The following is a 57499-nucleotide window of genomic DNA, read 5'->3' as shown; positions in this document are numbered from 1 at the left end:
CGCTCGTCGAGGTCCCCGTGCCGGCGTCGCTCGTCGAGGACGAGGTGCACCGCCACCTCGAGGGCGAGAACCGCCTCGAGGACGACGAGCACCGCGCCGAGGTCACCGAGGCCAGCGAGAAGACCTTCAAGACGCAGATCCTCCTCGACCACGTCGTCGAGCAGGAGAAGGTCCAGGTCAGCCAGGACGAGCTCACGCAGTACCTGATCCAGGGTGCGGCGCAGTACGGCATGGAGCCGAACGAGTTCATCAAGATCCTGTCCGAGAACAACCAGATCGGCCAGATGGTCGGCGAGGTCGCCCGCAACAAGGCGCTCGCGATCGTCCTCGGCAAGGCGAAGGTCACCGACACCGAGGGCAACCCGGTCGACCTGACCAGCTTCACGGCCGTCCCCGGGGACGACGACGCGGCCGACGACGCCGACGAGTCGATCGAGGCGGGCACCGACGAGGTCGCCGAGACCGAGGCCGTCGCCGAGCCCGCCGCGGAGGAGGAGCCCGCTCCCGCTCCCAAGCGCAAGCGCGCACCGGCCAAGAAGAAGCCCGCCGCCGACGAGGCCGCCGCCGACGAGACCCCGGCCGCCGAGTAGCCGACGCGTCACCCCCTCCGAGAGCCGCTCCCGATCCGTCGGGGGCGGCTCTCGTCGTTCGCACAGGGGCGGGAATCCGCCCCGGGCGAACACCGGGGGCTCAGGCTCCGCCCCGGGCGAACACGGCCGGATCGGCCGGGGAGCGTCCGATAGATTCGCCTCCGAAGCGACAACTGAAACGGAGCTACACATGGCCGACATGGTTATGCCCAACAGTGTTTTCGACCGCCTGCTCAAGGACCGGATCATCTGGCTCGGTTCTGAGGTGCGCGACGAGAACGCGAACGAGATCGCGGCGAAGCTCCTGCTCCTCGCGGCAGAGGACGCCGAGAAGGACATCTTCCTCTACATCAACTCGCCCGGTGGCTCGATCACGGCGGGCATGGCGATCTACGACACCATGCAGTTCGTCCCGAACGACATCGTGACGGTCGGCATCGGCATGGCGGCGTCCATGGGTCAGCTCCTGCTCACCGCGGGGACCCAGGGCAAGCGCTACATCACGCCGAACGCCCGCGTCCTGCTCCACCAGCCGCACGGCGGCTTCGGCGGAACGGCGTCCGACATCCAGACCCAGGCGCAGCTCATCCTCGACATGAAGAAGCGCCTCGCCGAGATCACCGCCAAGGCGACCGGCAAGACCGTCGAGCAGGTCAACGAGGACGGCGACCGCGACCGCTGGTTCAGCGCCGAGGAGGCCCTGGCCTACGGATTCGTGGACCACATCCGCGCCTCCGCGACCGACGTCGCCGGCGGCGGCGGCACCGCCATCGACGACTGACGCACCAGACGAGCCGAGAGATCAGGAACAGACAATGACCATCCCCACCTTCGGCGGCACGGCGTTCGGCTCAGGTGCCGCGCCGAGCTCGCGCTACATCCTCCCCACGTTCGAGGAGCGCACGGCCTACGGCTACAAGCGCCAGGACCCCTACGCCAAGCTCTTCGAGGACCGCATCATCTTCCTGGGCGTCCAGGTCGACGACGCGTCGGCCGACGACATCATGGCGCAGCTGCTCGTCCTCGAGAGCCAGGACCCCGACCGCGACATCGTCATGTACATCAACTCGCCCGGTGGATCCTTCACCGCGATGACGGCGATCTACGACACGATGCAGTACATCCGTCCGCACATCCAGACGGTCGTGCTCGGTCAGGCCGCCTCGGCTGCCGCCGTGCTCACTGCGGCCGGCACGCCGGGCAAGCGCCTCGCCCTGCCGAACGCGCGCATCCTCATCCACCAGCCCGCCGTGCAGCAGGGCGGAGGCCAGGCCTCGGACATCGAGATCCAGGCCGCCGAGATCATGCGCATGCGCGAGTGGCTGGAGGAGACTCTGTCGCACCACTCGAACCGCACCCCGGCGCAGGTCAAGAAGGACATCGACCGCGACAAGATCCTCGGCGCGGACGACGCGCTCGAGTACGGTCTGATCGATCAGATCCTGACCAGCCGCAAGAGCCTCCCCGCTCTCACGGCGTAGTCGGGAGCCGAAGGGCCGGGAGGCGGAGCGATCCGCCGCCCGGCCCTTCGGCATGTCAGGAGTGCCGCGGAGCGCTCTCCGTACCCGATCGCCGTAGCAAACCGACACCGTCCGCGGCAATGGGCGCTGAAAGCGGCCCGCCTGCCGGGCCCGCGCGAGGGAGCGGCTAGGCTCGAACCAGAGATCGGCGGTCCCCGCAGACCGCGCGGGATCCGTGCCCCAGGGCGCACGACACGACCGACGAACCGACGCTCGCCGTCAAGACGCACGACAAGGAAGTGGGGCTCCCCGTGGCACGTATCGGAGAAAGCGCCGATCTGCTGAAGTGCTCGTTCTGCGGAAAGAGCCAGAAGCAGGTCCAGCAGCTCATCGCGGGCCCCGGCGTCTACATCTGCGACGAGTGCGTCGAGCTGTGCAACGAGATCATCGAGGAGCGCCTCTCGGAGTCGAGTGAGGAGACGAGTCACGAGTTCGACCTCCCGAAGCCGAAGGAGATCTTCGGCTTCCTCGAGGAGTACGTCATCGGCCAGGAGGCGGCGAAGAAGGCCCTCGCCGTCGCCGTCTACAACCACTACAAGCGCGTGCGGGCCCGCAACACGATCACCGCCGCCGATGCGATCCACGACGAGGTCGAGATCGCGAAGAGCAACATCCTGCTGATCGGCCCGACCGGCTGCGGCAAGACCTACCTCGCTCAGACGCTCGCGAAGCGGCTCAACGTGCCCTTCGCCGTCGCGGACGCGACCGCCCTCACCGAGGCGGGCTACGTCGGCGAGGACGTCGAGAACATCCTCCTGAAGCTCATCCAGGCCGCCGACTACGACGTCAAGCGCGCCGAGACCGGCATCATCTACATCGACGAGGTCGACAAGATCGCCCGCAAGGCCGAGAACCCCTCGATCACCCGAGACGTCTCGGGCGAGGGCGTGCAGCAGGCGCTGCTCAAGATCCTCGAGGGCACCGTCGCCTCGGTCCCGCCGCAGGGGGGTCGCAAGCACCCGCACCAGGAGTTCATCCAGATCGACACGACGAACGTGCTGTTCATCGTGGCGGGGGCGTTCGCCGGACTCGAGGACATCATCTCGTCGCGGGCGGGCAAGCGCGGCATCGGCTTCGGCGCCCCGCTGCACAACAAGGACGACGAGATCAACATCTTCAGCGAGGTCCTGCCCGAGGATCTGCACAAGTTCGGTCTGATCCCCGAGTTCATCGGGCGCCTCCCGGTCGTGACGACCGTCACGCAGCTCGACCAGCACGCGCTGATGCAGATCCTGACCGAGCCGCGCAACGCGCTCGTGAAGCAGTACCAGCGGATGTTCGAGATCGACGGGGTCGAGCTCGAGTTCGACCGCGGCGCGCTCGAGGCCATCGCCGACCTGGCCGTGCTGCGGCAGACCGGCGCCCGAGGGCTCCGCGCGATCCTCGAGGAGGTCCTCGGGCCGATCATGTTCGAGGTGCCGTCGTCGGACGAGGTCGCGCGAGTCGTCGTGACCCGCGCCGCGGTGCTCGACAACGCCGCCCCGACGATCGTCCCGCACGCCCCCCGTCGCCAGGAGAAGAGCGCCTGAGTCCGCTCGGCGCGTCCAGTTCGCGCCGATTGGCACGCTCCGGCGGCCGACTGCCGCCGACGGCGCTCCCTACTCTGGCGGAGCGCCTCGGATGGGCGCCCGTCGGTCGTTGATCGCGCGGAGACCGCGACCGGAGGCACACCATCGTCCAGCCGCTCCTCGCCGGGATCGTCGCCGCGCTCACCGGCTTCTCGAGCTCGTTCGCGATCGTCCTGGCCGGCGTCGTCGCGGTCGGGGCGACCGGCCGTCAGGCCGCATCGGGTCTGCTCGCGGTCTGCATCCTCCAGGGCGTCCTCTGCATCGCGCTGAGCGTCCGCTACCGGATCCCGGTCACCTTCGCCTGGAGCACCCCGGGCGCCGCCCTGCTCGCGGCCACGGCGACGCTGCCCGGGGGATTCGACCGGGCCGTCGGTGCCTTCCTGGTCGCCTCCGCTCTGCTCGTGGTGACGGGCCTGTGGCCGGCGCTCGGCAGGCTGGTCGGCCGGATCCCGCGCCCGATCGCGAACGCGATGCTCGCGGGGATCCTCTTCCCGCTGGTGCTGGCGCCGGTGCGCGCTGCGGTGGAGATCCCGCTGCTCGCTCTGCCGGTGATCCTGCTGTGGCTGATCCTGCTGCGCCTCCTGCCGCGCTGGGCGGTGCCCGCATCGATCGCCCTCGCTATCGTGCTGCTGCTCGTGACCGACGGAGGAGCGCTCGCCGGTGCTCCGCTGCTGCCGAGCCTCGAGTTCGTCACTCCCGTCTTCGAGATCGGCGCAGTCGTGGGCATCGGGCTGCCGCTCTACGTCGTCACCATGGCGGGGCAGAACATCCCCGGCATCGCCGTCCTCTCCAGCTTCGGCTACGAGGCCCCCTCGCGACCCGCGATCGTCTCGTCGGGAGCGCTGTCGGGAGTCGCCGCGGTGTTCGGCGGAGTGCCGATCAACCTCGCCGCGCTGAGCGCCGCGCTGACCGCGGGGCCGGAGGCGTCTCCGCTGCCCGAGAAGCGCTGGATCGCCTCCGTCAGCGCCGGTGCCTCTTATCTCGTGCTCGGTGCCGTCGCAGGAGCCGCCAGCGCGCTGGTCTCCTCCGCCAGCCCCCTCCTCATCGAGGCCGTCGCCGGCCTCGCGCTGCTCGGAGTCTTCGTCTCGGCGGTGCAGGGGGCGGTCGAGGACGCGAGCCTGCGCCTGCCGGCCGCGGCGACACTCCTCGTCACGGCGTCCGGAACGGCGATCGCCGGTATCGGCTCGGCCTTCTGGGGGCTGGTCGTCGGGCTCGTCGTGCTCGCCTGGCTCCGACCCCGCCGCGCGGCCTGAACGGTTCGGACCGCGCCGGTCGATCGGACCGGAGGGCGCCGCCCGATCAGACCAGGCCGCGGCGGCGCAGGAGCGGCTCGGTGCGCGCGTCGCGACCGCGGAACTCGCGGTAGGCGACGAGCGGATCGCGGGAGCCCCCGATGCCGAGGATCATCCGGCGGAACCGCTCGCCGGCAGCTCGGTCCAGTCCGCCGTTCTCGGTGAACCACTCGACCGTGTCGGCGTCGAGGATCTCGCTCCAGATGTAGGAGTAGTAGCCCGCCGAGTAGCCGCCCGAGAAGACGTGGGCGAAGTAGCTGCTGCGGTAGCGCGGGGGAACCGCGGGCAGGAGCAGACCCGCGTCGCCGAGCACCGTCGCCTCGAAGGCGGCGACGTCGCGCTCGGCCACCGGCGCCTCGAGCTCGTGCCAGGCGAGATCGAGCAGAGCGGAGGCGAGGTACTCGGCGGTCGCGAAGCCCTCGCCCCAGAGCGCTGCGGCCTCGAGCCGGGTGACGGTCTCGGCCGGCAGGGCCTCGCCGGTCTCGACGTGCCGGGCGTAGCGGGGCAGCAGCGTCGGCCAGCGCACCCACATCTCGTTGACCTGGCTGGGGAACTCGACGAAGTCGCGGAACACGCTCGTCCCGCCGAAGCGCGGGTAGCGCGTGGTCGCGAAGAGTCCGTGCAGAGCGTGACCGAACTCGTGGAAGAGCGTCTCGACCTCGTCGAGGCTGAGCAGCGCGGGGCGACCGGGCCCCGGGTCGCTGATGTTGAGGTTGTTGACGACCACGGCGGAGTCGCCCAGCAGCGTCGTTCGCGTCGACAGCGAGTTCATCCAGGCGCCGCCCCGCTTCGAGTCGCGGGTGAACGGGTCGAAGAGGAACAGCCCGAGCGGGGTCCCGCCCTCCTCGAGCACCTCGAACACGCGGACGTGCGCGCTGTAGCCGACGAGATCGCTCCGCTCCTCGAACCGGATGCCGTACAGGCCCTCGGCCGCGGCGAACACGCCCTCGCGGAGCACGCGCTCGAGCTCGAAGTAGAGGCGCAGCGCACTGGAGTCGACGGCGTAGCTCGCGGCCCGCACGCGCTCTTCGTAGTACGCGCGGTCCCAGGCCTCGAGGGCGAAGCGCGGGGCACCGGCGGCGTCCTGCTCGGCGTCGGCGAGCTCCTGCATCCGCTCGAGCTCGGCGCGGACGTTGCGCGCCGCGGGGACGGCGAGCTCCTCGAGCAGGGCGCGGACGCGCTCGGGAGAGCCGGCGGTCTGGCCCGAGATCACGAAGTGGGCGTGCGAGGAGAAGCCGAGCAGCTGCGCGCGCTCCGCGCGGAGGGCGGCGATCCGCTGCAGAGCCTCGCGGTTGTCGTGCTCGCCTCCCTCGCCCGCACGACCGACGGAGGCGCGGAGGATCCGCTCGCGGACCGCGCGGTCGCGGAGGCGGGCGAGCCAGGGGTGACCGGAGTACAGCGGCAGGGTGACCAGGTGCCCCTCGAGCCCGCGCTCGGCGGCGGCGCGGGCGGCCGCGGCGATCTCGGAGGCGTCGAGGCCGTCGAGCTCGGCGGCGGAGTCGAGCAGCACCGCCCGCTCGTTCGTCTCGGCCAGCAGGTTCTTCTCGAAGCGGGTGGTCAGGGCCGAGAGCTGCTCGTTGAGGATGCTCAGCCGCGCCTTGTCCTCCTCGTCGAGCAGAGCGCCGGCGCGCTCGAAGCGGGTCAGCACGCGCTCGAGCAGGTAGGCGGTCTCGGGGTCGAGGTCGAGTTCCGGCGCCCGGTCGGCCAGGAGTCGGAGGCGCGCCACGAGTCGAGGGTCGAAGGTGATCGCGTCGTCGTGCGCCGAGAGCAGCGGCGCCAGCTCCTCCTCGAGGGCGTCGGTGAGCTCGGTGCGGTCGGACGCGCTGACGGTGAAGAAGACCGCGCTCACCCGGCGGAGCGCGCGTCCGGAGCGCTCGAGAGCGACGAGCGTGTTCTCGACGGTGGGCTCGTCCGGCGAGCCGGCGACGGCCTCGATCTCGGCGCGGTGCCGGCGCAGCGCCTCCTCGAACGCCTCCCGGTAGGCGCCGGCGTCGACCGCCGCGAAATCCGGCAGCCCGTGCGGCAGGATGCTCGGCTCCAGCAGGACGGCGACGTTCTCGGGGGCGCTCATCCTGCGAGCCTACGGGCGCCGACCCCATGCTGGTCGAGTAGCCCCGCAGGGGCGTACCGAGACCCGCCGGCGTCAACAGGGGGCTTCTGCCCTGTTCTTCTGACGAACGTGGATCTCGATACGCCCGCTGCGCGGGCTACTCGATCAGCAAGGCTGCCAGCAGCCCTCAGCCCCAGTCGTCGTCGTCGTCCTCGCCCTCGACGCGGCCCTGCGGCTGCGTGATGTACGCCGCGTCCTCGTCGGGCTTGTAGGTGATCGTCGTCCCGTCGTCGAGCTCGAGCACCGGCTTGCCCTCGAGCCAGGTCAGCTGCCAGCGCCAGTCGGAGGCGTCGGTGCCGGAGGAGCCCAGCTCCTCCTCGACATCCTGAATCGCGGTCACCACGATCTCGGGCAGGGTCTGGGGCGGCTGCGCGCCGACGGGCCAGCGGGTTCCGAGCTGCATGGGGGATTTCCTCTCGTCAGGACGATGGCGCGAGAGGCCGCCCGGAGGCGGCCCCACGCGAACGACTACTCGGTCTCGAGCTCGATCTCGACCGCCAGTGTCGCACCCTCGACGACCTCGAGCTCGGCGATCCGGCCGACCGCGGCGAGGTCGGCGGCGGCGAGCCGCAGGGGCGCCACCAGCTCGGCGGGCGCGGTCACGACGGCCCTGCGCGCAGGCGTCTTCTGCGAGGCCTTCGCATCGGTCTTGGCGCGGCGCACGGCGGTGAGCACCGAGCTGGCCGCCGACAGCACGACGGGGTCGCCGCCGAGCCCGCCCGCCTCGGGCCACGCCTGGACGTGCACCGACCCGTCGTGCGACCACGACCAGGTCTCCTCGGTCGCGAACGGGATGAACGGGGCGAAGAGCCGCTGCAGCACGTCGAGCGCGAGGTGCAGCGCGGCCGCCGCCGAGGCGCCGTCCTCGCCGTAGGCGCGCTCCTTGACCAGCTCGAGGTAGTCGTCGCAGAAGGTCCAGAAGAACGCCTCGGTCGTCTCGAGCGCGCGGGCGTGGTCGTAGTTCTCGAGCGCGGTCGTCGCCTCCGTCACGACCCGGTCGAGGGTCGCGAGCATGCTGAGGTCGAGCGGATCCGTGATCTCGGCGCCCTCGGCCGGCACCGCGAACCCGTGGATGAACTTGGCCGCGTTGAGCACCTTGATCGCCAGGCGCCGCCCGATCTTGATCTGCGTCGGGTTCTGCGGATCGAACGCCGCATCGGTGCCGAGGCGCGACGAGGCCGCCCAGTAGCGCACCGCGTCCGAGCCGTGCTGCTCGAGCATGCCCGCCGGGGTGACGACGTTGCCCTTCGACTTCGACATCTTCTTGCGGTCGGGATCGACGATGAAGCCCGAGACGGTGGCGTTGCTCCACGGGGCCCGCCCGTCCTCGAGCTGCGAGCGCAGGAGAGTCGAGAAGAGCCAGGTGCGGATGATGTCCTGGCCCTGGGGGCGCAGATCGTAGGGCGCGACGAGCTGCCAGAGCTCGTCGTCGCGCTCCCACCCGCCGGCCAGCTGCGGCGTGAGCGACGACGTCGCCCAGGTGTCCATCACGTCGAGCTCGCCCTGGAAGCCGCCGGGGACGCCGCGCTGGTCCTCGGAGTAGCCGGGCGCCGCATCGGAGGAGGGATCGACGGGCAGCGTCGACTCCTCCGGCACGATCGGGGCGTCGAACACCGGGTTGCCGTCGCCGTCGAGCGGGTACCAGACCGGGATGGGCACGCCGAAGAAGCGCTGGCGGGAGATCAGCCAGTCGCCCGAGAGGCCGTTGACCCAGTTCTCGTAGCGGACCCGCATGAACTCGGGCACGAAGCGCACGTCGCGGCCGAGCTCGAGCAGGCGCGCCTTGAGGTCGGCGTCGCGAGCGCCGTTGCTGATGTACCACTGCCGGGTCGACACGATCTCGAGCGGCTTGTCGCCCTTCTCGAAGAACTTGACCTGGTGCGTGATCGGGCGGGGATCGCCGACCATCTCGCCCGACTCCTGGAGCAGCGCGACCACGGCCTGCTTGGCCGAGAAGACGGTCTTGCCCGCGAGCTGCTCGTACGCGGCACGGCCCGCCTCGCTCGTGATGACCGCCGGCGCCTCCGAGACGATGCGGCCGTCGAAGCCGAGGATCGCCCGGTTGGGCAGGTCGAGCTCGCGCCACCAGACGACGTCGGTCACGTCGCCGAAGGTGCAGATCATCGCGATGCCCGATCCCTTGTCCTTCTGCGCGAGGTGGTGCGCGAGCACGGGCACCTCGACGTCGAAGAGCGGGGTGCGCACGGTGGTGCCGAACAGCGCCTGGTAGCGCTCGTCGTCCGGGTGCGCCACGAGGGCGACGCAGGCGGGGAGGAGCTCGGGCCGCGTGGTCTCGATGAAGACGTCCTCGGCGCCGTGGAAGGCGATGCGGTGGTAAGCGCCGGGCTGGTCCTTGTCCTCGAGCTCGGCCTGGGCGACCGCGGTCCGGAAGGTGATGTCCCAGAGAGTCGGAGCCTGCGCCTGGTAGGCCTCGCCGCGGGCGAGGTTGCGCAGGAAGGCGCGCTGCGAGGCGGCCTGCGACTCCTCGCCGATGGTGCGGTAGCTCTGCGTCCAGTCGACCGAGAGGCCGAGGGTGCGCCAGAGGTCCTCGAACTGCTTCTCGTCCTCGACGGTCAGCCGCTCGCACAGCTCGATGAAGTTGCGGCGCGAGATCGGCTTCTGATCGGCCGCCTTGCTGCTCTTGTTGTCGCCGCCCTCGAACGGAGGCGTGAAGCCGGCCTCGTAGGGCAGGGTCGGGTCGCAGCGCACCCCGTAGTAGTTCTGCACCCGGCGCTCGGTCGGCAGTCCGTTGTCGTCCCAGCCCATCGGGTAGAAGACGCTCCGGCCGCGCATGCGCTGGAACCGGGCGACGACGTCGGTGTGCGTGTACGAGAAGACGTGGCCGATGTGCAGCGAGCCCGAGGCGGTGGGCGGCGGGGTGTCGATCGAGTAGACGTCGTCGCGGGTGAGCCCGGTGCGGTCGAACCGGTAGGTCCCGTCGGTCTGCCAGACGAGGCCCCACTTGCTCTCGAGCCCCTCGAGGGCGGGCTTGGCGGGGAGGTGCTCGGCGGAAGTCATGGTTCTCCGGTTCGATATGGGCGGCACCGTGTCGGTGGTGATGATGCCTGGATGGGGGCGCTGGAGCAGGATCGCTCGACGGCCGCCCCGATTCTACCGGGGGAGCGCGGCGTCCACGACGGGGGAGAAGCCCGCGCAGACCGGGTCGAGCGCCTCGTCGAGGTAGGGCACCAGCTCGCCCCGTGTGGGCCCGGCGGCGGCCCAGGCCTGCACGGCGGCGACGGCGGCTCCGACGCTCGCGTAGGCGACGGCCCGGGTGACGTGCGAGGGCAGCGGATGCGCGGAGCGCCGCTCGACGAACGCGGCGACCACGGCGGCCTGCCGCACGAGCCGCGAGAGAGCGGACGCCTGGAGCTCGTGCACACTGCCGATGAGCTCGGACTGGGTGAGCGCCCAGGGCACCGTCGACGGCCCGAATCCCGAGCCGACCGCGAGCAGGGCGGAACGGAGCGCCTCCATGGCGGGCAGCTCGGGATCGGCCGCGGCGAGCGCCTCCGGCAGTTCGGCGAGACGGTCGTCGACGAGCACCCAGAAGACGTCGCTCTTGGACTCGAAGTAGTTGAAGAAGGTGTTGCGCGAGACTCCGGCACGCTGGGCGATCTGCTCGACCGTCGTGCCCGCGTAGCTCTGCTCGACGAAGAGGTCGAGGGCCGCGTCCTCGAGCATCGATCGCGACGACGCGCGGGGCCGTCCTCGTGCTGCTGTGCCCGCCATGACCGCTCCTGCCCCGCCTCCGCCGACGCGCTACGATATCGGGTGGACGACATCGACCCGGCCATCACCGGCGAGTCTCCGGAAGAACGGCGAGGGCCCCGGCCCGAGCCCGGTAGAACCGGACGGGTACGGCCCGTGACAGCCGATCGAGTGGGAACGACCAGCGTCAGCTGAGCGGACCAAGCGAGGTGGTACCGCGACCCGGCCCGGGCAGGAATATCCGGGCGGGCCGTCCTCGTGCAGACCAGCATCATTGCCAGGAGACCGCACGTGAGCTATCCGCTGACCCCGCCCGCCCGCCGAGACTCCGCCTTCGGGCGCGGAGTGAGCGCGTCGCCGCGCTTCCCCGAGATCGAGGAGCGGGTCCTCGCGCACTGGAAGGCCGACGACACCTTCCAGGAGTCGATCCGCGCGCGCGAGGGCGCCCCCGAGTGGGTGTTCTACGACGGCCCGCCGTTCGCGAACGGCCTCCCGCACTACGGGCACCTGCTCACGGGCTACGCGAAGGACGTCTTCCCGCGCTTCCAGACGATGCGCGGCAAGCAGGTGCACCGCCGCTTCGGCTGGGACACCCACGGCCTGCCCGCCGAGCTCGAGGCGGAGCGGCAGCTCGGCATCACCGACAAGTCGCAGATCGAGGAGATGGGCGTCGCCGCCTTCAACGCCGCGGCGAAGGAGTCGGTGCTGCGCTACACGGGGGAGTGGCAGGACTACGTCACCCGCCAGGCACGCTGGGTCGACTTCGACGACGACTACAAGACGCTCGACCCCACCTTCATGGAATCGGTGATCTGGGCGTTCAAGCAGCTCTACGACAAGGGCCTCGCCTACGAGGGCTACCGGGTCCTGCCGTACTGCTGGCGCGACCAGACCCCGCTGTCGAACCACGAGCTGCGGATGGACGACGACGTCTACAAGATGCGTCAGGACCAGACGGTCACCGTCACCTTCCCGCTCGTCGGCGAGACGGCGGAGGCGCTGGGCCTGACCGCGGTGCGCGCGCTCGCGTGGACGACGACTCCGTGGACCCTCCCGACCAACCTGGCTCTCGCGGTCGGTCCCGACATCGAGTACGCGGTCGTTCCCGCCGGGCCGAACGGCGCCGCCGACGGCAAGGGCGAGCCGGAGGAGCGCGAGCTCGCCGCCGAGTACCTCCTCGCGATCGACCAGGTCGGCGCCTACGCGAAGGACCTGGGCTACGCCTCCGCCGAGGACGCCCTCGCCGCCGTCTCCCGCACGCACCGCGGCCGCGAGCTCGAGGGCGTCAGCTACGACCGGCTCTGGGACCACTACGCCGACACCGAGCTCTGGGGCACGCAGAACGCGTGGCGCATCCTCGTCGCCGACTACGTCACGACCAGCGAGGGCACGGGCATCGTGCACCAGGCTCCCGCCTACGGTGAGGACGACCAGAAGGTCTGCGAGGCGGCGGGCATCCCCGTCATCATCTCCGTCGACGACGGCGGCCGGTTCCTGCCGCAGATCGACGAGGTCGCCGGCCTCCAGGTCTTCGAGGCGAACAAGCCGCTGACGCAGCTCCTGCGCGCCGAGCACCGCCTGCTCCGCCAGGCGAGCTACGAGCACTCGTACCCGCACTGCTGGCGCTGCCGAAATCCGCTGATCTACAAGGCCGTCTCGAGCTGGTTCGTCCGCGTCACGGCGATCCGCGACCGGATGGAGGAGCTCAACCAGGAGATCACCTGGGTTCCCGGAAACGTCAAGGACGGCCAGTTCGGCAAGTGGCTCTCGGGCGCCCGCGACTGGTCGATCAGCCGCAACCGCTACTTCGGCTCGCCGATCCCCGTCTGGAAGAGCGACGACCCCGAGTACCCGCGCATCGACGTCTACGGCTCGCTGGACGAGCTCGAGCGCGACTTCGGCGTGCGCCCCGACGACCTGCACCGCCCGTTCATCGACGAGCTCACCCGGCCGAACCCGGACGACCCGACCGGCCGCTCGACCATGCGCCGGATCAGCGACGTCCTCGACGTCTGGTTCGACTCCGGGTCCATGCCGTTCGCGCAGGTGCACTACCCCTTCGAGAACGCCGACTGGTTCGACTCGCACAACCCGGCCGACTTCATCGTCGAGTACATCGGGCAGACGCGCGGCTGGTTCTACACGCTGCACGTGCTCTCGACCGCGCTGTTCGATCGGCCCGCGTTCCGCAATGTCGTCAGCCACGGCATCGTCCTCGGCAACGACGGCCAGAAGATGTCGAAGTCGCTGCGCAACTACCCCGATGTCGCCGAGGTGTTCGACCGCGACGGCTCCGACGCGATGCGCTGGTTCCTGATGTCGAGCCCGGTGCTGCGCGGAGGCAACCTCGTCGTCACCGAGGAGGGCATCCGCGAGGGCGTCCGCCAGGTGCTGCTGCCACTCTGGAACACCTGGTACTTCTTCTCGCTCTACGCCAACGCCTCCGGGCCCGAGGGCTACAGCGCGACCCGGCGCACCGACTCACGGGACGTGCTCGACCGCTACCTGCTCGCCAAGACGCACGACCTGATCGAGACCGTCACCGGTCACCTCGAGGCGCTCGACTCGACGCTCGCCGCGGCGGCGCTCCGCGACTTCGCCGACGTGCTCACCAACTGGTACGTGCGGCGCTCGCGCGACCGCTTCTGGCAGGGCGTCGACGACGAGGGTCGCGGATCCGAGGCCTTCGACACGCTGTACACGGTGCTCGAGACGGTGTGCCGCGTCGCCGCGCCTCTGCTCCCGCTGGTCTCCGAGGAGATCTGGCAGGGGCTCACCGGCGGCCGCAGCGTGCACCTGACCGACTGGCCCGACGCCTCCGAGTTCCCGGTCGACGAGACCCTCGTGCACGCGATGGACGCCGTGCGCGCCATCTCGTCCACCGCGCTCTCCCTGCGCAAGCAGGCCGGGCTGCGCGTCCGGCTCCCGCTCGCCCGCCTGACGGTGGTCGTGTCCGAGGCCGACGAGCTCGCCGCCTTCGAGGCGATCCTGCGCGACGAGCTGAACGTGAAGGAGGTCGTGCTCGTGCCGCTCGTCGACTCCAGCGCCGCCGACTACGGCGTCACCTCCCGCCTCTCGGTCAACGCCCGCGCCGCGGGACCGCGACTGGGCAAGGGCGTCCAGACCGTCATCAGGGCGGCGAAGGCCGGCGACTGGAGCGAGACCGACGGCGTCGTCACCGCGGGCGGTGTCGAGCTGGTCGAGGGCGAGTACGAGCTGACCCTCGAGGTCGGCGGTGCGGGCGAGGACCGCGCCATCGCGCTGCTTCCCCGCGGCGGGTTCGTGCTGCTCGACACGGCGACGACTCCCGAGCTCGAGGCCGAGGGGCTCGCCCGCGACCTCATCCGCGCGGTGCAGGACGCGCGCAAGGGCGCCGGTCTCGACGTCAGCGACCGCATCGTCCTCGAGGTGGTGCTCGACGAGCCGAGCCTCGCGGCGCTCGAGCCTCACGCCGTGTGGATCGCCGAGGAGACCCTCGCGACCGGCTTCGCCTTCGCTCCGCTCACCACGGCGCTCGAGGGCGGAGAGGGCGCTGTGGCGTTCGGCCCCGCGGGAACCGCCATCATCCGCATCGAGAAGGTCGAGGGCGCCGATGTCTGATCTCTTCGACGAGGAGGGCCGTCGCCAGGCGGCCGACGCCGTCTACGCGACCCTGCTCGAGCGCCTCGGCGAGGCGAGCGTCCGCCCTCGCCTCGCTCCCACGCGGCGCGCCGTCGAGATCCTCGGCGACCCGCAACGCGCGTACCCGGTCATCCAGATCGCCGGCACGAACGGCAAGACGTCGACCAGCCGCATGATCGAGAGCCTGCTGCGCGCCCACGGACTGCGCGTCGGGCTGTTCACCAGCCCGCACCTCGAGCGCTTCAACGAGCGGATCGTCATCGACGGCGAGCCGATCTCGGACGAGAGCCTCGTCGAGAACTGGAACGACGTCGAGCCATACATCCGGATGACCGACGCAGAGCTCGCCGAGCAGGGCGAGGCGCCGCTGTCGTTCTTCGAGGCGATCACCGTGCTCGCCTTCGCGGCCTTCGCCGACGCCCCGGTCGACGTCGCCGTCGTCGAGGTCGGCATGGGCGGCGAGTGGGACTCGACGAACGTCGCCGACGCGCAGGTCGCCGTCTTCACGCCGATCGCGCTCGACCACATGAACCGCCTCGGCTCCACGATCGAGGAGATCGCGCGCACCAAGTCCGGCATCGTGAAGCCGCTGGCCTCGGTCGTCTCGGCGAAGCAGACCCCCGAGGCGGAGGCGGTGCTGCGCGACGCGGCGTCCGTCACCGAGTCGTCGATCGTGTTCGAGGGCGCAGACTTCGACGTCGCCTCGACGACCGTGGCCGTCGGCGGCCAGCTCGTGTCCGTCCGCGGACTCGTCGCCTCGTACGAGCAGCTCCTGCTGCCGTTCTTCGGCGACCACCAGGCCGAGAACGCGGCGGTCGCGGTCGCCGCGGTCGAGACGTTCCTGGGCGGAGGCACGCAGCAGCTCACCGGCGACGTGCTCGACGAGGGCTTCGCCGCCGCCACCTCGCCCGGACGCCTGCAGCTCGTCGGCCTCTCGCCGCGCACGATCGTCGACGCCGCGCACAACCCGCACGGCGCCGCCTCCCTCACCGCCGCGCTCGGCCGCTACTTCGACTTCGACCGCGTGACGGCCGTCGTCGGCGTGCTGGCCGAGAAGGACGCGGAGGGGATCCTGCGGGCCCTGCTCCCGGTCGTCGACGAGCTGATCGTCACGACAGCGCCGAGCGACAGGGCGCTCCCCGCCGACGAGCTCGCGGCCCTCGCGCGCACCGTGTTCCCGGAGGAGGCGGTCCACGTCGCCGACGACCCGCACGGCGCGCTCACGGCCGGCCGCCTCCTCGCCGCGCGCACCGACAAGGGCGCGCTGATCGTGACGGGATCGATCACCCTCGTCGGCCGCACGATCACCGTCGCCCGCGACGAGAACTGGCTCGGCGCGTGAGAGCCGGGCGCCCGCGGCGCAGCAGGACGGTCCGGGAGAGCCTCGGATCGATCGTGCTCGGCTTCGAGGTCGTGATCGTGTTCCTGGCGACGCTCGTCGCCTTCGGGCTGAAGGCCGCCGACCCGGTCGTGGTGCTCGTCGGCGGAGGCGTGCTCTGCCTGGCGATGGTCGCGACCCTCGGCCTCCTGAACCGACCCGTAGGCTTCCGGATCGGCTGGGCGCTCCAGTTCGTTATCGTGGCCACGGGTCTGCTCGTCCCGATCATGTTCGTCATCGGAGCGGCGTTCGTCGCCCTGTGGACGTACTGCATGGTGACCGGCACCCGACTCGACGCCCAGGGACGCCCACCGGCCCCCGGGCCCACCGACCCCATCGAAGGAGACCGCTGAACCATGGCCATCCAGGAGACACTCGTCCTCGTCAAGCCCGACGGCGTCGCGCGCAACCTCACCGGCGAGATCCTCCGCCGCATCGAGGCGAAGGGCTACTCCCTCGTCGACATCAAGCTCGTCGAGGCCGATCGCGAGCTGCTCGCCGCACACTACGCGGAGCACGAGGGCAAGCCCTTCTACGAGCCCCTCGTCGAGTTCATGGAGAGCGGCCCCATCGTCGCCCTCCGCATCGCGGGCGACCGCGTCATCGAGGGCTTCCGCTCCCTCGCCGGCACCACCGACCCCACCACCGCCGCCCCCGGCACCATCCGCGGCGACCTCGGACGCGACTGGGGCCTCAAGGTCCAGCAGAACCTCGTCCATGGCTCGGACTCCGCCGAATCCGCGTCGAGAGAGCTCGCGCTCTGGTTCGGCTGAGTCCTCGCGTTTCGCGGTAATCCGCGAAACCGCGGTCGGCCTCCAGAGGCGGTTGCACTCTAAGGAGCGTCCTACCTTCGGCGACGGGAAAGCGCTCGGACGCGCTTTCCCGGATACGCCTTCCAGGTGGTCGCCGACTTCGCAGGCAGACCGCGCGGGCTGGTTGCCCACGGCTGTCCTGCTGGATCGAGTGACCAGGAGCTGTCGTACTCGAGTACCGACTACGACAGCTCCTGGCTTCTCGCGGGAGGCCGACCCGCGGGACGGGTCGCCGAACGGCCAGTCCTCGAAAGTTGTCGTACCCGCGTATCGACCGCGACAACTCTTGGCTGCTCGATCGCCGCATCAGTACTGGAGGCGTGCAGATCGCCGGCCCTCCTCGAGGCGTATCCGGGAAAGCGCGTCTCAGCGCTTTCCCGTCGTCGTTCCTAGGACGCTCTGCGGTCCGCGACCGCCTCGGGTAGCCGACTGCGGCATCGCGGATTATCGCGATGCGAACGTGCTGTCCTACCTCTGAGGCTCTGCCTCAGAGGTAGGACAGCACGTTCAGACGGAATTGCGCCAGCACCGCGATCGCCAGATAGCAGATCAGCGTGATGAACGGGATCCAGCCGTAGGCGGCGGCTGCGAACCGCCGCACCGGCTCCGGCACGGGGAAGACGCCCTCGCGGAGGTTGCGCAGCGTCACCAGCCAGAAGGCCGGGATCACCACGGCCCAGGTGAGCATGCACCACGGGCAGAGGGTGCCGAGGGCGAAGACGCTCGTCGCGATCAGCCAGCAGACGAAGCCGAGGGCGAAGACGAAGCCCAGGTTGAACAGCGCCCAGAACCAGCGGTCGAAGCGTGCACCGGCGAGCAGCCCCGCGCCGACCACGACCGGCGCGATCCACGCCGCGACTCCGATCAGCGGATTCGGGAACCCGAAGATCGCGCCCTGCGGCGAGTCCAGGTTGGCGCTGCACTGCACCAGCAGGCTGAAGTCGCAGCCGAGCCCGGCGGTCGGGTCGGTCAGCGCGGCGAACTTGTCGAGCGTGAGGGCGAACGCCGCCGTCCATCCGATCGCTCCGAGCACGATCAGCAGGACCGCGAATCCGATCGGTCGAGGGCTGCTCGGGGCGCGGGACTCCGCGTGATCGCTGGACACCGGGGGATTATGGCACGCGGCGGATCGGCGCCTCTGGGAATGCGTGCGATAATCGGATCCGTCGGTCGGCAAGACCCCGCACCGACGCGAAGAAGGTTTACCGGGCGAGTACCGGGCCACAGGAGATCGACAGCGTTCCGCGAATGGACGCGACGGATCAGCGTTCCACCGCGAGACGACCGACGGTCGCACCGCGGGGGAGCACGTGTCGGATAGTCAGTTCCGAGAGAAGCTGCACCCAGAGTCCGCGCCACGTGAGCGACGGAACCGGGGGAGCGGAAGGATTCGCGACGGGCCCCAGGCGGCCCGCTCGCACGAGAAGAGCACCCGGGTGAGAAGGCGCGGCGGACGACCCGGCCGAGGAGTGCACCAGCGATGGTGGAAGACAACAGCACGAGCGGTTCCGATCCGGACCGCGACGAGCCCCGCAGCGGGGCCAAGAAGATCAGCCGCCTCTTCGGTGGCCGTCGGGCCTCCCGACGGACCGACTCGAGCGCGCCAGCGACAGGGGGAACGATCATCGATACCGACGAGACCGACCAGACCGTGCAGGAGACCGTCGAGCCCGGCGTCGACGAGCCGTCGACGTCGACGGGCGCCGTGTTCTTCAACGCGCTCCCGCAGACGCCGATGGCGGAGGAGGAGCGGTCGGTCCGTCCGGCCCTCCCGAGCACGTCGCTGCTGTTCCAGGCGCCTGACCTGCCGGCGTACGTCGAGCTGACCCCGCTCCCTCCGCGCGGCGCCCCGCTCGACGTCCGCGAGGAGCGCGAGGCCCCCGCCGAGGAGCAGGGCTCGGTCCGCCGCCGCTCGCGCCGTCGCAGCGGAGAGAACGACCGGGGCGGCGTCGACGACCCCGAGAACACCGTCGTCCGCGTCCGGCAGCCGCGGGAGCAGAGGGAGCAGCGCGAGCCCGAGCTCATCACCGAGCCGCAGCGCATCAAGGGCTCCACGCGCCTCGAGGCCAAGAAACAGCGTCGCCGCGACGGCCGTGACGCCGGTCGTCGCCGCACCGTCGTCACCGAGTCCGAGTTCCTCGCTCGCCGCGAGGCCGTCGACCGCGTGATGGTCGTCCGCTCGCAGCAGGACAGCATCCGCATCGGCGTCCTCGAGGACGGCGTCCTCGCCGAGCACTACGTCGCCCGCTCGCAGGAGGCGTCGCTGATCGGCAACGTGTACCTCGGCCGGGTGCAGAACGTCCTCCCCAGCATGGAGGCCGCGTTCGTCGACATCGGCCGCGGCCGCAACGCCGTCCTCTACTCCGGCGAGGTCGACTGGGACGCCGCGAACAACGCCGGTGGCCCCCGACGCATCGAGCTCGCCCTGAAGCCCGGCGACCGCGTCCTCGTCCAGGTGACGAAGGACCCGATCGGCCACAAGGGAGCCCGGCTCACCAGCCAGATCTCGCTCCCGGGCCGCTACCTCGTCTACGTGCCCAACGGCTCGATGAACGGCATCTCGCGCAAGCTCCCCGACACCGAGCGAGCACGCCTGAAGAAGATCCTCAAGGAGGTCCTCCCCGAGAACGTCGGCGTCATCGTGCGCACGGCGGCCGAGGGCGCCACCGAGGAGCAGCTCACCGTCGACGTCGAGCGCCTCACCGCGCAGTGGACGGCGCTCAGCGAGAAGGCCGCGTCGGGCCAGGCTCCGGCACTCCTGCACAGCGAGCCCGACCTGCTCATCAAGATCGTGCGGGACGTCTTCAACGAGGACTTCGAGAAGATGGTCATCGCCGGCGACGACGCCCGCGAGACCATCGAGCTCTACCTCAGCCAGGTCGCCCCCGACCTGCTCGAGCGGGTCGAGGTCTACTCCGGCGAGGAGGACGCGTTCGACGCGTTCCGCATCACCGAGCAGATCGAGAAGGCGCTCGAGCGCAAGGTGTGGCTGCCCAGCGGCGGCTCTCTGGTCATCGACCGCACCGAGGCCATGACCGTCGTCGACGTCAACACGGGCAAGTTCGTCGGCTCGGGCGGCAACCTCGAGGAGACCGTCACCAAGAACAACCTCGAGGCGGCGGAGGAGATCGTCCGACAGCTGCGCCTGCGCGACATCGGCGGCATCATCGTGGTCGACTTCATCGACATGGTGCTCGAGTCCAACCGCGACCTCGTGCTGCGACGCCTCGTCGAGTGCCTCAGCCGCGACCGCACGAAGCACCAGGTCGCGGAGGTCACCTCGCTCGGACTCGTGCAGATGACCCGCAAGAAGCTGGGCCTGGGCCTGCTCGAGACGTTCAGCGAGAACTGCGAGGTCTGCGCCGGCCGCGGCGTCATCGTGCACCACGACCCGGTGCTGAAGCACCGCTCGACGCTCCCTCCCCAGCAGGAGCGCCGTCGTGGCGGCTCGAACGGCGACCAGGCACCGTCCCGGCGCTCGAACGGCAGCGGAGGCGCGCAGAACGGCTCGGCGCCCAAGGCCGTCAGCACCCACGCCATCACCGACGACGCCAAGAACGCCCTCGCGCAGATCGCCGCCAGCACGATCCACCCGCCGGCCGTCCGTCAGGCCGCCGAGGAGGCGGCTGCGCTCGTCGACGAGGCCGCCGAGGAGTCGACCCGCATCGAGGCACCCGAGGCCGTCGCCGAGGAGCAGTCGTCCGAGCGCGAGACCTCCTCCCGGCGGGGCGACCGCCCTGCGCGGGGTGAGCGTCGTCGTCGTGGCCGCGACCGCGAGCCGCGCCCCGAGACGGCCGATGCGCCGACCGAGGAGGCGAGCGCTCCGGCGCCCGTCGAGGCCGCCCCGGCGGTGCCGATCCTCGACATCCCGATCCCGCCCGCTCCGCCCGCGGTGGAGCGCCGCGTGCGCAGCGAGGTCGCCGAGCACCTGCTCGACTCCGTCCTCGACGCCCTCCCTGCGCCCAAGCAGCCCGGCCAGGGCCGGGCGAAGAGCCGCCGCGTGACGACGGCGGCCCTCACGGGCGTCGCGGTCATCCCGGAGCAGACCCCTCGGCGCGCAGAGCAGCAGTAGCCCGTCCTCCGATGGTCAGTGGGGCCCGGTGCCCGGCGAGAGCCGGCGCCGGGCCCTCTCCGTGTCGCGGTCCCGGCCCTTCACCCGCAGCCCGCTGTCGCGCAGCCGCACCACCAGCTCGCGGGCGGTCACCGCGACCGCGCCCGCCTCGAGGAGCTCCGCCCGGCGCTCCTCCGGGACGTCGTAGTGATCGAGGTCGAAGCTGCGCTCGGGGACCCCTGCGCGACGCGCGAACGCGTGCAGCTCGTCGAGGGAGGCGTCGCTGACGAGGTGCGCCCAGAGCCGGCCGTGCGCCGGCCAGCGCGCCGCGTCGAGGAGGATCGCCATCCGTCGATCGTAGGCGGCGTGCCGCGGCCGTCAGCCGCTCCTGCTCGACTAACGTGGCGGAGTCGTCGGTACAGGACGACGGGGTCGGTCGGTGCACTGCGCCTCCGGTGCCTCGTCGCCGTGGGTCGGGCGGTACCGGAGCGTTTGACCGGTGGCCCCGTATCCCGTACTCTTGACTGTTGGTGTGGCGCGATCCATGTGCTCACGCAGATTTCCGCTGTCGCTCGCCTCCTCCGGGACGGTGAGCCGCGGTACCGGTTCCCTCGCATCGTCCTCGAGGCGGGAACCGGAAGATCGGGGCTCCGCCCCGTCCCTACAAGCCCCGGATGGCGCACTCGCTCCGTCCAGACGAGAAACAGGTACGAGAAGTGGTTTACGCAGTTGTGCGCGCCGGCGGTCGGCAGGAGAAGGTCGAGATCGGCACCATCGTGACGATGGACCGCATCAAGGCCGGCAAGGGCAGCACCGTGCAGCTTCCTGCCGTGCTCCTCGTCGACGGAGAGTCGATCACCTCGGACGCCGCGTCCCTCGCGGGCGTCTCGGTCACCGCCGAGGTGCTCGAGGATCTCCGCGGTCCGAAGATCATCATCCAGAAGTTCAAGAACAAGACCGGCTACAAGAAGCGCCAGGGGCACCGTCAGGACCTCACGCGCGTCAAGGTCACGGGCATCAAGTAACCCTGCCGACGGGCTGATCCGGCCCTCCGGCACATCAGCTGACCTGCACCGCGAGCCATCGCCGCAGGGAATCAGCACGGGGCTGCGGCCCCCCGGTCTCGAGGAGATGAGAAATGGCACACAAGAAGGGCGCGAGCTCCACTCGCAACGGGCGCGACTCGAACGCGCAGCGTCTCGGCGTGAAGCGCTTCGGCGGTCAGGTCGTCAACGCGGGCGAGATCATCGTCCGCCAGCGCGGCACCCACTTCCACCCCGGCGCGAACGTCGGACGCGGTGGCGACGACACCCTGTTCGCCCTGTCGGCCGGTGCGGTCGAGTTCGGCACCAAGGGCGGCCGCAAGGTCGTCAACATCGTGGCGGCGGCCCTCTAGGTCCACCTCCAGGGTCAGACACCTCGGCCGGACAGGCTCAGGACGCAAGGGGCGGGCTTCGGCTCGCCCCTTGCGCGTTGTACCGCCCCGCACACCGGCATCCGGCACTCCGGAGCCTCCACTACACATCGGACGGAAATCTCACTCATGGTCACCTTCGTCGACAACGTCACGCTGCATCTGCGTGCCGGCCACGGCGGGAACGGCTGCGTCTCCGTCCGTCGCGAGAAGTTCAAACCGCTGGCCGGTCCCGACGGCGGCAACGGCGGTCACGGAGGCGACATCGTCCTCGTCGCCGACCCGCAGACCACCACGCTGCTCGCCTACCACCGCCACCCCCACCGCTCCTCCGACAACGGCGGCCCCGGCATGGGCGACCACCGCGCAGGCGGCAACGGCGAGCTCCTCGAGCTGCCCGTCCCGCTGGGCACCGTGGTCAAGTCGCCCGACGGCGAAGAGCTCATCGACATGGACGAGCCCGGGCTGCGCTACGTCATCGCTCCCGGAGGCCAGGGCGGCCTCGGCAACGCGTCGCTCGCGACCACCAAGCGCAAGGCCCCCGGATTCGCGCTGCTCGGCACCCCCGGCTGGGAGGGCGACGTCGTCCTCGAGCTGAAGACGGTCGCCGACGTCGCCCTGGTGGGCTTCCCCTCCGCCGGCAAGTCGAGCCTCGTCGCCGCCATCTCGGCCGCGAAGCCCAAGATCGCCGACTACCCCTTCACGACGCTCGCCCCCAACCTCGGCGTGGTCCAGGCGGGGGAGTCGCGCTACACCGTCGCCGACGTCCCCGGGCTGATCGAGGGCGCCAGCGAGGGCAAGGGCCTCGGTCTCGAGTTCCTCCGCCACGTCGAGCGCTGCACCGCCCTCGTGCACGTCCTCGACTGCGCCACCCTCGAGCCCGGCCGCGACCCGCTGACCGATCTCGACGTCATCCTCGGTGAGCTCGCCGCGTACCCGGTCGGCGACGGCCAGGTGCCGCTCGTGGAGCGCCCGCAGCTCATCGCGCTCAACAAGGTCGACGTCCCCGAGGCGAAGGAGCTCGCGGCCTTCGTCCGCGCCGATCTCGAGGCCCGCGGCTACCGCGTGTTCGAGATCTCCGCGGTCAGCCACGCCGGCCTCCGCCAGCTCACCTTCGCCCTCGGCGAGATCGTCGAGCAGCACCGCCTCGAGCTCGCAGCCGTGCCCAAGGTCGAGCGGATCACCATCCGCCCGCGCGCCGTCGACGAGAAGGACTTCGAGATCCGCGTCGAGGGCGGCTCCTACGGCAACATCTACCGAGTCCTCGGCACGAAGCCGGTGCGCTGGGTCGCCCAGACCGACTTCACCAACGACGAGGCGGTGGGCTTCCTCGCCGATCGTCTCGCGAAGCTGGGCGTCGAGAACGGCCTCTTCTCGGCGGGTGCCGTCGCCGGCTCCACCGTGGTCATCGGCCGCGGCGACGGAGTCGTCTTCGACTGGGAGCCCACGCTCACCTCGACCGCCGAGCTGATCACCGCCCCGCGCGGGACGGACATCCGCCTCGACGAGAACCAGCGCAAGACCCGCAACGAGCGCCGCGAGGACTACTTCGAGCGGATGGACGCCAAGGCGGCCGCCCGTGCCGACCTCGAGCGCGAGCGCCTCGGCGGCGTCTGGCGAGTCGCCGACGAGGGCGACCCCGTCGAGGACTGACCCGATCGGGCTCCTGCACGATCTGCAGGAGCCCGATCTCCGTCTCGGTGACGGTGCGATCTGCAGGCGATGGTGCGGTCTGCAGGCCACGGGGCCGAAATGCTCCCTCCTCCGCGCAGATTCCCCCGCATTCCGCGTCAGCTCCTGCAGATCGCATCTCCACCCGGCCCGGCTGCACCCCCGCCGCCCGCCCGCGCCACCGAATACACTGGCCGGATGCCGCAGACCACCCTCGAGCGCAGCGACGCACTGACCGAGCGGTTCGCCGCCTCCCGCACGGCCTCCCGCTCGCTTCGCAGCGCGACCACAGACCTCAAGAACCGCGCGCTCCTCGCGATCGCCGAGGCGGTCCGCGCCGGCGCCGCGCGCATCGTTCCCGCCAACGAGCTCGACCTCGCGAACGGTCGCGAGAACGGCATGAGCGCAGGCCTCCAGGACAGGCTCCGACTCGACGAGGCGCGCCTCGGCTCGCTCGCCGACGCCGTCCTCGCGGTCGCCGGCCTGGTCGATCCCGTCGGGCAGACCGTCCGCGGCTCCCTGCTGCCCAACGGCGCCTCGCTGACCCAGGTGCGGGTGCCCTTCGGCGTCGTCGGAGCGATCTACGAGGCCCGTCCGAACGTCACGATCGACATCGCGGCGCTCGCGCTCAAGAGCGGCAACGCCGTGATCCTCCGCGGTGGCAGCGCGGCAGAGAACACCAACCGCATCCTCGTGGAGCTGCTGCAGGAGGCCGTCGCCTCCGTCGGTCTCCCGGCCGAGCTGATCCAGACCGTCGACGACCACGGCCGCGAGGGCGCGAAGGCGCTGATGCGCGCGCGCGGCTACGTCGACGTCCTCGTGCCGCGGGGGAGCGCGGGCCTCATCGAGTCGGTGGTGACGGAGTCGACCGTGCCGGTCATCGAGACCGGTGCGGGAGTCGTCCACGTCTTCCTCGACGCGAGCGCCGACGAGCAGTGGGCCGTCGACATCGTGCACAACGCCAAGACCCAGCGCCCGAGCACCTGCAACGCGCTCGAGACCCTCCTCGTGCACCGCGACGCCGCCGCACGCCTCCTGCCGCCGGTGCTGGGTCGTCTCGCCGAGGCCGGAGTGACCGTGCACGGCGACGAGCGCGTCCGCGCGCTCTTCGCCGACGCCGTCGAGGCGACGGAGGAGGACTGGTCGGCCGAGTACTACTCGCTCGACATCGCGGTGGCGGTGGTCGACGACCTCGACGCCGCGATGGACCACATCGCGCGGTACTCGACGCACCACACCGAGTCGATCGTCACCGAGGACCTCCGCAGTGCCGAGCGGTTCCTCGCCGAGGTCGACTCCGCGGTCGTCATGGTGAACGCCTCGACGCGCTTCACCGACGGAGGCGAGTTCGGCTTCGGCGCCGAGGTCGGCATCTCGACCCAGAAGCTGCACGCCCGGGGCCCGATGGGTCTGCCCGAGCTGACGAGCACGAAGTGGCTCCTGCGCGGCGCCGGGCAGGTCCGCGCCTAGCTCCCGGCAGCGGCGGGCTAGACTCGACAAAGCCCCTCGGGGCGTCCCGACCCTCAAGGAGCACCGCATGTCCCTGGCGACGACCGTCCTCGCAGAAGCCTCCACGCACGTGGAGCTGCCGTTCCCGGCCATCGTCTTCGGCCTGATCGCGGCCGTGGCCTTCACGGCGCTCGGCTTCGTCACCTGGAGCTACCGCGACGTCGCGAACCGCCACTCGCACAAGACGGCGGGCTCCTCCCACGACCAGCACGGCCACGGCCACTAGTCCGGAGGCGCCGCGATCGTGACGTCCGCCGTCAGCGGAGACCCGCGACGTCCCCGCATCGGTGTGATGGGCGGCACGTTCGACCCGATCCACCACGGCCACCTGGTCGCCGCCTCCGAGGTGGCGCAGTCGTTCGACCTCGACGAGGTCGTCTTCGTGCCGACCGGGCAGCCCTGGCACAAGAAGACGGTGACCTCGGCCGAGCACCGCTACCTGATGACGGTCATCGCCACCGCCTCGAATCCCCGCTTCACCGTGAGCCGGGTCGACGTCGACCGGATCGGCACCACCTACACGATCGACACCCTGCGCGACATCCACGCCGCGCACCCCGATGCCGAGCTGTTCTTCATCACGGGAGCCGACGCGGTCGCGCAGATCCTCAGCTGGAAGGACTACGACGAGCTGTGGGAGCTGGCCCACTTCGTCGCGGTGAGCCGCCCGGGTCACGTGCTCAACGTTTCGGGTTTACCGGCCCAGGACGTATCCTTGTTGGAAATTCCGGCGCTAGCGATTTCCTCGACGGACTGTCGGAGCCGCGTGAACCGGGGTCATCCGGTCTGGTATCTGGTTCCCGATGGTGTCGTCCAGTACATCTCGAAGCACCACCTGTATCGGAGTACGTCATGACAGTTCAGCCCGAGGAGAAGCCGCTCACCCGGCGCGAGATCCGCGAGCGCGAGCGACGCGAGGCCGGTGCCGCTCCCGCCGCCGTGCCGACCACGTCCCGACGAGCCGCGACCGCCTCCGTGACGGCCGCCGGTGAGATGCCGGTGCTCACGCCGACGCAGACGATCCGCATCGACCCCGTCGCGCCGACCCCCGCGAGCGAGCCCGAGCTGCGCACGTCCTCGATCGACGTCGTCACGCCCGACGGTGAGCGCCCCCTCACGCGTCGCGAGCTCCGCGCCCTCCTGGCCCAGCAGCAGGCCGAGCAGGTCGCCGCGACACCCGTCGACGATCCCGCGCCGCTCGTCGCCGAGGGGGAGCCCGCGGAGCCTGACCGCGAGGAGGAGTCGGAGGTGTCGCGCGCCCTCGGCCGCGCCTCGACTCTGCCCGCCACCGGCGAGGTCGCCGTCGCCGAGCAGCCCAAGCTCAACACCGCCCTGTTCGCCACCGTCGGCGGATCCCTCGACATCGCCGACGAGAAGGCCACCGAGATCACCGGCAGCTTCCACCCGCCGATCGAGCACCTGGCCATCACCGACGAGCTCGACAGCAAGTCGAAGGAGGAGGTCGACGCCTCGTTCGACTCGCTCATCGCGAGCGGTGTGGCTTCGACCGGCGCGGTGACGACGACGAACGCGCTCATCCTGCCGACCTCGGGCGAGACGAAGGCCGACACCGGCGAGGTGCTCGTCACCGGATCGTTCGACCTCCCGCGCAGCCTCGGCTCGACCGGCCAGCACCCCAACCTCTACGACTCCCCGGACGTCGATCGCTATGTCGACCGCATCGACCGGGAGCAGCCCGCCGCCGACTCGGAGCCCGTGCGGGCCTCGAGCGCCGTCTCGACGCACGCCGCCGGCACGGCGATGATCGCGCCGCAGAAGCGCAGCGGGATCAGCACCCCCGTCGTGCTCGCCATCACGGCGGCCGTCCTCCTCGTGGCCTCGATCGCGCTGTTCATCGGCGGCTTCGTCCTCAACATCTTCTGACCCACCACCGACACTGAAGGCTTCATGACTGCGACCGACTCCGCCCGCGCACTGCTCCAGCTCGCGGCCACCGCCGCCGACTCCAAGGGCGGGGAGGATCTGGTCGCGCTCGACGTGTCCGGTCCGCTCCCGCTCGTCGACATCTTCTTCCTCGTCACCGGCCGCTCCGAGCGCAACGTCGTCGCGATCGCGAACGAGGTCGAGGACCGCCTGAACGACTCGGGCGCCAAGCTCCTGCGCCGCGAGGGCCGCGCCGAGGGCCGCTGGATCCTCCTCGACTTCGGCGACCTCGTCGTGCACGTCTTCCACGAGGAGGACCGCATGTACTACTCGCTCGAGCGCCTCTGGAAGGACTGCCCGACAGTCCCGTTCACTGTCGACGGCCCCGCGGTCGACAGCCCCCTCGCGGTCGACACCGCAGCGTCCTCGTCCTGACGAACACGCCCGGCGTCGGCACCCGATTTCTCCTCACGCATTTCGTGTTGTAGTTTATTCGAGTTGCTTCCGCCGGGCGGAGGAGCAGGCCCCACGGTCTGCATCTCCTGTTCGAGAAGCGCACCAAGGGTCCGTGGCGCAGCTGGTAGCGCACCTGCATGGCATGCAGGGGGTCAGGGGTTCGAATCCCCTCGGATCCACCAAAAGAGAAGAAGCCGCCTCAGGGCGGCTTCTTCTGGTTAACGCAGACGGTCCCAGCCGCCGCTCTGCACGAGGTCGACGGGCCGAAGAGGGGCCACGGCCGCCGCACGGCCCTCGGCCAGACTGTGACCATGCCGAACCCGACCGCCCCGCGCGGCCTCATCACCCAGTTCTCGATCGTCGACGCGCTGCTCGCGGGTCTGTTCGACGGAGTCGTCTCCCGGTCGGAGGCCGACCGCGCCGGAGACTTCGGTCTGGGCTGCGGCGACCACATGGACGGCGAGCTCGTCGTGCTCGACGGCGTCCACCGTCTGTTCCGGGGCGACGGCTCCGTCCGGGTCCTCGAGCCGGAGGACACGATCGCCTTCGCCGAGCTCGCCCGCTTCACGCCCAGCTCCTCGTCGACGCTCGACGGGATCGACTCGCTCGACGCCCTCCTGGGGGCGGTGCGGAGCGCCGTCCCGAGCCCGAACGTCTTCGTCGGCGTCCGCGTCCGGGGCCGCTTCGAGAGCCTGACTCTCCGACAGCCGATCGCCCAGATCAAGCCGTACCTCCGCCTCGCCGACGCGATGCACGACCAGCGAGAGATGCACCTGACCGCAGTCGAGGGAACCCTGGTCGGCTTCATCGGCCCGAAGCCCTTCCAGGGCATCAGCGTCGCGGGGCTCCACACGCACTTCGTCGACACGACCGGGGCGATCGGCGGCCACGTGCTGGCCGCCTCCGGAGTGCGTGGCGAGCTGGCCGTCGAGCAGTACGCCGGCATCACCGTCGTCCTGCCCGACTCCGACGACTACCTCGCCGCAGACCTCGACGAGGAGGCCTCCGCGGCCGACGCCGAGATCCGCGACGTCGAGTCGGATCACGCGCGCTGAGGCCGACCCCTACCCTGGTCTCATGACCAGCCTGCGCGACGTCCACGCCGTCATCGACCGACTCTGGCCCGAAAAGGCGGCGGAGGGGTGGGATGCTCCTGGCCTCGTCACCGGAGACCCCGACGCCTCCGTCGAGCGGATCCTGCTCACCGTCGACGTCGTCTCCGACACCGTCGCCGAGGCGATCGCCGGAGGTCACCAGCTGCTGATCGCGCACCACCCGCTGCTCCTGCGCGGAGTGACCTCGATCGCCGAGGACGGCTACAAGGGCCGCCTGCTCGCCGATCTGATCCGGGGCGGCTGCGCCCTCGTCTCCGCGCACACGAACGCGGACATCGTCGCCGACGGCGTCTCCGACGTCATCGCGACGCGGCTCGGGCTCACCGGCACCACCCCGATCGTCCCCGGAGCGGACCCGTCCGTCGGTCTCGGCCGCGTCGGCGACCTCCCGGAGGAAGTGACGCTGGGTCGCCTCGCCCGCGCCGTCGCCGATCTGCTGCCCGCCACCGCCGGGGGAGTGCGCGTCGCCGGAGGCTACGACGCGCCCGTCCGTCGCGTCTCGCTCTGCGGAGGCGCGGGGGACTCACTGCTCGGGGAGCCCGCCGTCCGGACCAGCGATGTCTACGTGACCGCCGACCTGCGGCACCACCCGGCGTCGGAGGCGCGCGAGAAGGCCCTGCACGGCACCGGCCCCGCCCTCATCGACGTCTCGCACTGGGCCAGCGAATGGCTGTGGCTCGAGGTGGCGGCGTCGGAGCTGCGGGAGGCCCTGCCCACCGTCTCCGTCGCCGTCAGCGAGACCCGCACCGACCCCTGGGATTTCGCGATCGTCCACTAGCCGCCGGTCGGCACGGGAGAATGGACGCGGCACGCCACCCTTGCATGCCGGGAACGAGGACCGCGACGTGAAAGCCAGCCCCGCAGACCAGCGCGAGCTCCTGACCCTGCAGAGTCTCGACACGCGAGGCGCCCAGCTGCGCCACGCGATCGCGACCCTGCCGCAGATCGCGAAGATCCAGGCGATGCAGGCTCGCGACGCTCAGACCCGCCGGACCCTCGCCGAGCACGTGGGCCGGGTCGAGGACGTCCGCACCGAGCTCGGCCGCATCGAGTCCGACGTCACCGTCGTCGAGAAGCGCCTCGCCCGCGACCGCGAGCGACTGCAGACCGCGTCGTCCTCGAAGGACATCGCCGCGCTCGAGGGCGAGATCACCTCCCTGGTCAAGCGCCGCGGCGACCTGGAGGACATCGAGCTCACCCTCATGGAGCGCATCGAGGGCATCGAGGCCGAGGTCGCCGCCGCTCAGGCCGAGCGCGACGAGGTCGTCGCCGCCCTGCAGACGCTCGCCGAGGAACGCGACGCGCAGGCCGCGAAGCTGGCCGACAAGCAGGAGGCGCTCGCCCGCGACCGCGCCTCCCTCGTCGCCACCCTCCCCGAGGACCTCGTCGAGCTCTACGAGAAGCAGCGCGCCCGCTACGGCATGGGCGCCGCCCTGCTCCGCGGCAAGGTCTCCGAGGGCAGCGGCGTGGCCCTCACCGAGTCCGACCTCTCCTGGATCCGCGCCTCGGCCCCCGACGACGTCGTGCTCTGCCCCGACAGCCAGTGCATCCTCGTGCGCGGCGACGAGTCGACTCTGGCCTGACCGGAGCCGTACACTGGGTCCGCGAACGGGCCGGCAAGACGGTCGCGTCGCCGGAGCGAGAGCCCCGGCGCCGAGGAACGTCCGGGCTCCGCAGAGCAGGGCGGTGGGTAACACCCACCCGGGGCGACCCGCGAGACAGTGCCACAGAAAGCAGACCGCCACGGGCTCACGCCCGCGGTAAGGGTGAAACGGTGGTGTAAGAGACCACCAGGGGCCGGAGTGATCCGGCTCGCTCGGTAAACCTCGCCCGGAGCAAGGTCAGACAGAGGACGATGCGGCTGCTCGTCGGGTCCTCGGGTAGACCGCTGGAGGGTCACGGCAACGTGACTCCGAGAGAGATGGCCGTCCAGCGCCCGCCGAGAGGCGCGGCGTGAACAGAACCCGGCGTAACAGCCGACCCCTTCGCCCACAGAAGCCCGTTGCGCATTCGCGCAGCGGGCTTCTGTGCGCTTCGGGGCCGGCTGCGTCTTCTTCCGCGGCGGTCCCCGCCCGCCGCGGCGCGGTCGGCCCTTTCAGATGGTCGCGTTCCGCAGAGCGTCGTGCGTCCGGCTCCGGCAAAACGCTGACACGCGTTTTCCCGACTCGCCTCGGCCGTGCTGCCGCACGATCGCCCTTGCACCGCTGAGAAGGGCGTCGGGTGGGTGTGCAGAATGGCTCGGCTGCGCCGTCGACTCCCTGCGGGCGGCGCTCAGGAGGATCGGGCTGAGAGCAGCGCCTCACGGGGGAGCGGACCACGCGGTCTCGTAGCCCGCTGATCGAGTAGCCCGCGCAGCGGGCGTATCGAGATCCACCAGCTTCAGAAGACAGGAACGAAAGGCTGATCTGCTGGCGCGGGTGGGTCTCGATACGCCGCTCCGGGGCTACTCGACCAGCAGGGACGGCAGCGCCAGGGGTCGTCTCCCTCAGCTTCGAGCCGCGAAGCAGCCCCGCCCAGCGAGCTGACCTTCAGACCAGCCACCCTCCGCGAGGCGAACAGGCGAAACGCGTGTCAGCGTTTCGTCGTAGCCGGACGCGGGACGCTCTGCGGATCGCAACCACCTGACCGAGCCGACCGCGCCGCGGCGGGCGGGGACCGCCGCGGTATGAGAACAGCCGAACAGGCGAAACGCGTGTCAGCGTTTCGTCGTAGCCGGACGCGGGACGCTCTGCGGATCGCAACCACCTGACCGAGCCGACCGCGCCGCGGCGGGCGGGGACCGCCGCGGTATGAGAACAGCCGAACAGGCGAAACGCGTGTCAGCGTTTCGTCGTAGCCGGACGCAGGACGCTCCATGGAGCGCTACCGACTGATCGAGTCGACTGCGGCTGCGGCAGGCGGGGACCACCGCAGCGAACGGCTCAGCGTCGCACGCCGCCGCCCGCGAGGGCCGCGGCGCCGAGGATGCCGGCGTTGTTGCGGAGGGTGGCGGGGACGATGGGGGTGCGGAGGTCGAGGAGGGGGAGGAACTCCTCGTGGTGCTTCGAGACGCCTCCGCCGACGATGATCAGGTCGGGCCAGAGCAGGGCCTCGAGGTGGGAGTAGTAGCGCTGGAGGCGCTTCGCCCAGTGCTTGTAGTCGAGGTCGTCGCGCTCCTTCGCGGCGAACGACGCCTTCTTCTCGTAGTCGCCGCCGTGGATCTCGAGGTGGCCGAGCTCGGCGTTGGGGATGAGGACACCGTCGTAGATCTGCGCGGTGCCGATGCCGGTGCCGAGGGTGGTCATGAGGACCAGACCTTTCTTGTCCTTCGCGGCGCCGAACCGCGACTCCGCGTAGCCGGCGGCGTCGGCGTCGTTGACGAAGAAGATGTCGCGGCCGATCGCGTCCTCGAACAGCTTCTCGGCCTCGAGGCCGATCCACTCGTCCGAGACGTTCGCCGCCGACATCGTCCGGCCGTGCACCACAGCGGCGGGGAAGCAGATCCCGACCGGCGTCCCGGGGGCGGCGCCGGGGATCGTTGCGAGGATCTGCTGCACCGTCGCGACGATGTCCTTCGGGCGCCCGCCCTCGGGCGTCGGGACCTTCATCCGGTCACTGAGGAGCGTCCCCTCCGCGAGGTCGACGAGCGCCCCCTTGATGCCGGTCCCCCCGATGTCGATTCCGATGGCGGTCGTCGCAGCAGTCATAGGGGTCATGCTAGCGAAGCGGGACCGGTCGGAACGGGGGCGGGACCCGCGGCCGCGGTGCCGCGTAGGATCGGCCGCATGTCTGACGGTGATGCGAACTCCTGGTGGTACAACCTCAAGTCCGGCGCGGTGGAGCAGGGGTTCGTGTCCCCCTCCGTCGACCGTGTGGGGCCCTTCTCGTCTCGGCAGGAGGCGGAGCACGCGCTCGAGAAGCTGCACGAGAACAGCCGCAAGTGGGCCGAGGAGGACGCGGCCGAGGACCGCTGAGCTCTACTCGTAGCTGTGCTCGGGTGCGGGGTACGCGCCCGACTCGACGTCGTCGCGGTAGGCCGTGACGGCTCCGGTCAGCACCCCGCGGAGGTCGGCGTACTGCTTGACGAAGCGGGGGACGCGGCCGGTCGTGAAGCCGGCGAAGTCGGTCCAGACGAGCAGCTGCCCGTCGACGTGCGGGCCGGCGCCGACGCCGATGGTCGGGATGCGCAGCTCCTCGGTCACCTGGCGGGCGGCGTCGCTGGGGACCATCTCGAGCACGACGGCGAACGCTCCCGCCTCCTGCACGGCCCGCGCGTCGGCGAGGAGCTGCTCGAGTCCGTCGCCACGGCCCTGGACGATGTGGCCGCCGAGCCCGTGCTCGCTCTGCGGAGTGAAGCCGATGTGGGCCATCACCGGGATGCCGGCGTCGACGATCCGCCGGATCTGCTCGGAGGAGCGCACTCCGCCCTCGAGCTTCACGGCGTGCGCGTGCGTCTCCTTCATGAAGCGGAACGCGGTGTGCAGCGCGTCGTCGGGGCCCGACTCGTAGGAGCCGAACGGCATGTCGGCGACGACGAAGGCGCGCTCCACCGCCCCGGCGACGGCTCGTGCGAAGGGGATCAGCTCGTCGACGGTGACGGGCAGCGTGGTGTCGTAGCCCAGCACGTTGTTGCCGGCGGAGTCGCCCACGAGCAGGAAGTCGATGCCCGCCTCGTCGAAGATGCGGGCGGTCAGCTGGTCGTAGCTCGTCAGTCCGGTGATCCGCACCCCCGAGTCCTTCGCGTTCTGGAAGTGGCGGGTTCGAACGCGTTTCACGGGCTGCGCTGACATGGCAGCAAGTCTAGGTGCGGACCGGCGCGCGAGCAGGGGGAGCCCTCCGCCGCACCCGGCGCGGAGCCACTAGCCTTAGGGGCGAAACAGGAAGGGCCTTGATGGACAAGCAACGGGACTTCGTTCTTCGCACGATCGAAGAGCGAGGGATCAAATTCGTTCGCCTCTGGTTCACCGACGTCGTCGGCACGCTCAAGTCGGTCGCCATCGCGCCGGCCGAGGTCGAGGGCGCTTTCGCCGAGGGCCTCGGCTTCGACGGCTCCGCGATCGAGGGCCTCACCCGCTCCTTCGAGGCCGACGTCCTGGCGCACCCGGATCCGTCGACCTTCCAGATCCTCCCGTGGCGCGGCGAGATCGACCCGACCGCGCGGATGTTCTGCGACATCACGACTCCCGACGGGCAGCCCGCGGTCGCCGACCCGCGCAACGTGCTCAAGCGCACCCTCGCGAAGGCCGCCGAGCGCGGGTTCACGTTCTACACGCACCCCGAGATCGAGTTCTACCTGCTCAAGTCGTCGACGTTCGGCGCCGAGGGTCCCGAGCCCGTCGACTCGGCCGGCTACTTCGACAACGTCCCCGGGGGCACGGCGCACGACTTCCGTCGCCGCTCGGTCCGCATGCTCGAGGACCTCGGCATCTCGGTCGAGTTCAGCCACCACGAGGCGGGCCCCGGTCAGAACGAGATCGACCTCCGCTACGCGGACGCGCTCACCACGGCCGACAACATCATGACCTTCCGCACGGTCATCAAGGAGGTGGCGATCGAGCAGGGCGTCTACGCGACCTTCATGCCCAAGCCCCTCTCCGGTCACCCCGGTTCGGGCATGCACACCCACCTCTCGCTCTTCGAGGGCGACGTCAACGTGTTCTACGAGCAGGGCGCGGAGTACCAGCTCTCGAAGCTCGGCCGCCAGTTCATCGCCGGTCTGCTCAGGCACGCTCCCGAGATCACCGCGGTGACGAACCAGTTCGTCAACTCGTACAAGCGCCTCTGGGGCGGCGACGAGGCACCGAGCTACGTCTCGTGGGGCCACAACAACCGCTCCGCGCTCGTGCGGGTGCCGCTGTACAAGCCGAACAAGGGCCAGTCCTCCCGCATCGAGTACCGCGCTCTCGACTCCGCGGCGAACCCCTACCTCGCGTACTCGCTGCTGCTGGCGGCGGGCCTCAAGGGCATCGAGGAGGGCTACGAGCTCCCCGCCGAGGCCGAGGACAACGTCTGGTCGCTGTCCGACGCCGAGCGCCGCGCCCTCGGGTACAGTCCGCTCCCGGCGAGCCTCGACCGCGCCATCTCGCTGATGGAGGAGTCGGAGCTCGTCGCCGAGACGCTGGGCGAGCAGGTGTTCAACTTCGTGCTGCTGAACAAGCGCAAGGACTGGGCCGAGTACCGCGCCCAGGTGACGCCGTACGAGCTGCGCAGCAACCTCGAGATGCTCTGACCCACTCCCCACCATGGCTCGCGAACGCACTCTCAGCGACTTCGCGCGCCTCGGATTCGCCGAGCTCGGCGAGACCGGGGCGCGCCTCGCCGAGGCCGAGGAGCTCGCCGGCCGGTCGCTCGACTCGATCGATCCCGCGTTCGCCGGGGTCGCCGATCCCGACGCGGCGCTGCGCGCTCTGATCGACCTGCTCCGGAGTCACCGCGAGCAGATGAGCGTCGTCCTCGCCGACGACGACGCCCTCACGCGACTGCTGCTGGTCCTCGGCGCGTCCTCCGGCCTCGCCGACTTCCTGCACCGCCGCCCCGCTGAGCTCGCGGGCCTCCTCGACCCCGTCATCACGCTGCCGGGCCGGTCAGAGCTTCGGAGCGAGCTGCTGGACTCGGTCGGCGCGGTCGACGGATTCGCGACACTGCGTGAGGAGGAGGGCTGGACGGCCCTGCGCATCCGCTACCGCCGCCTGCTGACCCGCATCGTCGTGCACGACCTGAGCCAGGCCGATCCGGTCGCCGCGATCGACCGGGTCTCCCGCACGCTCGCCGACCTCGCAGGCGCGGCGCTCGAGGCGTCGCTCGCCGTCGCCCGGACCGACCTCGTCGACGGATCCGGGCCAGGCAGGTTCTCCCGCCAGGAGGTCGAGGCGACGCGCTTCGCCGTCATCGGGATGGGGAAGGCCGGCGCCTCCGAGCTGAACTACGTGAGCGACGTCGACGTCATCTTCGTGGCCGAGGGCGACCCCGAGCGCGAGCTGTCGAACGCGCGCGCGATCGACATCGCGACTCGCATGGCCGTGCTCCTGATGCGAGGGACCTCCGCTCTCGCCCTCGAGCCCGAGCTGTGGGAGGTCGACCCCAACCTCCGGCCCGAGGGCAAGCAGGGCGCCCTCGTCCGCACGCTCGAATCGCACGTCACCTACTACGACCGGTGGGCGAAGAGCTGGGAGTTCCAGGCCCTGCTGAAGGCCCGCCCGCTCGCCGGCGACCCCGAGCTCGGCCGGGCCTACGTCGAGGCCGTCGCACCGAAGGTCTGGTCGAGCGCGTCGCGCGAGAACTTCGTCGAGTCGGTCCAGCGGATGCGCGAGCGCGTCACCGAGAACATCCCCCAGAACGACGTCCACTACCAGGTCAAGCTCGGGCCCGGCGGGCTGCGCGACATCGAGTTCACGGTGCAGCTGCTCCAGCTGGTGCACGGGCAGACCGACGACGCCATCCACATGCCGGGCACGCTGCTCGCCCTCGGCGCCCTCGCCGACCGGGGCTACATCGGCCGGGCGGCGGCCGACGAGTTCGCGAAGGACTACCGCGCGCTCCGTCTGCTGGAGCACCGCCTCCAGCTGCGGCGCCTGCGACGCACGCACCTCATGCCCCGCGACGAGCACGAGCTGCGGACCCTCGCGCGCTCGAGCGGTCTCGCGCGGAGCGCCGAGGAGCTCCTCGTCGTCTGGAACGGCATCAAGCACCGCGTGCGCGGCCTGCACGAGCGGCTGTTCTACCGGCCGCTGCTGTCGGCGGTCGCCGCGCTCTCGGACGGCGGAGCAGAGCTCTCGACCGGGCAGGCGGAGGCGCGTCTGGCGGCCATCGGGTTCACCGACGCGCGGGGGGCGCTCGGCCACATCGCGGCGATGACCTCCGGAGTGTCGCGCCGCGCGAGCATCCAGCGGCACCTGGTCCCGGTGATGCTGCAGTGGTTCGCCGACGGCGCCGACCCCGACTACGGCCTCCTCGCGTTCCGGCGCCTCAGCGACACCCTCGGCGGAACGCCCTGGTTCCTGCGGATGCTGCGCGACTCCTCCGGGGCGGCGAAGCGCCTGACGACGGTGCTCGCGGGCTCGCGCTTCGTCGGCGAGCTGCTCGACCGCATCCCGGAGGCGGCGGCCTGGCTCGAGGACGACGACGCCCTCCGACCCCGTAGCGCCGCGGCCCTCGCGGAGGAGGTGCGCGCCGTCCTGCTGAGACACGACACTCCGGAGACGGTGGCGGCGGTCCTCCGCGCGATGCGCCGCCGCGAGGTCCTCCGGACCGCCATGGGCGGCGTGCTGGGGCTCAGCACGATCGAGGAGATCGCCTGCAGCCTCACCGACATCATCTCGGCCCTGCTGAACGGCGTCCTCGCCGCCGTCCGCCGGTCGAGCACCGCCCGACCCGGCTCCGACGCCGAGTTCGCGGTCATCGGGATGGGGCGCTACGGGGGAGCGGAGCTCGGCTTCGGATCGGACGCCGACGTCATGTACGTCCAGCGGCCAGGGGCGGGGGAGCCCCGGGCCGCCCAGCTGTACGCGCAGTTCCTGGTCGCCGAGCTGGTGCGGCTCACCGAGGACTCCCGGCTCCCGCTCGACCTCGATGCCGATCTCCGCCCCGAGGGCAAGAACGGTCTGCTGGTCCGCTCGCTCGACTCGTACCGCGCCTACTACGCCCGCTGGTCGCTGACGTGGGAGGCGCAGGCACTCCTGCGGGCCAGGGGCGTCGCAGGCGACGCGACGCTCATCGCCGACTTCGAGGCCCTCGCCGACGAGGTCCGCTACCCGGCCGCGATCCCCGACCGCGACGTGCGCGAGGTCAAGCGGATCAAGGCGCGCGTCGAGAAGGAGCGCCTGCCCCAGGGTGCCGACCCGCTCCGCCACCTCAAGCTCGGCCGCGGCTCCCTGAGCGACGTGGAGTGGCTCGTGCAGCTCCTGCAGCTGCAGCACGCCCGCTCGGTGCCAGCGCTCCGGACGACGTCGACCCTCACGGCCCTCGCCGTGGCGGAGGAGGCGGAGCTGGTGACCCCTGTGGACGCGGAGCGCCTGCGCGCGGCCTGGCTGTTCGCCTCCCGGGTGCGCTCGGCGATGACCCTGTGGACGAACCGCACGAGCGACGTCCTCCCGACCGACCGCCGGCAGCTCGACGGTGTCGCCCGCCTGCTCGAGTACCCGGCCGGCTCGGCGACGCAGCTCGAGGACGACTACCTCGGCATCACGCGTCGCGCCCGCGCGGTCTTCGAGCGGCGCTTCTACGGCCCGGTCGAGGGCGAGGCCCCCTCCTACCGCTGACCGGGAGCCATCGAGCGCACGGTGCCCGGGAACGACGGAGGGCCGCCCTTCCGGAGAAGAGCGGCCCTCGTGGTCGTGCTTCGAGGATCAGACCCCGTAGTACAGCTCGAACTCGAAGGGGTGCGGACGCTGGGCCAGCGGCTTGATCTCCTTCTCGCGCTTGTAGTCGATCCAGGTGTCGACGAGCTCCTGGGTGAACACGCCGCCCTGCAGCAGGAACTCGTGGTCGGCCTCGAGGGCGGCCAGGGCCTCCTCGAGCGTCGCGGGGACCTGCGGGATGAGCTTGGCCTCCTCCGGGGGCAGCTCGTACAGGTCCTTGTCGACGGGCTCGTGCGGTTCGATGCGGTTCTTGATACCGTCGAGACCCGCCATGAGCTGCGCGGCGAACGCGAGGTAAGGGTTGCCCGAGGCGTCGGGGGCGCGGAACTCGATGCGCTTGGCCTTGGGGTTCGTGCCCGTGATCGGGATGCGGATCGACGCGGAGCGGTTGCCGGCCGAGTAGACCAGGTTGACCGGAGCCTCGAAGCCCGGGATCAGGCGGTGGTACGAGTTGACCGTCGGGTTCGTGAACGCGAGGACGGCGGGGGCGTGCTTGAGCAGGCCGCCGATGTACCAGCGGGCGATGTCCGAGAGGCCGCCGTAGCCGTTCTCATCGTAGAACAGCGGCTTGCCGTCGTTCCAGAGCGACTGGTGGGTGTGCATGCCCGAGCCGTTGTCTCCGAAGAGGGGCTTGGGCATGAACGTGGCGGTCTTGCCCCACTGCTCGGCTGTGTTCTTGACGATGTACTTGAACTTCAGGATGTCGTCCGCCGAGTGGACCATCGTGTCGAAGCGGTAGTTGATCTCCTGCTGCCCGCCGGTGCCCACCTCGTGGTGCGAGCGCTCGAGGATGAGGCCGGCGTCGATCAGCTTGAGGCAGATGTCGTCGCGGAGGTCGGCGGTCTTGTCGACCGGCGAGACGGGGAAGTAGCCGCCCTTGTAGGGCGTCTTGTTGCCGAGGTTGCCGCCCTCTTCGACGCGGCCGGAGTTCCAGGCGCCCTCGACCGAGTCGACGACGTGGAACGCGGCGTTCTGGGTGACCTCGTAGCGGACGTCGTCGAAGATGTAGAACTCGGCCTCGGGGGCGAAGAACGCGGTGTCGGCGATGCCGGTCGACGCGAGGTACTTCTCGGCCTTCTTGGCGACCTGACGCGGGTCCTTCGAGTAGATCTCGCCGTTGCGCGGGTTGTAGATGTCGAAGACGAGGATGAGCGTGCGCTCGACGCGGAACGGGTCCACGTAGGCCGTCGTCACATCGGGGATCAGCTGCATGTCCGACTCGTGGATGTTGGCGAAGCCGCGGATCGACGACCCGTCGAACAGCTGGCCGACGGAGAAGAACTCCTCGTCCACGGTCGAGGCGGGAATGTTGAAGTGCTGCTGGACACCGGGGAGATCGGTGAACCGGATGTCGAGGAACTTGACATCCGTGTCCTTGATGAACTTGAGCACCTCGGAAGAATCTTTAAACATGCAAAGGTCTCCAATGGCATAACGGGTTGCTGCGGGACGCAGCCGTCCCAGGGTAGTGACAGGGGGTTTCCCTCCCGTGTCCCGTTTGTTTCCGGCGTGTTACGGAGCGCGCGGGGACGCCTCGCGGCGGACTCCCGACCGGCTCCGACACGCCGAGGATAGGATCGGGGGATGCCATCGGACGCGCGCAGGACCTTCGGAGATGTCGGCCCCAGCTCGTGGCCGGGTGAGCGCCTCGGGCTGCCCGAAGCGGGGCGGATGTCGGTGGGCCGCGTCGGGCGCCGCGTCGCCGCCCTCGCCGTCGATCTGGCGGTGTCCGCGCTGCTGTCGCTGGCGTTCTTCGACTACGACCGCTGGGCGAGCCTGATCCTCTTCGTCGTGCTGCAGGCCGTGTTCATCCCGACCATCGGGGGCAGCATCGGCCACCGTCTGCTGGGGATGCGGGTCATCCGCCTCGGTGGCGGCTGGGTCGGCGTCTGGCGCCCCCTGGTGCGCTCGGTGCTCCTCGCGGTCCTCGTTCCCGCGCTCGTCTGGGACTCGGACCAGCGCGGCTTCCACGACAAGGTCGCCGGCACGGTCCTCGTCCGCTACTGACCCGCGACGACGACGAGCCCGCGCCGTCATGGGCGCGGGCTCGTCGTCGTGGCAGTGGTCAGCGGGAGCGCTGGGGGCGGACCTTGAACGGGTCGACGCCCTTGGGGATCGGCAGAGAGGTGTTGAGGGACGCGAGCCGGTTCTTGACGGCCAGCACCTCGGCCTTGGTCAGGACCTTCTTGGTCTTCGCAAGGGTGCGCGGGACGCGGTGCAGCGGGACCGCGTCGGCGTCGGGACCGACGTGGACGAACGTGACGGGGACGTTGGGGAGGATGCGGGTGACCTTGCGGCGCTCGTCGTCGAGCATGCGCTTGGTGCGACCGGAGGGGCCCTCGGCGATGAGGACGACGCCCCCGCGGCCGACGGCGCGGTAGACCGCGTCCTGCGTCTTGCCGTTGACGGCGACGGGCATCTCGCCACCGGTCCAGCTGCCGCGGAGTCCGCTGCGCAGGACGGCGCCGACGGCACCGGGCTGACCGGCGATCTGTCCGTAGGCGGCCCGCTCCGCCCGGCGCGAGAGCACCGCGAGGCCGGCGACGAGGCCGGCCATGACGCCGACGAGCACCCAGAGGGCGATGACGAAGCCGTTGCCGTCGCCGAGCAGGATCCCGAGGATCACGCCGACGAGAACCGGCAGGAGGGCGGCGAGGAGGATGATCCAGACCGCGCTGCTGTCGTAGCGGCGGGTCATCTGGAACACCTGCCACATCTGCTTGAGACGTCCGGGTTCCTTGACCGCCTTCGTCGACGGTTCCGTGCTGCGTGCCATGGGGTCAAGGATACCGAGCCGACCCGCGGTGGGGGACCGATAGCCGGGATCGGACGTCCTCCCCAGGCACGACGGCGCCGGATCCTTCCACGGACCCGGCGGATCCGTCGTACTCCGGCCCTCCGACCGTCCAGTGTCGGAGCATGGGATCAGGTGGGCGGACCGTGGCGCGCGAGACCGAGCGGCTGGGCGACCTCGAGATCGTCGGATCCACTCCGCGCGGGGCGCTCGTCGTCGGAGACGACGGCAGGCGGTTCTCGGCGCTGGTCCGGTCGAGGCAGGCCGCCGAGCAGGCGCTGCGCGGACCGCTCGCGATACTGCCCCGCCACGAGCACCGGGAGTCCCTGGTCGACGTCGGGGTCGTCCCCGGCGGGCTCGTGCTGCTCACGGAGCCGCCCGTGATCACCACTCTGGGCAGGATCCTCGCCTCGCACGAGCCGCTGTCGGCCGGCGTCGTCGTCACGGTGCTCGGCCCGGTCATCGAGGCGGTCCGCGCGGCGGCCGGCAGCGGTGTCGATCTCGTCGTCGGAGCGGACACGATCGGCCTGACCAGCGACGGCGCACCGGTCGTGCTGGTCGCCGACCTCACTGACTCGAAGGAGACGCCGGCCGAGGCCCTCCGGAGCCTCCTCGCGCGCTGCGCAGGGGCCTGCGTCGATCGACTCGTGGTCCCGGAGCACGGGTCGGAGCTGGAGGCGCTCGAGGCCTTCCTCTACCGGGTCGCCCCTCCGCGACCGCTCGGCAGTCTCCTGCTGGCCGAGCCCGCCACCGCGGAGTCGCTCGTCTCGGGGCCGGTGCCGAGACGGCCGTGGGCGCCGGGCACGGTACTCCGGCGCGCCCGGAGCGCTGCGGCGGTCGTCCACCGCCGACGGGCGGCTCCGGCGGAGGCTGCGAGCTCGACGCCGGAGTCACCCGGGCGGCATCGGCGGAGCCATCCGCTCGACGGCTGGCAGGAGCGCCTGCTCGGAGTCGCGAGGACGCACCGCGGGCCGCTCGCCGCCGGGGTCGCGATCGTCCTCGGAGCGGCCGTCGCCTCCGCCGTCAGCGCAGGTCCTGCGACCGACCGCGCATCGCCGGTCCCGGTGACCGCGTCCTCCGCCGTCCCGTCGCCGATCGCGACGCCTCCCGACGCGGGAACGAGTCCGGAGTCGGCAGCTGAGGAGCTGGTGTCGGCGGCCTCGGCCTGCATCGGAGCGGGCGCGCCGTGTCTCGCGGCACTGACGACCGGCGACTCACCCCTGCGCGCCGATGACGAGACCGAGGAGGCACTGATCCCCGACGGATCCGAGATCCGCGCCGTTCTGGCCGATGAGAACGGCGGCTCGGCGCTCGTGTCCCTCGAGTCCTCAGCGGGAACGACAGCGGCCTCCGTCCTGATCATCAGGACGGAGGCCGGCTGGCTCATCCGCGACGTCTTCTCCGGTGATCCTCCCTAGGGGAGGTCACCGACGTCGGCGGGTCAGATGCCGAGGTCGTTCTCGAACGAGCCCTCCTCGAGGCGCTCCTTGATGGCGACGAGGAACCGAGCGGCGTCGGCCCCGTCGACCGTGCGGTGGTCGTACGACAGCGCGAGGTAGACGGTCGAGCGGATCGCGATGGCGTCCTGACCGTCGACCTGGACGACGGCCGGCTTCTTCGCGACGATGCCGGTCCCGAGGATCGCGGTCTGCGGGAGGAACACCACGGGGGTGTCGAACAGCGCGCCGCGCGAGCCGGTGTTGGTCAGCGTGAAGGTGCCGCCGGCGAGCTCGTCGGGCTTCAGCTTGTTGTTGCGGGTGCGCTCGGCGAGGTCGCCGATCGTCGAGGCGATCTGCGCGAGCGAGAGGTCGGCCGCGTTCTTCAGCACCGGGGTGAGGAGTCCGCGCTCGGTGTCCACCGCGATGCTGATGTTCTCGTGGTCGGGGTAGACGATCGAGTCGCCGTCGAGAGTCGAGTTGATGACCGGGTAGGCCTTCAGCGCCTCGGCGGCGGCGAGAGCGAAGAACGGGAGGAAGGACAGCTTGGCGCCGGTCTTCTCCTGGAAGGTCTTCTTCACGGAGTCGCGGAAGCGGGCGACGGCGGTGACGTCGACCTCGACCACCGAGGTGAGCTGAGCGGTCGACTGCATCGACTCGACGGCGCGCTGGGCGAGGACCTTGCGCAGACGCGACATCGGCTGGGTGGTCCCGCGCAGGGGCGAGGTCTCGAGCGGCGTGCGCGCGGCCTTGGCCGCAGCGGCGGCGGGGGCCGACACGGGCGCCGGAGCCGACTTGGCGGCCTCGACGGCGTCGAGGACGTCCTGCTTGCGGATGCGGCCGCCGACACCGGTACCGGTGAGGGTGGTCAGGTCGATGCCGTGCTCGCTCGCCAGCTTGCGGACGAGGGGCGTGACGTAGCCCGGGTTCGAGTCGGTCGGTTCGGGAGTCGCGGCGGGTGCCGGCGCCGAGGCTGCCGGGGCCGCGGGAGTGGCCGCGGCGGGGGTCGGAGCCGGGGTGGACGGCGCGGGGGCCGAGACCTCGGGGGCGGGCTTCGCGGCGGCGGGAGCCGGCTCGGGCTCGGCGGGCGCGGGGGCCTCGTCGTCGCTGTCGGCGTCGACCGAGGGGGTCGCGACGTCGGTCGACTCCTCCTCGGCGGCGGCGACCTCGGGGGCCTCCTCCGCGGGGGCCTCGGGCTCGGCCGCAGCGGCGGCACCCGAACCGTCGCCGATGCGCACCAGCTCCGCACCGACCTCGACGGTCTCGTCCTCCTGGACGAGGATCTCCTCGATGACACCGGCGATGGGCGACGGGATCTCGGTGTCGACCTTGTCCGTCGAGACCTCGAGCAGGGGCTCGTCGACCTCGACGCGGTCCCCGACGTTCTTCAGCCAGCGGGTGACCGTTCCCTCAGTGACACTCTCTCCGAGTGCCGGGAGGCTGACGGATTCGCTCATGAGCCTGTCTCCTTAAGACGCGTTGTTCGATCTTCAGTGTATTGAACCGGGAGCAGCGGGTCGCCGCTCTCGGTGGTTCTAGAGGGCGTGCAGCGGCTTCCCGGCCAGAGCGAGGTGCGCCTCGCCGAGCGCCTCGTTCTGGGTGGGGTGCGCGTGCACGAGAGGGGCCACGTCCTCGGGATGGGCTTCCCAGTTCACGATCAGCTGGGCCTCGCCGATCAGCTCGCCCACCCGCGCGCCGACCATGTGCACGCCCACGACCCGTCCGTCGACGAGCCGGACGACCTTGACCGACCCGGTGGTGCCGATGATGGTGCTCCGCGCGTTGCCGCCGAGGCCGTAGTCGTAGCTGGCGACGCGGTCGGCGCCGTACTCCGCCACGGCGAGGTCCTCGGTGAGTCCGACGGAGGCGACCTCGGGGTCGCTGTAGGTCACCTTCGGCACGTTGACGTCGGCGACGACCTGCGGGCCGAGCCCGGCGATCTCCTCGGCGACGAAGATCCCCTGCTGGAAGCTGCGGTGCGCGAGCTGGAGGCCGGGGACGATGTCGCCGACCGCGTAGAGACCGGGGACCGAGGTCTGCAGGCGCTCGTCGGTGACGACGTAGCCGCGATCGAGGGTGACACCGACCTCCTCGAAGCCGAGGCCGGCGGTGACAGGTCCGCGCCCGACGGCGACGAGCAGGAGGTCGCCCTCGAGGCTCGCGCCGGACTCGAGCGAGACGGTGACCGAGTCTTCGCTCTGCGAGACGGACGAGACCCGGGAGCCGAGGGTGAAGGCGATGCCGCGCTTGCGGAACGCGCGCTCGAGCTGCTTGCTGGCGCTCTCGTCCTCGTTGGGCACGAGGTGGGGGAGGGCTTCGACGATCGTCACCTCGGCGCCGAAGGACCGCCACACGCTGGCGAACTCGACTCCGATGACGCCGCCGCCCAGCACGATGACGCGCTCGGGGACGTGGTCGAGCTCGAGGGCCTGGTCGCTGGTGACGACGCGACCGCCGATCTCGATGCCGGGCAGCGTCCGCGAGGACGATCCCGTCGCGAGGACGACGGAGGTGCCGTGCAGCACGTGCTCGCCCACCGAGACCGTGGTCGGTCCGGTCAGGCGTCCCTCGCCGTTCACGACGGTGATGCCGCGCGAGGACACGAGGCTCTGCAGCCCCTTGTACTTGCCCGCGACGACTCCCTCGCGGTACCGGGTCACTCCGGCGATGTCGATGCCCTGGAACGAGGCCAGGACTCCGTACTTCTGCGCGTCCTTGGCGCCGTCGGCGAGCTCCGCCGCGTGCAGGAGCGCCTTCGTGGGGACGCAGCCGCGGTGCAGGCAGGTGCCGCCCAGCTTGTCCCGCTCGACGATCGCGACGCTCATGCCGAGCTGGGTCGCACGGAGGGCCGCCGCGTACCCGCCGCTGCCACCACCGAGCACGACGAGGTCGTAGCGCTCTTCCGACACCGAGTGACTCCCTTGCGACGTGCGGTTCCCTCGCCTCCTCAGCCGTACCGGCGCGATGCGCTCGGGGCCTGAGAAGGGGGACGAGGCGGGATCTCCCGCCCCGTCGACCCTACTACGCGCTCGCGAAGTGCTCGGCCAGGGCGAGCAGCGCCCGCACCGAGACACCGGTCGGGCCGCCGGCGGTGAAGCCGTGCGCCCCGCCCCCGTTGTTGGCGGCGCCCGCGATGTCGAGGTGCACCCACGGGATGGTGCTCGCCTCGTCGCCCTCGCCGCGCGTGCCGACGAACTCGCGGAGGAAGTGGCCCGCGATCAGCATGCCGCCCGCCGTGTTCCCCGGCTTGACGTTGGCGATGTCGGCGACATCGGAGTTCAGCAGGGGGCGCAGCTCCGCGGGGAGCGGCATGTGCCAGAACGGCTCGCCCGCCCGGGCGGCGGCGGCCAGCACGGTGCGGATCAGCTCGTCGTCGCCCATCGCGGCCACGTAGCGGTTGCCGAGCGCGACCGACACGGCACCGGTGAGCGTCGCGACGTCGATGATCGCGTCCGGCTGCTCCTCGCTCGCCGCGACGAGGCCGTCGGCGAGGACGAGGCGCCCCTCGGCGTCCGTGTTGAGGACCTCGACGGTCTTGCCGCCGCGGATGATCAGGACGTCGTTGGGGCGGATCGCGGTGCCGGACGGCAGGTTCTCGGCGATGCAGAGCCACGCGGTGACGCGGACGGGGAGGCGCAGCTCGGCGACGGCCCGCACGACGGCGTAGACGGTCGCGGCTCCGGTCATGTCGTACTTCATGCCGACCATCGAGGTCGGCGGCTTGAGCGAGAGTCCGCCGCTGTCGAAGGTGATGCCCTTGCCGACCAGCGCCAGGTGGGTGCCCGCTCCGTCGGGGGAGTAGGCGACCTTGACGAGGCGGGGCGGACGCGAGGATCCGGCGCCGACGCCGAGGATCCCGCCGAAGCCCTCCTCCTCGAGCGCCTTCTCGTCCCAGACGGTGACCTCGAGCGGCAGCCCCTCGACCCCGCTCTGCACGGCCTCGGCGAGCGTCTGCGGGTAGAGGTGCGACGGCGGGGTGTTGACCAGGTCCTTCACTGTGGAGACGGCCCGGCCGATGGCCAGAGCACGCTCGAGGATCGCCGGGTCGGCGCCCTCCGGAGCGAGAAGGACGACGCTCTGGACGGGCTGCTTGACCGACTCGACCGTGCTGCTGCGGAACGCCGAGAAGGCGTAGGCGCCGAGCGCGGCTCCTTCTGCGACGGCGGCGAGAGCGCCCTCGGCGGCGACGGGCAGTGCCAGGGCGACGGAGGCGGTGCCCGCGAGCGAGCGCACGGCGAGCCCTGCGGCGGCGCGCAGCACCGTGTCGGAGGGGTCGGTCGACCCGAGGCCGACCAGGACGACGACACCCGCACGCAGCGGCGAGGGGACGCGGACCAGCGTCTCGACCGCTCCGGTCACCCCGAGGGCCGGAAGTGCCGCGGTGAGCTCGTCGAGACCCTCGGCGCCGACCAGCCGCGGACCGTCCGGACCCGGCGCGACCCCGAGGACGAGGGCGTCGGAGGCGATGTCGGAGACGGGGACGGTCGTGAACTCGAGTGAGGAGAGGGGCATGCGCGCAATGCTAGGCGCTGTTCGCTGAGGGCTCAGCGCGGTCGCCCGGGGGTCGGAGCACCGCCGTCTACAGTGGATCGCATGCTGGATCCGGAAGACCTGTTCGAGATCGAGGGCGACCTGTCGGAGGTTCCGCGCGGGCTGCACCTCGTCGCCGGGCTCACCGGTTTCGCCGACGCGGGGGGCGCCGTGGGACAGCTGGGGGAGTACCTCCTCGACACGCTGCAGCACCGCGTGATCGTCGAGTTCGACCAGGACCAGCTGCTCGACTACCGCGCCCGACGCCCCATCATCACCTTCGATCAGGACCACCTGACCGACTACCGTCCGGCGACGCTCCGCCTCTCGCTCGCGCACGACGAGCTCCACCAGCCGTTCCTGCTGCTGACCGGCTTCGAGCCCGACTTCCAGTGGGAGCGCTTCACGCGGGCGATCGTCGCGCTGATCGACCGGCTCGAGGTGGCGAGCACCACGTGGGTCCACGCGATCCCGATGCCGGTCCCGCACACGAGGCCCGTCGGCGTCACGGTGAGCGGCAACCGCGAAGACCTCATCGAGGCGATGTCGGTGTGGAAGCCGCACACCCAGGTCCCCTCGAACGTCCTGCACCTGCTCGAGTACCGGCTGTACGAGCGCGGGCTGTCGGCGGTCGGCTTCGCCCTGCTCATCCCGCACTACCTCTCCGACACGGAGTACCCGCAGGCCGCCGTCGCTGCCCTCGAGAGCATCTCGGCATCGACCGGCCTCATCTTCCCGACCGATCGCCTGCGCGAGAGCGGCCGCGAGTTCCTCGCGAAGGTCGACGAGCAGGTCGGCGGCAACGAGGAGCTGCAGAAGCTGGTCGCCGCCCTCGAGGCGCGGCACGACACCTACATGGAGGGGACGAGCCTCCGCTCGCCGCTCACCGACGAGGACGGGTTCGTCCCGAGTGCCGACGCCCTCGCGGCCGAGCTCGAGAAGTTCCTCGCGATCCGCCGCCCCGGGGACGAGCCCGCCGCCTCCTAGCCGCGGGAGCCCGCTTGCTAGGCTCGGACGAGTGCGATCTTCTCGAGCCTGGTTCGTCTTCGGTGCCGGAGCGTTCGCGTATCTCGTCGCGGTGCTGGACCGCACCACCCTCGGCGTGGCCGGCGTCGACGCGGCCGACAGGTTCGGCGTGGCGGCGGCCGTCCTCTCCTCGCTCGCCGTCGTCCAGCTGATCGTCTACGCGGCGATGCAGATCCCGGTCGGGATCCTGATCGACCGGTTCGGGCCGAAGACGCTGATCCTCAGCGGGACGGCGCTGATGATGGCCGGCCAGATCGTCTTGGCGGTCGCCCCCTCGATCGGCGTCGCGATCGGTGGCCGCATCCTCGTGGGAGCCGGGGACGCGGCGATCTTCACCTCCGTCATCCGGCTCACCGTCACCTGGTTCAGCGGACCACTCGTCCCTCAGCTGTCGCAGTGGATCGGCAACATCGGGCAGATCGGGCAGATCCTGTCCGCCCTGCCGTTCGCCGCGCTCCTGCACTCCGCCGGCTGGACCCCCGCCTTCCTCTCCGCCGCGAGCCTGGGCGCCGTGTCGTTCCTCGGCGTGCTCCTGCTCGTGAACGACGTCCCGCCGCGCACGGAGCCGATAGTCCTCGTGCCGCCCACCCTGCGGGCCACGATCGCGCAGCTCGCCGTCAGCCTGAGACGGCCGGGCACGCAGCTCGGCTTCTGGTCGCACTTCGTGACCCAGTCGTCGGGGACCGTGTTCACGCTGCTCTGGGGCTACCCGTTCCTCGTCTACGCGATCGGCCTCCCGCCGAGCCAGGCCGCTCCCACTCTGACGATCGTGGTCGTGGCCGGCATCGTGGTCGGTCCTCTGCTCGGTGTGCTGACGGCGAGGCATCCGATGCGCAGGAGCAACCTGGTCATCGGGATCGTCTCGACGATGGGGATCGCCTGGACCGTCGTCCTGCTCTGGCCCGGTGTCCCGCCGTACTGGCTGATCGTGCTTCTGCTCGTCGTGATCGGCGCGGGCGGGCCGGGCTCGATGATCGGCTTCGACTTCGCCCGCACCTTCAATCCGAAGCGGAGCCTCGGCGCGGCGAACGGAGTCGTCAACGTCGGCGGGTTCCTCGCCAGCTTCACGATGATGTTCGCGATGGGCCTCGTCCTCGACGCCCTCGCCGGTCCCGGCGCCGACTCCGCCGAGCTCTACTCGATGGAGCACTTCCGTCTCGCCTGGTGCGTGCAGTACGTCGTCGTCGGCGCAGGAGTCGTCGGACTCGTCAGCGCGAGGCGCAGGACGCGCCGTCGTCTGGCCGAGGACGAGGGAATAATGGTGGCCCCTCTCTGGGTTGCACTGAGTGATCGGCTGCGTCGCGGGCGCTCGGGGCGCTGACCGCCGCTTCGGCTCCGTCCCGCCGCACTCCTCTCGGAACCGCCGCCGCTCCGGTGCGTCCTGATCGGCGTTCCGGCGGATCCGCGCTCGCCGAACGGCTCGACGGCACGATCCCACTACCCAGGCGTGCAATAATTGTCAATAGGACCCGTTCGGGTCGAGGAGCACCATGCCCACGTCGGGCGTGCGACGTCCCCGACTTGACATGGGTCCTCGTAATGCCCACCGACGGACGACGCTCACTCGGCGCCGTCCGCTACCGGGACGCAACGGATGGAGAGGTGCCGCCATGGCCACCAGGACTACCAAGACAGCAACGCTCGACGCCGTCGACGACGACGCGACGACGACCACGCCCAAGAAGCCGGCCGCGCGCAAGCCCGCCGCCGCGAAGACCCCGCGCGCCCGCGCCTCCGCCAAGACGGCCGCGCCTGCCGCCGACGAGGAGACCGCCGACGCTCCCGAGCCCGACGAGGCCGAGGTCGCGGAGGACGACGAGACCGAGACGGTCGCCGACGAGCCCGAGCCCGAGGCCAAGGACGACACCGAGACCCCGGACAGCCCGGCCGTGGCCGTGGCCGCGCCCGCGGAGCCGCTTCCGAGCGGAGCCCTCGTGCTGTCCTTCGGCGGCGACGACGACGAGGTCCCGGTCTACTCGACCGCGATCACCGGTGCGACCGCCGACCCGGTCAAGGACTACCTGAAGCAGATCGGCAAGGTCGCGCTTCTGAACGCGGCCGAGGAGGTCGAGCTCGCGATGCGCATCGAGGCCGGCCTGTTCGCCGAGGACAAGCTCGCCAACTCGAGCGACCTCAGCCCGGAGCTCGTCCGCGAGCTGCGCTGGGTCGCGAAGGACGGGCAGCGCGCGAAGAGCCACCTGCTCGGTGCGAACCTCCGCCTCGTCGTGAGCCTCGCGAAGCGCTACACCGGACGCGGGATGCAGTTCCTGGACCTGATCCAGGAGGGCAACCTCGGTCTGATCCGCGCCGTCGAGAAGTTCGACTACACCAAGGGCTTCAAGTTCTCGACCTACGCGACGTGGTGGATCCGCCAGGCGATCACCCGTGCGATGGCCGACCAGGCGCGCACCATCCGCATCCCGGTGCACATGGTCGAGGTCATCAACAAGCTCGCCCGCGTGCAGCGCCAGATGCTCCAGGACCTGGGCCGCGAGCCCACGCCCGAGGAGCTCTCGCGTGAGCTCGACATGACCCCCGAGAAGGTCATCGAGGTCCAGAAGTACGGTCGCGAGCCGATCTCGCTGCACACCCCCCTGGGTGAGGACGGCGACAGCGAGTTCGGCGACCTCATCGAGGACACCGAGGCGGTCGTCCCGGCCGACGCGGTCGGCTTCACGATGCTGCAGAAGCAGCTCGAGTCGCTGCTCGACTCGCTCTCGGAGCGTGAGGCGGGCGTGATCCGCATGCGCTTCGGCCTCGGTGACGGCATGCCGAAGACCCTCGACCAGATCGGCGACACGTTCGGCGTCACGCGCGAGCGCATCCGCCAGATCGAGTCGAAGACGATGGCCAAGCTCCGCCACCCCTCGCGCTCGCAGTCGCTCCGCGACTACCTCGAGTAGGCCGGTGATCCGCTACGCGCCGGCGGTCCTCCTGGGGAGGGCCGCCCGTGTCGCAGCGCGGCTGCGCAAGCCGGGCGGCGGCTCCGCCGTTCCCGGGCTCGTCGTCAACCGCGTCGCACCCGGGTTCCTCCCCGCCGTCCTCGGCGGCTTTCCGGAGGGACTCGTCGTCGTCACCGGCTCGGCCGGCAAGTCGACGACCACCAAGATGCTCGTCGCCGTCCTGCGCGCGCACGGGCTGAGCGTCTTCACGAACCCCTCGACCGCGAACATCGCGCAGGGCCTGACCTCGGCGCTCCTCGAACGGGCGGATCTGCGCGGCCGCATCGACGCGGACATCGCCGTCCTCGAGATGGACGAGGGCCACGGAGCGCGCCTCGCTCCCCGCATGAGCCCGCGGGTCGTGCTGCTGACGAACGTCGTGGTCGACCAGATCGACCGCTTCTTCGACCCGGCGATGGTCGCCCGCATGCTCAGCACCATCGCGACACGGGCGACGGGCCCGGTGGTCCTGAACGCGGACGACCGGCACGTCGCCGAGATCGCGACGACGCTCCCCGCCGACGCTGTCCGCTGGTACGGAGTCTCCTCCGAGGTCCGCAGCGCGGCCACGGGCGGGCTCGGCTACGCGGCCGACGCCGATCCGGTCGCGGATCGCGCGACCACCGTCGTCGAGACGACGTCGGGTGCGGCGGCCACGATCGTGAGCGACGGCGCTTCCCTGCCGGTGCGGCTGCCCGCGCGCGGTGTCCACTACGCGGTCGACGCCGCCGCCGCCGTCTCTGCCGCGCGGGCCGTGCTGGGCGAGCGCTTCGACGCCGGCACCGCCTCCGCCGCCCTCTCGTCGATCGATCCCGTGTTCGGTCGCGGCGAGGTCGTCACCGTGCGCGGGCAGGAGGTGGAGTTCGTGCTCGTGCAGAACCCCGCGAGCTACCGGCTGAACCTCGCGGAGATCCCCGAGGGCACCGATCAGGTGATGCTGGCGATCGGATCCGACGTCCGCGATCCGTCCTACTTCTGGCCCGTCGACACGGCGAGGCTCGGACGCGTGCGCGTGGTGTCCGGATCGAAGGCCCACGAGGCGGCGCTCCAGCTGCGCTATGACGGAGTCGCGATCGACGCCGTCGACGAGGATCTCGGCCGCGCCCTGGACACGTTCCTCGCGCTTCCCGCGCCCGCCTCCGGCCGTAAGACCATCGTCTTCTCGGCCGACTCGATGCGCCGCACCCGTGCGCACCTGCAGCTCGCCTCGAACCGCGAGGAGGACTCGTGACCGCTCTCCGCATCGGCGTTCTGGCGCCGGAGGTCCTCGACAGCAACGGGGACGCCGCCAACGCGCGGGTCCTGGTGGCGCGGGCGCGCTGGGCGGGGCTCGACGCCGAGCTCGTGCCGCTCCGCTCGGTCGACGATGTCACCACCCGCACGGACGTCGTCGTCGCGGGGACCGGCGCCGACCAGGATCTGCCCGTCGTGCTGGAGCTCCTGCGCGACATCGGCTCCGTGCTGAAGGGCTGGGTCGCGGACGGGACCGAGATCGTCGCCGTCGGAGCCGGCTGGCAGCTCCTCACCGAGTCGTTCACCACACCCGAGGGCGTCGTCGGCGGTGTCGGAGTGTTCCCCGGGCGCTCGGTCGCGGGGGAGCGGGCGACCGACGACCTCGTGGTCTCGTCCGGAGCCGACGTACTGGTCGGCTTCGAGAACCATGTCCGACGCGTCGACGGCATCGACCCGGCGCACGTCCTCGGCGCGGTGCTGCACGGAGTCGGAGACGGCCGCGGCGTCGAGGGGTACCTGAGCGGCGGACTGCTCGGCACCCACCTGCACGGTCCCGTCCTCGCGAAGAACCCGGTACTGGCGGATGCGATCCTCACCAGGGTCGCCGCTCGTCACTCCCTCGAGTACTCGACGACGGACGATCGCCTCCGTGCCGCCGATGAAACAGCACGAGCCGCTCGCGAAGTGATCGCGAAGCGGCTCGGTGTCTCCCGGTAGGACGCCTGAGCGTCGGACCGACAGCGGTCGAGGACTAGGGGCGCTGCTCTTCGAAGAGCCGCGCGGACTCGTCGTGCCAGCTCTGAGCGATGCTGGAGAGCTTCTCCTGGTACTTCTTGCCGTGGTGCGAGCAGAAGAGGAGCTCTCCGCTGTTCACGACGACCCGGATGTACGCCTGCGCGCCGCAGCTGTCGCAGCGGTCGGCGGCTGAGAGCTGGTGGGCGCCAGCGAGTTCGTCCACGCCGTTCTGGGTTGCTGTGGTCGACATGACTTGGCCTCCTGCACTCGTTCTTCGACTTCTTCTGTCTGGTGCAACCATCAAAGCACGCGATTGTTTCCGGGTAGAGACGATCCCGCGGCATTTCGCTGTGCGCGTAGGTGCCCCAGCACACTGGACCTCGCACGGCCTGCCGCGCCTCGGCCGGGGACGGACCCGCCGAAAGTAAACTGATCGAATGGCCTCCTCCGATTACTCCGCCCGGCACCTCTCCGTCCTCGAGGGGCTCGAGGCGGTCCGGAAGCGTCCGGGCATGTACATCGGCTCGACCGACTCGCGCGGCCTGATGCACTGCCTGTGGGAGATCATCGACAACTCCGTCGACGAGGCGCTGGCCGGGCACGGCTCCGAGATCAGCGTCGTGCTGCACGCCGACGACAGCGTCGAGGTCCGCGACAGCGCGCGCGGCATCCCGGTCGACCTCGAGCCCAAGACCGGCCTCACCGGCGTCGAGGTGGTCTTCACCAAGCTGCACGCCGGAGGCAAGTTCGGCTCCGGCTCGTACGCGGCCTCAGGTGGTCTGCACGGTGTCGGCGCCTCGGTGGTCAACGCCCTGTCGGAGCGTCTCGACGTCGAGGTCGACCGCGACGGCCGCACCTACCGGATGTCGTTCCACCGCGGGGAGCCCGGCCGCTTCGCCGACGCCGGCGGCGAGCCGACTCCGGATGCGCCGTTCACCCCCTTCGAGAACGGGTCGGAGCTCGATGTCGTCGGCAAGGTCAAGCGGGGCGTCACCGGAACCCGCGTGCGGTACTGGGCCGACCGGCAGATCTTCACCAAGGGCGCGGCGTTCCAGACCGACGACCTCGTCACCCGCGCCCGGCAGACCGCCTTCCTGGTCCCCGGCCTGACGATCGACATCGTCGACGACCGCGAGGCCGAGCGTCGCGCCGAGATGTTCCGCTACGACGGCGGGATCTCGGAGTTCGTCGAGTTCCTCGCCCCCGACGCGGCCGTGACCGACGTCCTCCGGCTGACCGGCACGGGCACCTTCACCGAGACCGTCCCCGTGCTCACTCCGGGCGGTGCGATGGTCCCCACCGAGGTCGAGCGCTCGTGCGAGGTCGACATCGCCCTGCGCTGGGGCACCGGCTACGAGACCGTCGTGCGCAGCTTCGTCAACATCATCTCGACGCCCAAGGGCGGCACGCACCAGACGGGGTTCGAGCAGGGGCTGCTGAAGCTCCTCCGCTCGCAGGTCGAGGCGAACGCCCGGCGCCTCAAGGTGGGCTCCGACAAGCTCGAGAAGGACGACGTCCTCGCGGGGCTGACGGCGGTGCTCACCGTGCGCCTGCCCGAGCCGCAGTTCGAGGGCCAGACGAAGGAGGTGCTCGGCACGCCGGCCGTGCGCGCGATCGTCGCGCAGACCATCACCTCGACCCTCGGCGCGATCTTCTCCTCGACCAAGCGCGAGGACAAGGCACAGATGTCGCAGCTGCTGGAGAAGCTCGTGGCCGAGATGAAGTCGCGGATCTCGGCGCGCGCCCACAAGGAGACGCAGCGGCGCAAGAACGCCCTCGAGTCCTCGTCCCTGCCGGCGAAGCTCGTCGACTGCCGCAGCAACGACGTCGAGAACAGCGAGCTCTTCATCGTCGAGGGCGACTCCGCCCTGGGGACTGCGAAGAGCGCGCGCAACAGCGAGTACCAGGCGCTGCTCCCCATCCGCGGCAAGATCCTGAACGTGCAGAAGGCGAGCATCGCCGACATGCTCTCGAACGTCGAGTGCGCATCGATGATCCAGGTCATCGGAGCGGGCTCGGGTCGATCGTTCGATCTCACGGCGGCGCGCTACGGCAAGATCATCCTGATGAGCGACGCCGACGTCGACGGCGCGCACATCCGCACCCTCCTGCTGACCCTGTTCTTCCGCTACATGCGACCGCTGGTCGAGGCCGGGCGGGTGTTCGCCGCGGTGCCGCCGCTGCACCGGGTCGTCGTGATGAACGCCGGCAAGAAGCCGAACGAGACGATCTACACCTACTCCGAGAAGGAGCTGCAGAGCGTGCTGGCGGCGCTGGCCAAGGCGGGGAGGCGCTATCAGGACCCGATCCAGCGATACAAGGGCCTCGGCGAGATGGACGCGGATCAGCTCGCGACCACGACGATGGACCGCTCGCGCCGGACGCTGCGCCGGGTGCGGGTGGCCGACGCCGAGAACGCGGGGCGCGTCTTCGAGCTGCTGATGGGCAACGACGTCGCTCCCCGCAAGGAGTTCATCGTCCGGGGCTCCGAGACGCTCTCGCGGGACCGCATCGACGTCTGACGCACTTCCGGGTGCGGTCTGCAGGAGCGCCAGAGGTGAGGTCTGCAGGCGACCCGGCGCGGAAGGTGCTTCCCGCCGCGTGGGAGAACCGCGCGGAGGAGCAGCTCCTGCGAATCGCACCTCGGCGCGCCAGAGGTCCCACGGCACACGCCGCGCGGGACCCGAGGCGTCAGATCAGCTCGGGCGCCGCTCCGATGCTCGCGATCGGCGTGGCGAGGGGCACCCCCGACGCATCGCGCTTCATCCCCGACTCGGGCAGGGCGGCGACCGACCCGTCGGCCTCGAGGGCGTGCGCCGGTGCGGGGCCGACCCAGGCGACTCCGAGGGCCGTCTCGCCCTTGAGGAACCGCTGGGCGCGGACACCGCCGGTCGCGCGACCCTTCGCGGGGAACTCCGAGAAGGCCGACACCTTCGCGCTGCCCGTGTCGGTCCCCGAGAGAGCCCAGCTGTCGACGGCGACGGTCGCGACGATCGTCTCGTCCCGGTCCTCCTCGCTCACCACGGTGAAGTGGACGACCTCGTCGGTCTCGCCGAGCTTGACGCCCGCCATGCCGGCCGCCGTCCGCCCCTGCGGGCGCACGGACGAAGCGGGGAAGCGGAGGAGCTGCGCCTCACCGGTGACGAACACCAGCTCGTCCTCGTCGCTCGCGAGCGCGGCGCCGACCACGGCGTCCTTCGGGCGCAGGGCGATCAGCTCGAGATCGGGCCGGACGGGCAGTTCGACGAGGGAGACGCGCTTGACGGTCCCCTGCAGAGTCCCGAGCGCGATCGGCCGCGGGTCGTCGAACGCCACCAGGGCGAGCACGCGCTCGTCCTTCGCGAGAGCCGGCAGGTAGTCCGCCATCCGCACGCCGGCGCCGAGCTGGACAGAGGTGGACGGCACGGAGGGCACGTCGACGGGGGAGAAGCGCAGGATCCGGCCGGCCGTCGTGACGGCGCCGATCTCCGTCCGCGTCGTCGTGTCGATCATGCCGAGCACGGCGTCGTGCTTGCTGCGGCGGGTGGCGCGCTCGGGGTGCGGCGCCGCCTCCGGATCGCGGTCGACGCGTACCATGCGGCCCGTCGTGCTGAGGTGAACCCGGCAGGGGACGTCGGCGATCTCGAGCACGGCGGCTGCGGCCTTCCGCCCGGTCGTCGCGATCGAGGGCCGCGCCTCGGTGAGGAGGGTGCGTCGCGGAGTGCCGAGGCGCTGCGCCACGTCGTCGAGCTCGTCGGACACGAGCGCGTCGATACGGGCACGGCTCGCCAGCAGGGCCTCGAGCTCGGCGATCTCGGCGAGCAGGGTGTCGCGCTCGGCCTCGAGCTCGATCCGCGAGAACTTCGTCAGGCGGCGCAGCTGGAGCTCGAGGATGTAGTCGGCCTGCACGACGCTGAGATCGAATACCTCGATCAGCCGGGCGCGCGCCGCCGCCGTGTCGTCGCTCCCGCGGATCAGCTGGATGACCTCGTCGATGTCGAGGATCGCGACCAGCAGCCCCTCGACGAGGTGCAGTCGCTCCTGGCGCTTGCGCAGGCGGTACCGGGAGCGCCGGGTCACGACCTGCACGCGGTGCCCGACGTAGACCTGCAGGAGCTCCTTGAGCCCGAGGGTGCGGGGTCCGCCGTCGACCAGGGCGACGTTGTTGATCGCGAAGGTGTCCTCGAGCGGCGTGTAGCGGTAGAGCTGCTCGAGCACCGCCTCCGGACTGAAGCCGGTCTTGATGCCGATCACCAGACGGAGGCCGTTGTCGCGGTCGGTGAGGTCGGTGACGTCCGAGATGCCGCTGAGCTTCTTGTTCTGGACGCCGTCCTTGATCTTGTCGATGACCTTCTCGGTACCGACCAGATAGGGGAGCTCGGTGACGACGAGACCCGACTTGCGCGCGGTGATGCTCTCGACCGAGACGCGGGCACGGGTCTTGAAGCTGCCCCGCCCCGTCGCGTAGGCGTCGCGGACACCCGCGAGGCCGACGATCGTTCCGCCGCTCGGGAAGTCCGGTCCCGGCACGAACGACATCAGGTCGTCGAGGGAGGCGTCGGGGTTCGCGATGAGGTGCCGCGCCGCGCCGATCACCTCGACGAGATTGTGCGGGGCCATGTTCGTGGCCATGCCGACCGCGATGCCGCTCGCTCCGTTGACCAGGAGGTTCGGGAAGGCGGCGGGCAGCACTTCGGGCTGGGTGAACTGGTTGTCGTAGTTGGGGATGAAGTCGACGACGTCCTCGCCCAGGTGCTCGGTCATCGCCAGGGCGGCGGGAGCGAGTC

Annotated in this window: 47 protein-coding genes, 1 tRNA gene and 1 other RNA gene (2 of these 49 running past the window's edge); 34 read left to right on the top strand and 15 right to left on the bottom strand. The window is 70.9% G+C overall.

Annotated features, from left to right (window positions below; all coding sequences use genetic code 11):
• The 5 genes from tig to GRS96_RS12035 form a co-directional block, all read left to right on the top strand.
• Nucleotides 1–590 carry the final stretch of a trigger factor gene (tig, locus tag GRS96_RS12055; RefSeq protein ID WP_159988555.1) on the top strand. The gene continues 880 nt to the left of window position 1, outside the view, so only the last 590 of its 1470 coding nucleotides appear in the window; its start codon lies beyond the left edge, outside the window; its stop codon occupies nucleotides 588–590.
• 190 nt (nucleotides 591–780) lie between these two features.
• Nucleotides 781–1371, top strand: a complete 591-nt coding sequence (locus tag GRS96_RS12050) for an ATP-dependent Clp protease proteolytic subunit (RefSeq protein ID WP_085475767.1) — start codon at nucleotides 781–783, stop codon at nucleotides 1369–1371.
• Nucleotides 1372–1405: 34 nt separating this feature from the next.
• Entirely contained in the window at nucleotides 1406–2071 is a 666-nt protein-coding gene (locus GRS96_RS12045; RefSeq protein WP_159853777.1) for an ATP-dependent Clp protease proteolytic subunit, read from the top strand.
• Nucleotides 2072–2361: 290 nt separating this feature from the next.
• Nucleotides 2362–3639: an ATP-dependent Clp protease ATP-binding subunit ClpX gene (clpX, locus tag GRS96_RS12040; RefSeq protein WP_056044578.1), complete on the top strand. Its 1278-nt coding sequence runs from the start codon at nucleotides 2362–2364 to the stop codon at nucleotides 3637–3639.
• 143 nt (nucleotides 3640–3782) lie between these two features.
• The gene (locus GRS96_RS12035) at nucleotides 3783–4931 is read left to right on the top strand and encodes a benzoate/H(+) symporter BenE family transporter (protein ID WP_159854092.1); all 1149 of its coding nucleotides are present in this window, start codon (nucleotides 3783–3785) and stop codon (nucleotides 4929–4931) included.
• 46 nt (nucleotides 4932–4977) lie between these two features.
• Here GRS96_RS12035 and GRS96_RS12030 read toward each other — a convergent pair whose 3' ends face one another.
• From GRS96_RS12030 to GRS96_RS12015, 4 genes are all read right to left on the bottom strand, one after another.
• Entirely contained in the window at nucleotides 4978–7041 is a 2064-nt protein-coding gene (locus tag GRS96_RS12030) for a M3 family metallopeptidase (protein ID WP_159988554.1), read from the bottom strand.
• A 166-nt stretch (nucleotides 7042–7207) separates the two neighbouring features.
• A complete protein-coding gene (locus GRS96_RS12025) occupies nucleotides 7208–7483 on the bottom strand; it encodes a hypothetical protein (RefSeq protein WP_159853775.1) in 276 nt (91 codons plus the stop codon).
• 65 nt (nucleotides 7484–7548) lie between these two features.
• Complete coding sequence (gene valS, locus GRS96_RS12020) at nucleotides 7549–10098, bottom strand: valine--tRNA ligase (protein ID WP_159853774.1); 2550 nt, start codon at nucleotides 10096–10098, stop codon at nucleotides 7549–7551.
• 93 nt (nucleotides 10099–10191) lie between these two features.
• A complete protein-coding gene (locus GRS96_RS12015) occupies nucleotides 10192–10812 on the bottom strand; it encodes a TetR/AcrR family transcriptional regulator (RefSeq protein ID WP_159853773.1) in 621 nt (206 codons plus the stop codon).
• A 270-nt stretch (nucleotides 10813–11082) separates the two neighbouring features.
• On the opposite strand from GRS96_RS12015, the gene ileS reads away from it, so the two are divergent.
• Genes ileS through ndk form a run of 4 tightly spaced genes read left to right on the top strand, consistent with a single transcriptional unit; the run spans nucleotide 11083 to nucleotide 16563 of the window.
• Nucleotides 11083–14391 (top strand): isoleucine--tRNA ligase, encoded by a 3309-nt coding sequence (gene ileS, locus GRS96_RS12010; protein WP_159853772.1) that lies wholly within the window; start codon nucleotides 11083–11085, stop codon nucleotides 14389–14391.
• On the top strand, nucleotides 14384–15754 hold the full coding sequence (locus GRS96_RS12005; RefSeq protein WP_159988553.1) for a bifunctional folylpolyglutamate synthase/dihydrofolate synthase: 1371 nt from the start codon (nucleotides 14384–14386) through the stop codon (nucleotides 15752–15754). The genes ileS and GRS96_RS12005 overlap by 8 nt, the downstream gene beginning before the upstream one ends.
• 53 nt (nucleotides 15755–15807) lie before the next feature.
• A complete protein-coding gene (locus tag GRS96_RS12000) occupies nucleotides 15808–16143 on the top strand; it encodes a DUF4233 domain-containing protein (RefSeq protein WP_235021817.1) in 336 nt (111 codons plus the stop codon).
• A 3-nt stretch (nucleotides 16144–16146) separates the two neighbouring features.
• Nucleotides 16147–16563: a nucleoside-diphosphate kinase gene (gene ndk / locus GRS96_RS11995; RefSeq protein WP_159853770.1), complete on the top strand. Its 417-nt coding sequence runs from the start codon at nucleotides 16147–16149 to the stop codon at nucleotides 16561–16563.
• A 526-nt stretch (nucleotides 16564–17089) separates the two neighbouring features.
• Here ndk and GRS96_RS11990 read toward each other — a convergent pair.
• Nucleotides 17090–17707 (bottom strand): vitamin K epoxide reductase family protein, encoded by a 618-nt coding sequence (locus tag GRS96_RS11990; RefSeq protein ID WP_159988552.1) that lies wholly within the window; start codon nucleotides 17705–17707, stop codon nucleotides 17090–17092.
• 375 nt (nucleotides 17708–18082) lie between these two features.
• On the opposite strand from GRS96_RS11990, the gene GRS96_RS11985 reads away from it, so the two are divergent.
• Nucleotides 18083–20674 (top strand): Rne/Rng family ribonuclease, encoded by a 2592-nt coding sequence (locus GRS96_RS11985; RefSeq protein WP_159853767.1) that lies wholly within the window; start codon nucleotides 18083–18085, stop codon nucleotides 20672–20674.
• Between the two features lie 15 nt (nucleotides 20675–20689).
• On the opposite strand, the gene GRS96_RS11980 is transcribed toward GRS96_RS11985, so the two are convergent.
• On the bottom strand, nucleotides 20690–21001 hold the full coding sequence (locus GRS96_RS11980) for a DUF4031 domain-containing protein (RefSeq protein ID WP_159853765.1): 312 nt from the start codon (nucleotides 20999–21001) through the stop codon (nucleotides 20690–20692).
• A 368-nt stretch (nucleotides 21002–21369) separates the two neighbouring features.
• On the opposite strand from GRS96_RS11980, the gene rplU reads away from it, so the two are divergent.
• The 13 genes from rplU to rnpB all read left to right on the top strand — a co-directional run bounded on the left by rplU (nucleotide 21370) and on the right by rnpB (nucleotide 30690).
• A complete protein-coding gene (rplU, locus tag GRS96_RS11975; RefSeq protein WP_159853763.1) occupies nucleotides 21370–21678 on the top strand; it encodes a 50S ribosomal protein L21 in 309 nt (102 codons plus the stop codon).
• A 113-nt stretch (nucleotides 21679–21791) separates the two neighbouring features.
• Nucleotides 21792–22049 carry a 50S ribosomal protein L27 gene (rpmA, locus tag GRS96_RS11970; protein WP_056043871.1) on the top strand — a complete coding sequence of 86 codons (258 nt, stop codon included), beginning with the start codon at nucleotides 21792–21794 and terminating at the stop codon, nucleotides 22047–22049.
• Between the two features lie 147 nt (nucleotides 22050–22196).
• A complete protein-coding gene (obgE, locus tag GRS96_RS11965) occupies nucleotides 22197–23720 on the top strand; it encodes a GTPase ObgE (protein WP_159853761.1) in 1524 nt (507 codons plus the stop codon).
• 216 nt (nucleotides 23721–23936) lie between these two features.
• Nucleotides 23937–25208 (top strand): glutamate-5-semialdehyde dehydrogenase, encoded by a 1272-nt coding sequence (locus tag GRS96_RS11960; RefSeq protein WP_159988551.1) that lies wholly within the window; start codon nucleotides 23937–23939, stop codon nucleotides 25206–25208.
• Between the two features lie 67 nt (nucleotides 25209–25275).
• Entirely contained in the window at nucleotides 25276–25473 is a 198-nt protein-coding gene (locus tag GRS96_RS11955) for a hypothetical protein (RefSeq protein WP_159853757.1), read from the top strand.
• An 18-nt stretch (nucleotides 25474–25491) separates the two neighbouring features.
• On the top strand, nucleotides 25492–26103 hold the full coding sequence (gene nadD / locus GRS96_RS11950) for a nicotinate-nucleotide adenylyltransferase (RefSeq protein WP_159853755.1): 612 nt from the start codon (nucleotides 25492–25494) through the stop codon (nucleotides 26101–26103).
• Nucleotides 26100–27131: a hypothetical protein gene (locus tag GRS96_RS11945; protein ID WP_159853753.1), complete on the top strand. Its 1032-nt coding sequence runs from the start codon at nucleotides 26100–26102 to the stop codon at nucleotides 27129–27131. Before nadD ends, GRS96_RS11945 begins: the two co-directional genes overlap by 4 nt.
• A 24-nt stretch (nucleotides 27132–27155) precedes the next feature.
• Complete coding sequence (rsfS, locus tag GRS96_RS11940) at nucleotides 27156–27566, top strand: ribosome silencing factor (protein ID WP_159853751.1); 411 nt, start codon at nucleotides 27156–27158, stop codon at nucleotides 27564–27566.
• Nucleotides 27567–27693: 127 nt separating this feature from the next.
• Nucleotides 27694–27769, top strand: a tRNA-Ala gene (locus tag GRS96_RS11935).
• Between the two features lie 129 nt (nucleotides 27770–27898).
• On the top strand, nucleotides 27899–28642 hold the full coding sequence (locus GRS96_RS11930) for an acetolactate decarboxylase (RefSeq protein WP_159988550.1): 744 nt from the start codon (nucleotides 27899–27901) through the stop codon (nucleotides 28640–28642).
• Nucleotides 28643–28664: 22 nt separating this feature from the next.
• Nucleotides 28665–29480: a Nif3-like dinuclear metal center hexameric protein gene (locus GRS96_RS11925; protein WP_159988549.1), complete on the top strand. Its 816-nt coding sequence runs from the start codon at nucleotides 28665–28667 to the stop codon at nucleotides 29478–29480.
• 67 nt (nucleotides 29481–29547) lie between these two features.
• A complete protein-coding gene (locus tag GRS96_RS11920) occupies nucleotides 29548–30285 on the top strand; it encodes a zinc ribbon domain-containing protein (RefSeq protein ID WP_159988548.1) in 738 nt (245 codons plus the stop codon).
• A 26-nt stretch (nucleotides 30286–30311) separates the two neighbouring features.
• An RNA gene (gene rnpB, locus GRS96_RS11915) (RNase P RNA component class A) lies at nucleotides 30312–30690 on the top strand.
• Between the two features lie 933 nt (nucleotides 30691–31623).
• Here rnpB and ppgK read toward each other — a convergent pair.
• Entirely contained in the window at nucleotides 31624–32388 is a 765-nt protein-coding gene (ppgK, locus tag GRS96_RS11910) for a polyphosphate--glucose phosphotransferase (protein ID WP_159853743.1), read from the bottom strand.
• A gap of 78 nt (nucleotides 32389–32466) precedes the next feature.
• On the opposite strand from ppgK, the gene GRS96_RS11905 reads away from it, so the two are divergent.
• On the top strand, nucleotides 32467–32655 hold the full coding sequence (locus tag GRS96_RS11905; protein WP_159853741.1) for an SPOR domain-containing protein: 189 nt from the start codon (nucleotides 32467–32469) through the stop codon (nucleotides 32653–32655).
• A 3-nt stretch (nucleotides 32656–32658) separates the two neighbouring features.
• Here the strand turns inward: GRS96_RS11905 and panB are convergent, their stop codons facing one another.
• A complete protein-coding gene (panB, locus tag GRS96_RS11900; RefSeq protein WP_159853739.1) occupies nucleotides 32659–33471 on the bottom strand; it encodes a 3-methyl-2-oxobutanoate hydroxymethyltransferase in 813 nt (270 codons plus the stop codon).
• Nucleotides 33472–33572: 101 nt separating this feature from the next.
• Here panB and GRS96_RS11895 point away from each other — a divergent pair, with 101 nt between their 5' ends.
• A complete protein-coding gene (locus tag GRS96_RS11895; RefSeq protein WP_159988547.1) occupies nucleotides 33573–34910 on the top strand; it encodes a glutamine synthetase family protein in 1338 nt (445 codons plus the stop codon).
• 13 nt (nucleotides 34911–34923) lie between these two features.
• Nucleotides 34924–37938 carry a bifunctional [glutamine synthetase] adenylyltransferase/[glutamine synthetase]-adenylyl-L-tyrosine phosphorylase gene (locus GRS96_RS11890; protein ID WP_159988546.1) on the top strand — a complete coding sequence of 1005 codons (3015 nt, stop codon included), beginning with the start codon at nucleotides 34924–34926 and terminating at the stop codon, nucleotides 37936–37938.
• A gap of 87 nt (nucleotides 37939–38025) precedes the next feature.
• On the opposite strand, the gene glnA is transcribed toward GRS96_RS11890, so the two are convergent.
• Nucleotides 38026–39450: a type I glutamate--ammonia ligase gene (glnA, locus tag GRS96_RS11885; protein WP_159853733.1), complete on the bottom strand. Its 1425-nt coding sequence runs from the start codon at nucleotides 39448–39450 to the stop codon at nucleotides 38026–38028.
• Between the two features lie 171 nt (nucleotides 39451–39621).
• Between glnA and GRS96_RS11880 the strand changes: the two genes are divergently transcribed.
• Nucleotides 39622–40044, top strand: a complete 423-nt coding sequence (locus GRS96_RS11880; RefSeq protein WP_159853731.1) for an RDD family protein — start codon at nucleotides 39622–39624, stop codon at nucleotides 40042–40044.
• A 58-nt stretch (nucleotides 40045–40102) separates the two neighbouring features.
• On the opposite strand, the gene GRS96_RS11875 is transcribed toward GRS96_RS11880, so the two are convergent.
• A complete protein-coding gene (locus GRS96_RS11875) occupies nucleotides 40103–40813 on the bottom strand; it encodes a DUF4191 domain-containing protein (protein WP_159853729.1) in 711 nt (236 codons plus the stop codon).
• A 164-nt stretch (nucleotides 40814–40977) separates the two neighbouring features.
• Between GRS96_RS11875 and GRS96_RS11870 the strand changes: the two genes are divergently transcribed.
• Entirely contained in the window at nucleotides 40978–42249 is a 1272-nt protein-coding gene (locus GRS96_RS11870) for a hypothetical protein (protein WP_159988545.1), read from the top strand.
• A gap of 23 nt (nucleotides 42250–42272) precedes the next feature.
• Here the strand turns inward: GRS96_RS11870 and sucB are convergent, their stop codons facing one another.
• The 3 genes from sucB to GRS96_RS11855 all read right to left on the bottom strand — a co-directional run bounded on the left by sucB (nucleotide 42273) and on the right by GRS96_RS11855 (nucleotide 46779).
• Nucleotides 42273–43724, bottom strand: coding sequence for a 2-oxoglutarate dehydrogenase, E2 component, dihydrolipoamide succinyltransferase (sucB, locus tag GRS96_RS11865; protein WP_159988544.1), 1452 nt, complete (start codon nucleotides 43722–43724; stop codon nucleotides 42273–42275).
• A 78-nt stretch (nucleotides 43725–43802) separates the two neighbouring features.
• The gene (lpdA, locus tag GRS96_RS11860) at nucleotides 43803–45176 is read right to left on the bottom strand and encodes a dihydrolipoyl dehydrogenase (RefSeq protein ID WP_159988543.1); all 1374 of its coding nucleotides are present in this window, start codon (nucleotides 45174–45176) and stop codon (nucleotides 43803–43805) included.
• Nucleotides 45177–45288: 112 nt separating this feature from the next.
• Nucleotides 45289–46779, bottom strand: coding sequence for a leucyl aminopeptidase (locus tag GRS96_RS11855; protein WP_159988542.1), 1491 nt, complete (start codon nucleotides 46777–46779; stop codon nucleotides 45289–45291).
• A gap of 81 nt (nucleotides 46780–46860) precedes the next feature.
• Here GRS96_RS11855 and GRS96_RS11850 point away from each other — a divergent pair, with 81 nt between their 5' ends.
• From GRS96_RS11850 to GRS96_RS11830, 5 genes are all read left to right on the top strand, one after another.
• Nucleotides 46861–47784 (top strand): proteasome assembly chaperone family protein, encoded by a 924-nt coding sequence (locus GRS96_RS11850; RefSeq protein WP_159988541.1) that lies wholly within the window; start codon nucleotides 46861–46863, stop codon nucleotides 47782–47784.
• A gap of 31 nt (nucleotides 47785–47815) precedes the next feature.
• Nucleotides 47816–49144, top strand: a complete 1329-nt coding sequence (locus tag GRS96_RS11845; protein WP_159988540.1) for an MFS transporter — start codon at nucleotides 47816–47818, stop codon at nucleotides 49142–49144.
• A 289-nt stretch (nucleotides 49145–49433) separates the two neighbouring features.
• Nucleotides 49434–50726 (top strand): RNA polymerase sigma factor, encoded by a 1293-nt coding sequence (locus GRS96_RS11840; RefSeq protein ID WP_159853715.1) that lies wholly within the window; start codon nucleotides 49434–49436, stop codon nucleotides 50724–50726.
• 4 nt (nucleotides 50727–50730) lie between these two features.
• Nucleotides 50731–51996, top strand: a complete 1266-nt coding sequence (locus GRS96_RS11835; RefSeq protein ID WP_159853713.1) for a Mur ligase family protein — start codon at nucleotides 50731–50733, stop codon at nucleotides 51994–51996.
• Complete coding sequence (locus tag GRS96_RS11830) at nucleotides 51993–52715, top strand: cobyric acid synthase (RefSeq protein ID WP_159853711.1); 723 nt, start codon at nucleotides 51993–51995, stop codon at nucleotides 52713–52715. Before GRS96_RS11835 ends, GRS96_RS11830 begins: the two co-directional genes overlap by 4 nt.
• A gap of 34 nt (nucleotides 52716–52749) precedes the next feature.
• Here the strand turns inward: GRS96_RS11830 and GRS96_RS11825 are convergent, their stop codons facing one another.
• On the bottom strand, nucleotides 52750–52983 hold the full coding sequence (locus GRS96_RS11825; protein ID WP_056043754.1) for a DUF7455 domain-containing protein: 234 nt from the start codon (nucleotides 52981–52983) through the stop codon (nucleotides 52750–52752).
• Between the two features lie 187 nt (nucleotides 52984–53170).
• On the opposite strand from GRS96_RS11825, the gene GRS96_RS11820 reads away from it, so the two are divergent.
• Nucleotides 53171–55255: a DNA gyrase/topoisomerase IV subunit B gene (locus GRS96_RS11820; protein WP_159853709.1), complete on the top strand. Its 2085-nt coding sequence runs from the start codon at nucleotides 53171–53173 to the stop codon at nucleotides 55253–55255.
• A gap of 169 nt (nucleotides 55256–55424) precedes the next feature.
• Here the strand turns inward: GRS96_RS11820 and GRS96_RS11815 are convergent, their stop codons facing one another.
• Nucleotides 55425–57499 carry the 3' portion of a DNA gyrase/topoisomerase IV subunit A gene (locus GRS96_RS11815; RefSeq protein WP_159853707.1) on the bottom strand. 397 nt of this gene lie beyond the right edge of the window, so 2075 of the gene's 2472 nt are visible here — the last part of the coding sequence; the start codon falls outside the window, past its right edge — the gene reads right to left on this strand; its stop codon occupies nucleotides 55425–55427.

This window comes from Rathayibacter sp. VKM Ac-2803 (genome assembly GCF_009807175.1).
In the GTDB taxonomy this organism is placed as follows: domain Bacteria; phylum Actinomycetota; class Actinomycetes; order Actinomycetales; family Microbacteriaceae; genus Rathayibacter.
Note: the sequence above shows the minus strand (reverse complement) of the source record. Positions and strands in the feature narration are given on the sequence as shown.

What these genes read in the sequence shown, in the direction of transcription:
- glnA (WP_159853733.1), bottom strand. Translation starts at nt 39,450, where the DNA reads ATGTTTAAAGATTCTTCCGAGGTGCTCAAGTTCATCAAGGACACGGAT.
- GRS96_RS12030 (WP_159988554.1), bottom strand. Translation starts at nt 7,041, where the DNA reads ATGAGCGCCCCCGAGAACGTCGCCGTCCTGCTGGAGCCGAGCATCCTG.
- GRS96_RS11895 (WP_159988547.1), top strand. Translation starts at nt 33,573, where the DNA reads ATGGACAAGCAACGGGACTTCGTTCTTCGCACGATCGAAGAGCGAGGG.
- GRS96_RS11880 (WP_159853731.1), top strand. Translation starts at nt 39,622, where the DNA reads ATGCCATCGGACGCGCGCAGGACCTTCGGAGATGTCGGCCCCAGCTCG.
- GRS96_RS11925 (WP_159988549.1), top strand. Translation starts at nt 28,665, where the DNA reads ATGACCAGCCTGCGCGACGTCCACGCCGTCATCGACCGACTCTGGCCC.
- GRS96_RS12005 (WP_159988553.1), top strand. Translation starts at nt 14,384, where the DNA reads ATGTCTGATCTCTTCGACGAGGAGGGCCGTCGCCAGGCGGCCGACGCC.
- GRS96_RS11890 (WP_159988546.1), top strand. Translation starts at nt 34,924, where the DNA reads ATGGCTCGCGAACGCACTCTCAGCGACTTCGCGCGCCTCGGATTCGCC.
- GRS96_RS11930 (WP_159988550.1), top strand. Translation starts at nt 27,899, where the DNA reads ATGCCGAACCCGACCGCCCCGCGCGGCCTCATCACCCAGTTCTCGATC.
- GRS96_RS11840 (WP_159853715.1), top strand. Translation starts at nt 49,434, where the DNA reads ATGGCCACCAGGACTACCAAGACAGCAACGCTCGACGCCGTCGACGAC.
- GRS96_RS11855 (WP_159988542.1), bottom strand. Translation starts at nt 46,779, where the DNA reads ATGCCCCTCTCCTCACTCGAGTTCACGACCGTCCCCGTCTCCGACATC.
- GRS96_RS12050 (WP_085475767.1), top strand. Translation starts at nt 781, where the DNA reads ATGGCCGACATGGTTATGCCCAACAGTGTTTTCGACCGCCTGCTCAAG.
- GRS96_RS11980 (WP_159853765.1), bottom strand. Translation starts at nt 21,001, where the DNA reads ATGGCGATCCTCCTCGACGCGGCGCGCTGGCCGGCGCACGGCCGGCTC.
- GRS96_RS11985 (WP_159853767.1), top strand. Translation starts at nt 18,083, where the DNA reads ATGGTGGAAGACAACAGCACGAGCGGTTCCGATCCGGACCGCGACGAG.
- GRS96_RS12025 (WP_159853775.1), bottom strand. Translation starts at nt 7,483, where the DNA reads ATGCAGCTCGGAACCCGCTGGCCCGTCGGCGCGCAGCCGCCCCAGACC.
- GRS96_RS11825 (WP_056043754.1), bottom strand. Translation starts at nt 52,983, where the DNA reads ATGTCGACCACAGCAACCCAGAACGGCGTGGACGAACTCGCTGGCGCC.
- rpmA (WP_056043871.1), top strand. Translation starts at nt 21,792, where the DNA reads ATGGCACACAAGAAGGGCGCGAGCTCCACTCGCAACGGGCGCGACTCG.
- GRS96_RS12015 (WP_159853773.1), bottom strand. Translation starts at nt 10,812, where the DNA reads ATGGCGGGCACAGCAGCACGAGGACGGCCCCGCGCGTCGTCGCGATCG.
- GRS96_RS11875 (WP_159853729.1), bottom strand. Translation starts at nt 40,813, where the DNA reads ATGGCACGCAGCACGGAACCGTCGACGAAGGCGGTCAAGGAACCCGGA.
- rsfS (WP_159853751.1), top strand. Translation starts at nt 27,156, where the DNA reads ATGACTGCGACCGACTCCGCCCGCGCACTGCTCCAGCTCGCGGCCACC.
- sucB (WP_159988544.1), bottom strand. Translation starts at nt 43,724, where the DNA reads ATGAGCGAATCCGTCAGCCTCCCGGCACTCGGAGAGAGTGTCACTGAG.
- GRS96_RS12045 (WP_159853777.1), top strand. Translation starts at nt 1,406, where the DNA reads ATGACCATCCCCACCTTCGGCGGCACGGCGTTCGGCTCAGGTGCCGCG.
- ppgK (WP_159853743.1), bottom strand. Translation starts at nt 32,388, where the DNA reads ATGACTGCTGCGACGACCGCCATCGGAATCGACATCGGGGGGACCGGC.
- valS (WP_159853774.1), bottom strand. Translation starts at nt 10,098, where the DNA reads ATGACTTCCGCCGAGCACCTCCCCGCCAAGCCCGCCCTCGAGGGGCTC.
- GRS96_RS11905 (WP_159853741.1), top strand. Translation starts at nt 32,467, where the DNA reads ATGTCTGACGGTGATGCGAACTCCTGGTGGTACAACCTCAAGTCCGGC.
- GRS96_RS11945 (WP_159853753.1), top strand. Translation starts at nt 26,100, where the DNA reads ATGACAGTTCAGCCCGAGGAGAAGCCGCTCACCCGGCGCGAGATCCGC.
- GRS96_RS11960 (WP_159988551.1), top strand. Translation starts at nt 23,937, where the DNA reads ATGCCGCAGACCACCCTCGAGCGCAGCGACGCACTGACCGAGCGGTTC.
- GRS96_RS11850 (WP_159988541.1), top strand. Translation starts at nt 46,861, where the DNA reads ATGCTGGATCCGGAAGACCTGTTCGAGATCGAGGGCGACCTGTCGGAG.
- ndk (WP_159853770.1), top strand. Translation starts at nt 16,147, where the DNA reads ATGGCCATCCAGGAGACACTCGTCCTCGTCAAGCCCGACGGCGTCGCG.
- GRS96_RS11955 (WP_159853757.1), top strand. Translation starts at nt 25,276, where the DNA reads ATGTCCCTGGCGACGACCGTCCTCGCAGAAGCCTCCACGCACGTGGAG.
- obgE (WP_159853761.1), top strand. Translation starts at nt 22,197, where the DNA reads ATGGTCACCTTCGTCGACAACGTCACGCTGCATCTGCGTGCCGGCCAC.
- GRS96_RS11820 (WP_159853709.1), top strand. Translation starts at nt 53,171, where the DNA reads ATGGCCTCCTCCGATTACTCCGCCCGGCACCTCTCCGTCCTCGAGGGG.
- panB (WP_159853739.1), bottom strand. Translation starts at nt 33,471, where the DNA reads ATGTCAGCGCAGCCCGTGAAACGCGTTCGAACCCGCCACTTCCAGAAC.